Genomic DNA, 57,671 nt, shown 5'->3' on the forward strand with positions numbered 1-57,671 from the left:
GCGCACCGATTTCGCCCGCCGCTTCAGCGCGGACTGCAAGAAGCTCGGCATCAAGATCCACGGCACCTTCATTCTCGGCCTGCCGGGCGAGACGCAGGAAACCATCAAGAAGACGATCGAGTACGCGAAGGAAATCAATCCGCACACGATCCAGGTTTCGCTCGCCGCGCCGTATCCGGGCACGACGCTCTACAAGCAGGCCGTCGAAAACGGCTGGATGGAAGAGAACAAGACCATCAACCTGGTGAGCAAGGAAGGCGTGCAGCTCGCGGCGATCGGCTACGCGCATCTGTCGCGCGACGAGATCTATCACCACCTCGAGCAGTTCTACCGCGAGTTCTACTTCCGCCCGTCGAAGATCTGGGAGATCGTGCGCGAGATGCTGACGAGCTGGGACATGATGAAGCGCCGTCTGCGCGAGGGCGTCGAATTCTTCCGCTTCCTGCGCGCGCACGAGGCCTGATTCGTGAGCACACAGCGGGCGGCGCGGGCGCTCATCTTCACCGCGGACGACTTCGGGCTGCATCCGCGGGTGAACGCGGCGGTCGAGCGCGCGCATCGCGACGGCGTGCTGAACGCCGCGAGCCTGATGGTCGGCGCGCCGGCCGCGCAGGATGCGATCGAGCGCGCGCGGCGGCTGCCGTCGCTCGCAGTCGGCCTGCATCTCGTGCTCGCGGACGGGCCGGCCACGCTGCCCGCGCATGAGATCCCCGCGCTCGTCGGCGCCGACGGGCGCTTCGGCGACGCGATGGCGAAGGACGGCTGCCGCTTCTTCTTCCTGCCGCACGTGCGTGCGCAGCTGCGCCGCGAGATCCGCGCGCAGTTCGACGCGTTCGCGGCGAGCGGCCTGCCGCTCGACCACGTGAACGCGCACAAGCATTTCCATCTGCATCCGACGATCCTGTCGATGATCATCGAGATCGGCCGCGACTACGGGCTGCGCGCGGTCCGGCTGCCGTACGAGGTGACCGCGCCCGCGTGGCTGAAGCCGTGGATCGGGCTCGTGCGCGCGCGGCTCGACCACGCGGGGCTCGCGCACAACGACTACGTGGTCGGCATCGAGCACACGGGCGGGATGGACGAGGCGGTGCTGCTCGACGCGCTCGCGGCGCTGCCGCCGGGCGTCGGCGAGATCTACTGCCATCCGGCCGAGGCGGGCGAGGGCCCGGTCACGCCGACGATGGCCGGCTACCGTCCGGTCGACGAACTGGATGCGCTGCTGTCGCCGCGCGTCGCCGCCGCGCTGAAGGCGTCGGGCGCCGCGACGGGCGGCTTCGCCGCGGTGTTCGGCCAGGCCGCGTCGCCGCGCACCGCGCGCGCGGCGCGTCAACCGGGAGCGCAGCCATCATGAAGTGGATCAAATGGCTCGGCTGGCCGATCGGCATCGGGATCCTGCTCGCGCTGGTGCTGCACGAAGGCGTCGGCGACGTGTCGCGGATGATCGAGCAGGCCGGCTTCGCGCTGCTGTGGCTCGTGCCGTTCCATGCGCTGCCGCTGCTGCTCGACGCGTATGCGTGGCAGCTGCTGCTCGGCAAGCGCAGCTCGCTGCCGTTCCTGTGGTGGGTTGCGACCGTACGTGAAGCCGTGAACCGGCTGCTGCCGGTGGTCGGGATCGGCGGCGAGATCGTCGGCATCCGGCTTGCGCGCTGGCAGGTGCCGGACGCGAGCCGCGTGACCGCGTCGGTGATCGTCGAGGTGCTCGTCACGATCGTCGTGCAGTATGCGTTCGCCGCGCTCGGCCTCGTGCTGCTGCTCGCGACCACCCACAACATGGGCGGCGGCACGATCGGCCTCGCGCTGCTGCTGTCGCTGCCGCTGCCGGTGCTCGGCGTCGTGCTGATGCGGCGCGGCGGGATCTTCCATGCGATCGAGCGTTTCGCGGGCCGCCTGCTCGGCGATTCGCACCGGCTGCTGCAGGGCGTCGACGGCCGGCGGCTCGATACGGACATCGACGCGCTGATGTCGCGCACGGGCCTGCTGTTCAGCGCGTTCTTCTGGCAATTGCTCGGCTACGCGGTGGGCGCGCTCGAGATCTACTGGGCGCTCGCGCTGCTCGGCCATCCGGTGTCGATCGGCGGCGCGCTCGCGATCGAGGCGATGACCCAGGCCGCGCGCCATGCCGCGTTCATGGTGCCGGGCGGCCTCGGCGTGCAGGAAGCGACCGTCGTGCTGCTCGCGCAGATGTTCGGCGTCGACCGCGACACGGCGCTGTCGCTCGCGCTCGTGAAGCGTGCGCGCGAAGTCGTGTTCGGCTGCATCGCGCTCGGCTCGTGGCAGCTCGCCGAGCTGGTCCGCACGCGACGCCGGATCACCGCGCCCGCGTCGCGCGCGCCGCAGCCGGCGAAGGCCGCGCGCGAAACCGAAACGATGCACTGAACGAGACGGGCCGCGCGCCCGTCTCGTCTTTCCGCCTTGTCCCCCGCCTTGCCTCATCTCGCGCTTTCGGCGGCGCGCGGGTATGCTTGCCGCGTGTTTGTCTCGACGCCGTTTCCTCAGATGATTTTCCGTTTCCGGCTGTTTCCCGTCGCGATGCTGGCCGCCGCCGTGGCGCTGAGCGCGTGCGACGACAAGCAAGGCGAGCTCAACGTGCAACGTATCCGCGATTTCTTCAATGCGATCAAGCCGGCGCCGCTGCTGCTGAAGGGGCTGAAGCCGGGCGAGTCGACCGAGGCGGACATCCGCGGCACGATGGGCAAGCCCGAGACCGAGCGCGTGTTCACCGACGGCTCGAAGCGCCTCGAATATCCGCGCGGGCCGATGGGCAACCAGACGTGGTTCGTCGACCTCGACGCGAACGGGCGCTATGCGGGCGCGACGCAGGTGCTCACCGCGGCCAACTTCGCGAAGGTGCAGCCCGGCATGCATGCGGACGAGGTGCGGCGCCTGCTCGGCAAGCCGTGCGACGTCGCGCAGTATCCGCTGAAGCCCGAGACGGTCTGGAGCTGGCGCTGGCTCGAGGACGGCGTCAACCAGGACGCCTTCTTCAACGTGCATTTCGGGCCGGACGGGCTCGTCTACACGACCTCGCGCTCCGACATCCTGACGGGCCACTGATCGCTTCGCTATATCGAAAAAGCGACCGGAAAATTGCAAAAAGTCCGCTTCCCGACCGTTCGCCCGACGGTCAGCAAGCGGTTTTTTTCTTTTCGAAACAGACGTGTAGCGCACAGTTTGCAATGGTGCGGGGAATTGTTGCGATGCAGCAACCATGCGGACCGTGATTTGAGACAAACATTTTCGCTTGCGACTATCCGCGTCAGCCCGGCGTGGGGAGGATTCCGCGCCGGCATCCATTCCAACTCTGGAGACGCGCGTGTTCCTTTACGGCTTTGGTCCTGTCCTGTGGGCGGGCACCGTGCAGACGATCGAGCTGTCGGTGCTGTCGCTTGCCACTGCGGTGGCGCTGGGGCTGATCGGCGCAGTGGCGAAGCTGTCGCATAACCGGTTCCTGCGTTCGATCGCGACCGGCTACACGACGCTGATCCGCTCGGTGCCCGATCTGGTCCTGATGCTGCTGCTGTTCTACAGCATCCAGATCTGGCTGAACCAGTTCACCGACCTCGTCGGCTGGGAGCAGATCGACATCGACCCGTTCGTCGCCGGCGTGCTGACGCTCGGCTTCATCTACGGCGCGTACTTCACCGAGACGTTCCGCGGCGCGTTCCTGTCGGTGCCGCGCGGCCAGCTCGAGGCGGGCGCCGCCTACGGGATGAGCGGGCTGCGGGTGTTCGTGCGGATCATGTTTCCGCAGATGATGCGCTTCGCGCTGCCGGGCATCGGCAACAACTGGCAGGTGCTCGTGAAGGCCACCGCGCTGGTGTCGATCATCGGCCTCGCCGATGTCGTGAAGGCGGCGCAGGACGCGGGCAAGAGCACGTTCAACATGTTCTTCTTCATTCTCGTCGCGGCGCTGATCTATCTCGCGATCACGACCGTTTCCAACCTCGTGCTGATGCAGCTCGAGAAGCGTTATTCCATGGGCGTGCGGCACGCAGAACTATGATCGAGATTCTCCAGGAATTCGGCCAGGCGTTCCTTTACTGGGACGGCCAGCGCCTGTCGGGCCTCGCGGTCACGCTGTGGCTGCTCGTCGCGTCGATTTCGCTCGGCTTCGTGTGCGCGGTGCCGCTCGCGGTCGCACGCGTGTCGAAGAAGAAATGGGTGTCGATGCCGGTGCGCTTCTACACCTACGTGTTCCGCGGCACGCCGCTGTACGTGCAGCTGCTGCTGCTCTACACGGGCATGTACAGCCTCGAATTCGTGCGTTCGCATTCGCTGCTCGACGCGTTTTTCAGGAGCGGCTTCAACTGCGCGATTCTCGCGTTCGCGCTGAACACCTGCGCGTACACGACCGAGATCTTCGCCGGCGCGATCCGTGCGATTCCGCACGGCGAGGTCGAGGCCGCGCGGGCATACGGGATGACGCCGTTCACGATGTACCGCCGCGTGATCCTGCCGTCGGCGCTGCGTCGCGCGCTGCCGCTGTACAGCAACGAGGTGATCCTGATGCTGCACGCGACGACGGTCGCGTTCACCGCGACCGTGCCGGACATCCTGAAGGTCGCGCGCGACGCGAATTCGGCGACGTACATGGCCTTCCAGTCGTTCGGGATCGCCGCGCTGATCTATCTTGCGGTATCGTTCGCACTCGTCGCGGCGTTTCGCCGGGCAGAGCGCCACTGGCTCGCGTACCTCGCGGCCGGCCGTCATTGAATTCACTTCGAGGAGAGCCAGATGGCCGAGATCAATCAAACGAGCCCTGCCTGCAAGCTTGCGGCGCTCGACATTCACAAGCGCTACGGTGACAACGAGGTGCTCAAGGGCGTCTCGCTGAACGCGAAGGCCGGCGACGTCATCAGCATCATCGGCGCGAGCGGCTCGGGCAAGAGCACGTTCCTGCGCTGCATCAATTTTCTCGAGCGGCCGAATGCCGGGCAGATCGTCGTCGACGGCGAGGCCGTGCGCACCAGGACCGACAAGGCCGGCGCGCTCGAGGTGGCCGACCACAAGCAGCTGCAGCGGATCCGCACGAAGCTCGCGATGGTGTTCCAGCATTTCAACTTGTGGGCGCACATGAACGTGCTCGAGAACGTGATGGAGGCGCCGCTTCACGTGCTCGGCATTTCGAAGAAGGAAGCCGAGGATCGCGCGCGCGAATATCTCGAGAAGGTCGGCCTCGCGCCGCGGGTCGAGAAGCAGTATCCGTCGCACCTGTCGGGCGGCCAGCAGCAGCGCGTCGCGATTGCGCGGGCGCTGGCGATGCACCCGGACGTGATGCTGTTCGACGAACCGACTTCCGCGCTCGATCCGGAACTCGTCGGCGAAGTGCTGAAGGTGATGCAGAAGCTGGCCGAGGAAGGGCGCACGATGATCGTCGTCACGCACGAGATGGGTTTCGCGCGCAACGTGTCGAATCATGTGATGTTCCTGCACCAGGGGCGGACCGAGGAGCAGGGCGATCCGGCGGAGGTGCTGGTGCGTCCGCAGAGCGAGCGCCTGAAGCAGTTCCTGTCGGGCAGCCTGAAGTAACGCGACAGGGCAGGCTGCATACGTGGTACCGGTGTCCCGTCCCGCAGGCGCCACCCGCACGACGCAGGTGGTGATCGTCGCATTGCCGCCCGTGTCGATGTCGGGTGTGGGTCCGATCGTCGATGCGTTGAATCTCGCGAACGAGATCGACGGGCGGCTGTTGTATCGGTGGCAGGTGTGTTCGTGGGACGGGCGGCCCGTGCCGCTCGCCGGCGGCGCGCAATGGCATGCCGATGCGGTGTTCAACGATACGATCGCGTGTGACTGGCTGATCGTCGTCAGCGAGCGGTTCCAGCAGTTCGCGGACTACCGGTTGTTTCTTGCGAGCCTTGCGCGGGTGGGGCAGCGCACGCCGCTCGTGACGGGCATTCACCATGGCGTGTGGTGGCTCGCGATGGCGGGGCAGTTGTCCGGCTATCGCGTGAGCGTGAACTGGGAGACGTATCAGCAGTTTGCGGAGCAGTTCGAGCGGTCGATCGTCACGCAGCAGATCTTCGAGATCGATCGGGATCGGGCCACCTGTGCCGGTGGGCAGGCGACGGTCGATTTCATGCTCGCCATGATCGGCCGCGAGCACGGGCCGGAGCTTGCCGAACGGATTGCCGATGCGCTTGGCGCGGGCACGTTGCGCAGTGGCGAGGAGCGGCAGCGGATTCCTTTCGTGACGGCTCCCGGGGAGCGGCATCCTCGGTTGAACGATGCATTGCTGTTGATGGAAGCGAATGTCGAGGATCCGCTGACGACCGATGAAATCGCCGGGTTGGTCGGCGTGTCGCGGCGGCAGCTCGAAAGGCTGTTTCGGCAGTATCTCGGGGCGATGCCCTCCAAGTATTACCTCAATTTGCGGTTGCTGAAGGCGCGCACGCAGTTGCAGCGGACCAGCAAGTCGGTCGTGCAGGTCAGTCTCGCCTGTGGGTTTTCTTCTGCTGCGCACTTTTCTAACGCGTACCGCGAACGGTTTGGCGTGACGCCGCGGGAAGATCGGCGAGCCTGGCTCGAGAAGCAGACTGGCGGCGGCGGTGAGCCCCGCGCCGGGGCGCTTGTCGAGCGCGGGGATAAAGGGTAAGCGGGGCGGTTTGTCGTGAATTGCCCGTAATGCTCTCGGTCTGTTTGCGTCGCCCCTCCCCGGGGCGGGGGTCACTTTTCTTTGTCTTGCCAAAGAAAAGTAACCAAAAGAAAGGCGCCAGAAATGCCCAGGCCTACAGTGCGATCGGCAACCGAGTGGACCGCACAAAAGTGTCCGCGCCACGGCTCACATCAGAGTGGTTCGAGCAATGGTTCTGACTCGTCGCACCTCCCAACAAAGCGGTATACCGCCCGCTAGCTCCGTCCTCGCTGCGCTCGGCTGCAAGGTGTTTCAAGTCGCTAGGAGATGGTGTTTGCGGTGACCTTGCCAGACGCCTGCGACGAATTGCCGACGACGGCGCACATCCGTTCCCCAACGGCTGCGGCAGAGGTTAGCCGGCAAGACTTACGTACGGTGCGACGTATGGCTTGCAATAGAACAGCACGGCGAGCAACGTGACAACGAAAAGCGCTCCTCCCCAGCGACGTCCCGGCCACCGTTCATATGCCACCGCATTCAATATCGCGAACGTGATAGCGGGCCATAACAACATGGCGAACATGCCCCACAGGAACTTCGCATGCGATGTGCAGTGTTCCATGTCGTTGCAGCCTGTCGCATGTGACTTCACCTCGGGCCAATGAATGTGATTGACGGCGTAGATGGTCGCCCATGTGACGAGCAAGCCCCATGCGAACCCCAGTACAGCGAGCGCCATACGTTTCATTTCACTTCCCAGAAAAGGATTTCCTTGGAATCGGCAAGGTCGGAGAACCAGTTGTCGTTCGTCAGTGGATTTAGGAATTGCGACACGCCAATGCGAAAGCGTAAGAAACTCACGACGGACGGCGTAAGCGTGTCCTTGTTCCACAGGTCGATATGACCACCGCTCAGTGCGTCGGCCGAGTCGCCATCCTGACGCCAGTAGCCGAAAAAATAGATGATACCGGTCCGGCCTTTTACCTGCTCTTGCCAATCCGGGCCAGTGATTTTTTCCGGTCTGCCAAGCCCAAGGAACGGGCGAAGCTTTAACCATTCAGCCAGCTCGTACGCGCGCGTCGCTGTTGCTTTGCCGCGAAGTATCAGGCGGCCTAGCGTCTTCTTTCCCGGCATCGGCTTCAACACATTTTGTGAAAACGACTTCATGTCGCTCCCGATGCTGTGAAACGTGACGCTCATGCGAATGGCGCATTGATTCTCATATTCGCCAGTGGGGTCGTCATAGGGGGCATTCTTCGGATACGCATTCCAAAGCTCCTGAAAGGACAGTGCTTGAAGCTGTACAGATTTCGTTGATTTGGGCGTGTCATTCGTGCGGACCTTCGTAGATGGATTAGGCATGACTTGCCCCGTTGTGTTTTTTTGAAATTGCTTCGTCTCCCCAATAGACGGTGTAGTCTCCGGATCCGTCGCCGGTGTGGATGCGCGGTAGCTTGCCGCTTGCATCGAGCGCGCCGGACTGGATGCGGCCGTCGGCCATTTCGATGTAATAGGGGTAGCCCTCTGGACCATGAGCAGTACTGCCACTCGTCTTCGCTTCGACTTGCTCGTCGAATGCACCTTTCTTGATCGACACGATGCGGCCCGTTATCGTTCGGCACGAAACGACCTCCCCGAGACCCTTTAGTCCATCGTCACACCATGCTTCACCGGCATGCAAAGCAATGATGTGCGGCGGAGTCGCGCAGCCGCACAGGACAATATCGCGGTCTAGTGCGATCTCTCCTCGAAACTTGAGTCGATATGGCCCGCCCGCCTTTGCGATGATGCCGGTGCTTTGACATGCAATGCAGAACGCACTACCGCCAATCAAGGCTGCTTGATGCCTGCGGACTAGGAACGGTGGTCCGCTGTATGGGCTAATTGTTCCGCCGCTTGAAAGGCTATCGCCCACAACTGCAATTCTTCTATTCATCGCTTGGCCCTCTCGGAAAGTCACAATCGTAGCCGCACGGCGCAAGGGGGCATCTCGATATTGTTCGAGATACTTGAGATGGCGTGATCCATAGGGCAGCGCCAATTGCCGACCTGTGCCCAGCTGCTCCTTCGCTCGAGGAATGCGTCCCTGTCGGCCGAGCGTAGCGAGGATGGAGCTAGCGGGCGGTATACCGCTCCGTTGGATGTGAGTGGAGTCAGAACCATTGCTCGAACCACTCCGGGTTCCCAACTGGTGCGGACACTTCGGCGAGGGCCACTCTGGCGACCACGGCACCGGGAAGTCTTGCGTTGTCACAGCGCCTTTCTTTTGGTTACTTTTCTTTGGCAAGACAAAGAAAAGTAACCGCCGCCCCGCGCAGGGGCGACGCTAATAGACCGACACGATCACGGGTGCTTCACACTCAACGCAAGTGAACCGCCAAAAAAACCACCCTGACACCAAAACCCGCACCCTCCCGCCCGGAAGGGCAAGATAGCGGCAGAAAAAGGTGCTTCCGATAGAACCCGTCGCAATTCCGCAAGACGCTTGCGCCACCCTTACCTAAACTTGAACCTATCGCTTCAAGCCCTCTTACGAAATCGAAAGGAACCGCCATGACGAACCTGACCGTGACCCGCCAGACATTCGACGAAGTGATGGTGCCGGTATTTTCCCCCGCCCCGTTCGTGCCGGATCGCGCAGAGGGCTCGCGCGTATGGGACACGGCAGGCCGCGAATACGTGGATTTCGCATGCGGCATCGCCGTGACGTCGCTGGGCCACGGCCACCCGGAACTGCTGAAGGTGCTGGACGAGCAAAGCCGCAAGCTCTGGCACATCGGCAACGGCTACACGAACGAGCCGGTGCTGCGCCTCGCGAAACGCCTCGAAGCACTGACCTTCGCCGACCGCGCCTTCTTCGCGAACTCGGGCGCTGAAGCGAACGAAGCCGCCCTGAAGCTCGCCCGCCGCGTCGCCTTCGAACGCCACGGCGCAGACAAATACGAAATCGTATCGTTCGTGCAGTCGTTCCACGGCCGCACGTTCTTCACGGTCAGCGTCGGCGGCCAGCCGAAATACTCGGAAGGCTTCGGCCCGGTGCCCGAAGGCATCAAGCACCTGCCGTTCAACGACATCGAAGCGGCCAAGGCCGCGATCGGCCCGAAAACCTGCGCGGTGATCGTCGAGCCGGTGCAGGGCGAAGGCGGCGTGATCCCCGCCGATCCGGCCTTCCTGAAAGCCCTGCGCGAAGCATGCGACGCCAACAACGCACTGCTGATCTTCGACGAAGTGCAGACGGGCGTCGGCCGCACGGGCCACTTCTACGCATACATGGACACGGGCGTCACGCCGGACATCCTGACCACCGCGAAGGCGCTCGGCAACGGCTTCCCGATCGGCGCGATGCTGACGACCAACGAACTCGCCGCCCACTTCAAGGTCGGCGTGCACGGCACGACCTACGGCGGCAACCCGCTCGCGTCGGCGATCGCCGACAAGGTCGTCGAACTGATCGGCGACCCGGCGCTGCTCGAAGGCGTGCGCGAACGCAGCGTGCGCCTGAAGGGCGCGCTCGAACGCATCAACGCACGCTTCGGCATCTTCAAGGAAGTGCGCGGCAAGGGCCTGCTCGTCGGCGCGGAACTCACCGCCGCCTTCGACGGCCGTGCAAAGGACTTCGTCAACGCCGCCGCCGAGCAGGGCGTGATCATGCTGATCGCGGGCCCGAACGTGCTGCGCTTCGTGCCGTCGCTGGTGATCCCGTTCGACGTGCTCGACGAAGGCCTCGCACGCTTCGAGAAGGCGGTCGAACAGGTGCTCGCCGCACAGGAAGCCACCGCGCGCTGAACGGCGCGTCCATCGCAGACAGGAACGACGATGCTATTTGTTCGCCCCGGCAAACTCACGGATCTCGATGCGCTCGCGCAGATGGCGCGCACGGCGCAGCCGGTCCTGCACTCGCTGCCGCACGATCGCGCGGCACTCGAGGCGCGCGTCGCGCTCTCGGAGGATTCGTTTCGCACGGACGTCGACTTCCCCGGCGAGGAGTTCTATCTCTTCGTGCTGGAAGACAGCACCACCGGCAAGCTGCTCGGCACCGCCAGCATCGTGGCGGCGGCCGGCTACTCCGAACCGTTCTACGCATTTCGCAACGACGCGCTGATCCATGCGTCGCGCGAACTGCACGTGAACCGCAAGATCCACGCGCTGACGATGTCGCACGAGCTCACCGGCAAGAGCCGGCTCGCGGGCTTCTACGTCGATCCGTCGCTGCGCGGCGACGCGGCCGCGCACCTGATCTCGCGTGCGCGGATGATGTACATCGCCGCGAACCGCCGCCGCTTCACGCCCGAGGTATTCACGCTGCTGCTCGGCGTGAGCGACGAGAACGGCGCGTCGCCGTTCTGGGAAGCGGTGGGCCGCAAGTTCTTCGGCCGCGATTTCGCCGACGTCGACATCGCGTCGGGCGGCCGCAGCCGCACCTTCATCGCCGAGGTGATGCCCGCGTATCCGCTGTACGTGCCGCTGCTGCCGGAAGCCGCGCAGCGCGTGCTCGGCGAACCGAACGCCACCACGCTGCTCGCGTACGACATCCACCTCGAGGAAGGCTTCGAGACGGACCGCTTCGTCGACATCTTCGACGCGGGCCCGGTGCTGACCCAGCAGGTCGACCGCACCGCGTGCGTGAAGCACGCGGCCGAGCGCACGGTGCGCGAGGCCGCGCACCAGCAGGGCGACGTCGCCTACCTCGTGTCGAGCGGCAGCGGCGAGTCGTTCCGCTGCGTGCTCGCCGATCTGCCGGGCGATGCGGGGAATGACGCGCCGCTCGCAAGCGACGTGCGCGCGGCGCTGAACGTGAAGGATGGCGATGTCGTGCGCTGCGTGCCGCTGCACCAGCGCGACGACGAAGATTTGAAGGGAGACGCAGCATGATCGTCGTTCGGGTCGTACAAACGGGCGACGTGGACGCGCTCGTGTCGCTCGCCAAGGAAACCGGGCCGGGCCTGACCACGTTCAAGCCCGACCGCGACGCGCTCGCCGCGCGCATCGAACGCACCCGCCGCACGCTCGCGGGCCAGGCCGCGGCAGGCGAAGCCGGCTACTTCTTCGTGATGGAAGATTCGGCGACGGGCGACATCGCGGGGGTGTGCGGGATCGAATCGCAGGTCGGCCTCGAGCAGCCGTTCTACAACTACCGCGTGAGCACGGTCGTGCACGCGAGCCAGGAGCTCGGCGTGTGGACGCGCATGCACGCGCTGAACATCTCGCACGACCTGACCGGCTACGCGGAAGTGTGCTCGCTGTTCCTGAGCCCGCGCTATCGCACGGGCGGCGTCGGCGGCCTGCTGTCGCGCTCGCGCTTCATGTTCATCGCGCAGTTCCGCGAACGCTTCCCGGAACGCATCTGCGCGGAGCTGCGCGGCCACTTCGACGAGGACGGCACGTCGCCGTTCTGGCGCGCGGTCGGTTCGCACTTCTACCAGATCGACTTCAACGCCGCGGACTACCTGAGCTCGCACGGCCGCAAGTCGTTCCTCGCGGAACTGATGCCGCGCTACCCCGTGTACGTCGACCTGCTGCCGCAGGACGCGCAGGACGCGGTCGGCCTCACGCACCGCGACACGCTGCCGGCGCGCAAGATGCTCGAAGCGGAAGGGCTGCGCTACCAGAACCACGTCGACATCTTCGACGCGGGCCCGGTGCTCGAATGCCACGTCAACGACCTGCGCACGGTGCGCGAGAGCGTCGTCGTGCCGGTGTCGATCGGCTCACCCGACGCGCGGGATGACACCCCGAAGTCGCTCGTGTCGAACACGTCGCTCGGCGATTTCCGCGTCGGCGTCGCGCCGGGCGTCGTCGCGAACGGCGAATTCGTGATGTCGGCGGCCGACGCCGCCGCGCTCGACGTGAAGGCCGGCGATCCGGTCCGCGTGCTGCCGCTCAAAGTCAAACAGGGATAAACGAATCATGACGGAACTCTTCATCGACGGCGCCTGGGTTGCAGGCTCGGGCCCCGCCTTCGCGTCGCGCAACCCCGGTACCGACGAAATCGCGTGGCAGGGCGCCAGCGCATCGGCCGCCGACGTCGACCGTGCGGTCACGAGCGCGCGCCGCGCATTCGCCGAGTGGTCGGCGCTCGCTTTCGAAGCGCGCTGCGAGATCGCGAAGCGCTTCGCGGCGCTGCTCAACGAGCGCAAGGAAGCGCTCGCCGCGGCGATCGGCCGCGAGACCGGCAAGCCGCTGTGGGAAGCGCGCACCGAAGTCGCGTCGATGGCCGCCAAGGTCGGCATCTCGATCCAGGCGTACCAGGAACGCACCGGCGAGAAGCGCCAGGACATGGCCGACGGCGTCGCGGTGCTGCGCCATCGCCCGCACGGCGTCGTCGCGGTGTTCGGCCCGTACAACTTCCCGGGCCATCTGCCGAACGGCCATATCGTGCCGGCGCTGATCGCGGGCAACACGGTCGTGTTCAAGCCGTCGGAACTCGCGCCGGGCGTCGCGCGCGCGACCGTCGAGGTGTGGAAGGACGCAGGCCTGCCGGCCGGCGTGCTGAACCTCGTGCAGGGCGAGAAGGACACCGGCATCGCGCTCGCGAACCATCGCCAGATCGACGGCCTGTTCTTCACCGGCAGCTCGGACACGGGCACGCTGCTGCACAAGCAGTTCGGCGGGCGTCCGGAGATCGTGCTCGCGCTCGAGATGGGCGGCAACAACCCGCTCGTGATCGGCGAGGTCGAGGACATCGACGCGGCCGTGCATCACACGATCCAGTCGGCATTCCTGTCGGCCGGCCAGCGCTGCACCTGCGCGCGCCGCATCTTCGTGCCGCAGGGCGCGGCCGGCGACCGCTTCCTCGCGCGCTTCGCCGACGTCACCGCGAAGATCACGGCGGACGTGTTCGACGCCGATCCGCAGCCGTTCATGGGCGCGGTGATCTCGGCGCGCGCGGCCGCGAAGCTCGTCGATGCGCAAGCGCGCCTCGTCGCGCAGGGCGCGAAGCCGATCATCGCGATGGCGCAGCGCGACCCGCGCCTCGGCTTCGTGAACGCGTCGATTCTCGACGTCACGGACGTCGCCGCTCTGCCCGACGAAGAGCATTTCGGCCCGCTCGCGCAGATCATCCGCTACGCGACGTTCGACGAAGCGATCGAGCGCGCGAACGACACTGCATTCGGCCTGTCGGCGGGCCTGCTCGCCGACGACGCGCGCGCGTGGGAGCACTTCCGCCGCACGATTCGCGCGGGGATCGTCAACTGGAACCGGCCGACCAACGGCGCGTCGTCCGCCGCGCCGTTCGGCGGCGCGGGCCGCTCCGGCAACCACCGCCCGAGCGCGTACTACGCGGCCGACTATTGCGCGTTCCCGATGGCATCGGTGGAAAGCGCCCAACTGACCCTGCCCGCGAGCCTGTCGCCGGGCCTGCATTTCTGATCGAGGGAACGACGATGAACGCACAAGAAGCCAATTTCGACGGACTCGTCGGCCCGACCCACAACTACGCCGGGCTGTCGTTCGGCAACGTGGCGTCGCTGAACAACGAGAAATCGGCCGCGAACCCGAAGGCCGCCGCGAAGCAGGGCCTGCGCAAGATGAAGCAGCTGGCCGACCTCGGCTTCGCGCAGGGCGTGCTGCCGCCGCAGGAGCGCCCGTCGCTGCGCCTGCTGCGCGAGCTGGGCTTCTCGGGCAAGGACGCGGACGTGATCGCGAAGGCCGCGAAGCAGGCGCCCGAGCTGCTCGCCGCCGCGAGCTCGGCATCGGCGATGTGGACGGCCAACGCGGCCACCGTCAGCCCGTCGGCCGACACGAGCGACGGCCGCGTGCACTTCACGCCCGCGAACCTGTGCAGCAAGCTGCACCGCGCGATCGAGCACGAGGCGACGCGCCGCACGCTGTCGACGCTGTTCGCCGATCCGAGCCGCTTCGTGGTGCACGAGGCGCTGACCGGCACGCCGGCGCTCGGCGACGAAGGCGCGGCGAACCATACGCGCTTTTGCGCCGAGTACGGCAAGCCGGGCGTCGAGTTCTTCGTGTACGGCCGCTCGGAATACCGCCGCGGGCCGGAGCCGAAGCGCTTCCCGGCGCGCCAGACCTTCGAGGCGAGCCGCGCGGTCGCGCATCGCCACGGGCTGAACGAGGAGGCGACGGTCTACGCGCAGCAGGATCCGGACGTGATCGACGCGGGCGTGTTCCACAACGACGTGATCTCGGTCGGCAACCGCGACACGCTGTTCACGCACGAGCGCGCATTCGTCAACAAGCAGGCGATCTACGACACGCTGACCGCGGCGCTCGACGTGCGCGGCGCGCGCCTGAACGTGATCGAGGTGCCGGACGCGGCGGTGAGCGTCTCCGACGCGGTCACGTCGTATCTGTTCAACAGCCAGCTGCTGTCGCGCGCCGATGGCTCGCAGGTGCTGGTCGTGCCGCAGGAATGCCGCGAGAACGCGAACGTCGCCGCCTACCTCGACAGCCTCGCGGCCGGCAACGGCCCGATCCGCGACGTGCTGGTGTTCGACCTGCGCGAAAGCATGAAGAACGGCGGCGGCCCGGCCTGCCTGCGCCTGCGTGTCGTGCTGAACGACGCGGAGCGCGCGGCCGTCACGTCGAACGTGTGGATCAACGACACGCTGTTCGCATCGCTCGACGCGTGGATCGAGAAGCACTACCGCGACCGCCTCGCGCCGGAAGACCTCGCCGACCCGGTGCTGCTCGACGAGTCGCGCACCGCGCTCGACGAGCTGACGCAGATCCTGCGCGTCGGGTCGCTGTATGACTTCCAGCGCTGAGGCCCGCATGCGCGACGCGGCGTGGCTCGACGACTTCCTCGCGTTCACGCTGGCCGGTGAAGCGCCGGCGGCGCGCGACGGCGTGTGCGCAGGCGGCGCGGTGCGCTGGCAGTGGCAGGGCGAAGGGCTGCTCGTGCTCGAACCGCGCGACGCCGATGCGGCGTCGCGCCGCAGCGTGCTCGTGTCGGCCGGCGTGCACGGCGACGAAACCGCGCCGATCGAGCTGCTGTCGCTGCTGGTGCGCGACGTCGCCGCGGGCACGCTGCCGCTCGCGTGCCGGCTGTTCGTCGTGCTCGGCAACTCGCCGGCGATGCGCGCGGGCGAGCGCTATCTCGACGACGACCTGAACCGGCTGTTCAGCGGCCGTCACGCGCAGGTGCCGGACAGCCGCGAGGCGCCGCGCGCCGCGCAGCTCGAAGCGGCCGCCGCGGCGTTTTTCGCCGATGCGCCGGATGCGCCGGGCGCGCGCTGGCACATCGACATGCATACGGCCATTCGCGCATCGGTGTTCGAGCAGTTCGCGCTGCTGCCGCATACGGGCACGCCGCCGGCGCGCACGATGCTCGAGTGGCTCGGCGATGCGCGCATCGCGGCGGTGCTGCTGCACACCGCGAAGGGCGCCACGTTCTCGCACTTCACGGCCGAACACTGCGGCGCGCTCGCGTGCACGCTGGAGCTCGGCAAGGTGCGGCCGTTCGGCCAGAACGACCTGACGCGCTTCGCGCCCGCGGACCAGGCGGTGCGCCGGCTCGTGTCGGGGGCGCAGCGCGACGCCGATGCGCCGCTGCCGCGCGTGTTCACGGTGATCGACCAGATCACGAAGCAGAGCGACGCGCTGGAGCTGTTCGTCGCGGCCGACGTCGCGAACTTCACGCCGTTCCCGCGCGGCACGGTGCTCGCGCAGGACGGCGCGTACCGCTACACGGTGCGGCACGACGAGGAGCGGATCGTGTTTCCGAACCCGTCGGTGAAGCCCGGCCTGCGCGCCGGCCTGCTCGTCGTCGATACCACGCGCGAGACGCTCGACGCGCTCGTCTGACCCGCCGCCCTCGGGCGCCTTGCGTATTTGCGACATCGTCTTGCAAGTTCGGCATCGCGCCCGTGCGGCGCCGTGCGCGCAGTGCAGCAACCGCCGCGGCGGGCTGCATTGCCGGACGGCGTGCGCGGATTGGTACAATCGCGGCCTTGCGGCTGTTGCGCCGCATCACGGCGGCGCGCCGCGATTGTCCGGCCGTTCCGGCCCTGCAATGATGCAGCGCCCGTTGTTTGAGAACTATCGTTCGTATCGAGGAGATTCCCCTGATGAAGTTGGATTGGCGAAAGATGGCCGCGCACGCGGCGGTGACGGCGGTGGCCGTGGCGGCTGGCAGCGCGTTCGCGGCGGATCTGAAGGAGATCCGTTTCGGCGTCGAGGCATCGTATGCGCCGTTCGAGTACAAGACGCCCGACGGCAAGCTGACCGGCTTCGACATCGACATCGGCAACGCGGTGTGCGCGAAGCTGAAGACGAAGTGCGTGTGGGTGGAGAACGACTTCGACGGCCTGATCCCCGCGCTGCAGGCGCGCAAGTTCGATGCGATCAACTCGGACATGACGATCACCGACCAGCGCAAGCATGCAATCGCGTTCACCGATCCGATCTACACGATCCCGAACCAGCTGATCGCGAAGCAGGGCAGCGGCCTGCTGCCGACCCCGCAATCGCTGAAGGGCAAGCGCGTCGGCGTGCTGCAGGGCACGATCCAGGAAGCGTACGCGAAGAAGAAGTGGGCGCCGGCCGGCGTCGAAGTCGTGCCGTACCAGACGCAGGATCTTGCCTATGCGGACCTGAAGTCGGGCCGTCTCGATGCCGCGTTCCAGGATTCGGAAGCGGGTTCGAAGGGCTTCCTGTCGAAGCCGCAGGGCGCGGGCTTCGCGTTCGCGGGCGGCACGGTGAGCGACGCCGAGATCCTCGGCTCGGGCGTCGGTTTCGGCCTGCGCAAGAACGACGCGGCGCTGAAGACCGCGCTCGATCAGGCGCTCAAGGAACTGAAGGCGGACGGCACGATCGACAACCTCGCGAAGAAGTACTTCAGCGTGCCCGTGACGCTCAAGTAAGCGCGCACGAATCCGTCGCACGAAGCAAACCGGCCGCTGATGCGGCCGGTTTGCGTTTGGGAACGGGATTCGACGGGAAGCGCGCGGGGCCGCTCAGGCCTTGAAGAAGCGCCCCAGCTCCCGCGCCATCTCGTTGAGCACGGCCATCTCCTGCTGCGTGATCTTGCGTGCGGGCTGCGCGCCGGCCCAGTCGCCGTACAGCAGCGCGACCGTCGACCCGCCGACGCGCACCGGCAGCAGCACGAACGCGTGCGCGTCGTCGAACGCGTCGAGATACCACGCGGGCAGGCGTTTCACCATCTTCGGCTCGCGCGCCTGCTCGATGAAGATGCCGACGGAGTTGGTGATCGCGAGGTGGAACACGTCCGGCTCGAAACGCTCGTCGAAGCGCAGCTGGCCGAGCGCCGCGTCGACGTCCGCGCCGAAGCCGAGGCGCGCGGCGAACATGCCGTCGTCGTGTCGCACGAACATCACGGTGCGGGTGAACGCGAGGCCCGCGAGCAGGCTTTCCGACGCGAGCGCGAGCACCGGCGTGAGCACGTGCTCCGACGGCAGCGCACGCAGGTCCGACAGACCGGCTTCGAGGCAGGCCTCGGGCTCGCCCTGCGCGCGCGCGATCGCGTCCGCGTTGGCGCGCAGCTCGACGATCTCGCGCATCACGGTGTCGCTCGCCTCTTCGCGCGCGAGCAGCTCGGCCATCTCGACGAGCGCGTCGGGCTCCGTGTCGAGCGCCGTGCCGTAATGCTGCGCGAGCGACGCGATACGCGCGTCGCGCTGCGGGCTCGCGGGCATCGCCAGCGCGTTCGCGACGTCGGTCGAGCAGCGGCTCACCGCACGCAGCCAGTCGACTTCGCTGGCCGGGCTGTCGTCGTCGGTCGTGTCGCGCGACGCATCGTCGCCGTCGCCCGCGAGGCTGGCGAGCTGGTCGTCGTCGGCCATGCCCGCGCGGATCACGTCGGGCAGCCGCCAGCGGGTCGCGGCCTCGAGGCCGATCTCGTCGAAGCCGACGCCGAGCACGTCGACGCAGGCCGTCGCCTCGTCGCCGTGCAGCTCGGCGGCGCGCCGGCGGATCCGGTCCCATTCGCTGTCGAGATAGCAGACGACCAGCAGCTTGCCGACCTGGCGCATCAGCGTGCAGACGACCGCTTCCTCGCCGGCGCGCAAGTCCGCGTGCTCGGTCAGCTTGCGCGCGACGCAGCCCGACAGCAGCGCGCGGTTCAGCTCGAGCTTCGCGTCGATCCGGCGCGGCGTGCTCTGGTGGAAGTGATCGACGAGCTTCAGGCCGACGACGAGGTGGCCGACCGCGTCCATGCCCAGCACCATCAGCGCGCGGGTGACGGTCGTGATGTTGCCGCCGAACGCCATGTACATCGCGGAGTTGGCGAGCCGCAGCACTTTCTGCGTCAGCGCGAAGTCGGACAGCACGACGCGCACCAGCGCGGTGAAGTCCAGGTCGTCGTTCTTCATCGCGGCCATGGTGGCGCGCAGCGATTCCGACAGCAGCGGGAAGTCGCCCCGTTCGTTCATCCGGGCCCACAGCTTGTCGAGCAGCGCCGTCCGGGGCAGGTGTTCGGTGATTGACATACGGATCTGTTCGGTTCGCGGCGGCGGCGCGTCAGGCCGCCGCGTGCAGGCGGAGCTGCTGCGCCTCGAAGCGCTGCGCCAGTTCCTCGGACGGCAGCGCCTGGCAGACGAGCCAGCCCTGGATATGGTTGCAGCCCATTTCGGTCAGCAGCTCGCGCTGCGCCTCGGTCTCGACGCCCTCGGCGACGAGTTCGAGGTCCAGCGTCTGCGCGAGACCGACCACCGCCGACACGATCGCGCGATCGTTGCGCGAGGTCAGCAGGTTCTCGACGAAGCTGCGATCGATCTTCAGTTTCGCGAGCGGGAAGCGCTGCAGGTAGGCGAGGCTCGAATAGCCGGTGCCGAAATCGTCGATCGCGAAGCGGATGCCGAGATCGGTCAGCTCCTCGAGCAGCGCCTTCGCATGCGCGGGATCGTGCATCAGCAGGCTTTCGGTGATCTCGAGCACGATGCGGCGCGGGTCGATGCCGGTCAGCGTGATCGCATCGCGCACGCTCTGCGTGAAGCGCGGGTCGCGGAACTGCTGCGGCGACACGTTGACCGCGACGTACTGCAGCGCGAGCCCCTGGCGGTCCCACGCGACGAGCTGCATGCACGCGGCCTTCAGCACCCAGTTGCCGAGGTAGTTGATGAGGCCGATCGATTCCGCGAGCGGGATGAAGGTGGCCGGCGGCACGAGCCCGTGCACCGGATGCCGCCAGCGGATCAGCGCCTCGACGCCGACCACCGCGCCCGACTGGCTGCGCGTGATCGGCTGGAAGTGCAGCGAGAATTCGCCATTGCGCACTCCGTCGTACAGGTCGGCTTCGAGCTTCAGGCGCTCGGCGTCGGCCGGATCGTCGATCGGCGTGTGGAACGCGAGCGCATTGCCGCCCGATGCCTTCGCCTGCTCGAGCGCGTGATCCGCGCGGCGCAGCAGCGGGCTGTGGTGCTGCGCGCGATGCGGCGCCGCGCGCTCGTCCGGATACAGCGCGATGCCGATGCTCGCGGACAGGTGCACCGGTTGCCCGTGGTACACGTACGGCTGGCGCACCGCGGCCTGCAGCCGGCGGCCGAGCGCGCCGGCGATGTCGCTCGCGAGCCCGCGGTCGGGCGCGGTGAACACCACCGCGAACTTGTCGCTTGCGACCCGCGCGAGCTGTTCCTGCGGCGCCATCAGCGCCTGCAGCCGCTGCGCGGTCTCGCGCAGCAGCGTGTCGCCCGCGTCGTAGCCGAGCGCGCGGTTGATCCGCTGGTAGTCGTCGAGGTCGAGCAGCACCAGCGCCGCGCAGGTGCCCGTCTCGTCGGCGGTCTGCTGCGCGCGCATCAGCGCCGGCACCAGCGCCGACAGGTTGTCGAGCCCGGTCATCGGGTCGTGGTGCATCTCATAGGTGAGGCGCGCCTCGAGCGCGCGCCACGACGACACGTCGAACGCGGCGATCGCGAAGCCGTCGACGCCGTGGTGGCGGCTCTTCACCGCGCGCACCTCGACGTCGAGCGGGTAGGTCAGCGACTTGACGATGCACATCGTGGCCTTCTCGACCTGGCCGGAGCGCGACGCGCGCGCGAGCAGGTCTTCGAGCGCCGCGGTATCCTGTTCGGCGATCAGGTCGCGCAGCGTCAGCGTGTGCAGATAGTCGCGGTGATAGCCGATGAAGCGCAGGCTTGCATCGGACACGTAGAGAAAGCGCAGCTCGCGATCGACGTGGGCGAGGAAATCCACCGGGCCGACCGTCTGCTCCAGCCAGCTGCGCACGGTGTCGTCGCGACGCGGCGCGCCGGCGCGCGCGGGCATCAGCGCGCCGCCCGACCAGGCGAAGCGGCGCAGCGTATGCAGGGCGCTGCGCCAGGAGCCCTTGCGTGGCGTCTGTTTCCTGTTGGCTTCCATGTTTCTCGCTGACGTGAAGGGCTGGAACCGGTTGTCCGGAAGCAATAACGGCAAACTGCGCGAAATCTTTAATGCGCAGCCAGCATGGGAGCGGTTCCGCGCGACCGGAGTGCCGCCAGTGTTCGGCAGGCGAACGCCGGTGTGACCCGTATCGAGGCTGACTTTATAAGAAATGAGGAAGTTGATGAAGCGAAAACTGATGATGTGCGCCGCCGCGGCGCTGGTGGCAGGCCACGCGCTGACCGCGCAGGCGGAACTGAAGGCCGGCGACGCCGCGCCGGATTTCACGACGCAGGCGTCGCTGGCCGGCAAGACTTACACGTACGCGCTCGCCGACGCGTTGAAGAAGGGGCCGGTCGTGCTGTACTTCTACCCGGCCGCGTTCACGAAGGGCTGCACGATCGAGGCGCACGCGTTCGCGGATGCGGTCGATCACTACAAGACGTACGGCGCGACGGTGATCGGCGTGTCCGCCGACGATATCGGCACGCTGACGAAGTTCTCGGTCAGCGAATGCCGCAGCAAGTTCCCGGTTGCCGCCGACCCCGACGCGAAGATCATCCGCGCATACGATGCGAAGCTGCCCGCGCTCGACCGCGCGAACCGCGTGTCCTATGTGATTTCGCCGGACGGGAAGATCCTGTACGCGTACACGAGCATGTCGCCGGACAAGCACGTCGAGAATACGCTCGGGGCCGTCAAGGCATGGGCGCAGGCGCACCCGAAACCGTGACGTGACCGGTGCGGCCGCCCCGCGGGGCGGCGCGCGGGCGTCAGGCGCGCAGCGCCTGCTCGATCGGCACGCCGCCGCCGACGAAGCCGATGGTCTTGCGCGAGATGCCGAGCTTGATCGCCTCGATCGCGGCCCATGCGACGTCCTGGCGCGACACCGGCGGCGCATGGTCGAGCCGTTCCTCGGTCAGCGCGATCTTGCCGACGCCGGGGCCGTCCGCGAGCGGGCCGGGGCGCAGGATCACGTAGTCGACGCCCGATGCGATCACGTGCTCGTCGCCTTCGAGCTTCATCTGCGAATAGTGGCGCAGCGCGCCGGGGCTGCGTTCCGGCCAGTAGGCCGACAGCGAGCTGATCACGACCAGCTTCTGCACGTTGCAGGCGAGTGCGTAATCGGCCGCGCGGGCAACCGCGTCGCGGTCGACCTGTTCTTCCTCGGCGGCGCCCTCCGATTCAGCCGAACCGGCCGCGTAGATCGCGTGCGTGATGCCCTGGAACGCGTGCGAGAAGTCGCCCTTCAGGTCGGCCTCGATCACCTTCGCGCCCGGCAGCGTGTAGCCGGGCCGGCGCACGAGCGCCGTGAGCTCGAATTCCGGCTGCTTCAGCAGCAGATCCGCGCAGGCCTGGCCGGTGCGGCCGGTTGCGCCAATCAGCAGTACCTTCGTCGTCATGAAACTGCTCCTTGATCGATGCGTCGTCGGTCCAGATGGGGACGGACGACCGATACTCAAGTGTATGTCGAATTGGCGCGGCGGCGGGCGGGTAATTGGGGGCGTACCGGCGAGGGCGTACCGGTGAAGGAAACGCAACGGTACTCACGCGCAATGGGGGAATGGCCCGCCGACCGGCTATCATGTGCGCGACGCATTTTCCGCCGCCGCGTTGCGACGCGCCGGCCAACCGGTTGGAGTACACATGGCATTACCCCTGGATAACGTCAGCATGGCGGTGTTCTGCGATTTCGAGAACGTCGCGCTCGGCGTGCGCGACGCGAAGTACGAGAAGTTCGACATCAAGCCGGTGCTCGAGCGGCTGCTGCTGAAGGGCAGCATCGTCGTCAAGAAGGCCTATTGCGACTGGGATCGCTACAAGGGCTTCAAGGCGTCGATGCACGAGGCGAGCTTCGAGCTGATCGAGATTCCGCACGTGCGCCAGTCGGGCAAGAATTCGGCCGACATCCGGCTCGTGGTCGACGCGCTCGACCTGTGCTACACGAAGTCGCACGTCGACACCTTCGTGATCATCAGCGGCGACTCGGATTTCTCGCCGCTCGTGTCGAAGCTGCGCGAGAACGCGAAGAAGGTGATCGGGGTCGGCGTGAAGAAGTCGACGTCGGACCTGCTGGTCGCGAACTGCGACGAATTCATCTTCTACGACGACCTCGTGCGCGAGCAGCAGCGCACGCTCGCGAAGCGCGAGCAGCAGCAGCGGGCGGCCGGCAACGGCGGCGCCAAGCGGCCGTCCGACGAGCCGTCGCGCAAGCCCGAGCTGGAGGCGCGCAAGGCCGAGGCGATCGCGCTGGCGGTCGAGACCTTCGATGCGCTCGCGTCCGAGCGCGACGACGTCGGCAAGATCTGGGCGTCGGTGCTCAAGAGCGCGATCAAGCGCCGCAAGCCGGATTTCAACGAGTCGTATTACGGCTTCCGCGCGTTCGGCAACCTGCTCGACGAGGCGCAGGCGCGCGGCCTGCTCGAGGTCGGCCGCGACGACAAGTCGGGCGCGTTCGTGTCGCGGGCGCGCCAGGCGGCCGTGGCGGAGCCGGCGCACGTCGACGTGCCGTCGTTGGCCGATGAGTCGCGGGCGGCCGAGCCTGCGCAGGCCGGGCGCGGGCGTCGCCACGGGCGGCACGGCGCGCCGCGCGCGCACGACGCGGCGCCGGCGATGGTCGAGGCGGTGACGGCCACGGCGGTGGAGGCCGACGCGGAAATCGCCGATCACGCCGGGGCGGCAGAGGCGGGCGATGCGAGCGGTGCGCACGAAGTGCACGGTGAGCACGGTGAGCACGACGAGAAGAAGGACGGCCGCAAGCGCGCGCGCAAGACCACGGCAAAGAAAGCCGCGACGAAGAAGGGCGACGCGAAGAAGACTGACGCGAAGGCAGCCGGCGCACGGCACGCCGACGAGCAACACGGCGACGCGAAGCAAGGCGAGCGCAAGCACGGCGAGGGGAAGCATGCGGAGCGGGCCCGCACGGAGACGCCGCAGGTCGAGATGAACTTTGTCGACAGCGCGCATGGCGACGCACCGTCAGCAGGCACGAAGGCGACTGCCGTCGCCGCCGTGGAGCCGCAACCCGAAGCGGCCGCCGACGCCAAGCCGAAGAAGCCGGCCCGCAAGGCCGCGCCCCGTGCGCGACGGCCGCGCAAGACCGCGACGGCGGCGGAATGAACGCCGGATGACGCGTGCCCGATCGGCGCGTCAGCGCGCCGCCGGGCCGGCCGGTGTGCGCTGACGCGTCACGCCTGGCCGTCCAGCACGTACGGCCGCGTCATCACTTCCAGGAAATGGCCGTCCGGGTCGTCGAAATAGAGCCCCCGGCCGCCGTTGTGCCGGTAGATTTCGCCGGCGCGCTGTTTCGACGGATCGGCCCAGTACGTCAGCCCGCGCGCTTGAATGCGCGCAAACACGCGATCGAATGCCGCCTCGTCGATCAGAAACGCATAGTGCTGCGTCGCGATCGCGCCGCTGCGCTCGTAGAAATCGAGCGATACGCCGTTCTCGAGCTGCACGACCAGCATCGGTCCGAACGGGACCGGCGGCGGCAATTCCAGCAGGTCCGTGAGAAACCGGGTGGACGCGAGCTTGTCGCGGCACCAGACGATCGTATGGTTCAGCTGCACGTTCATGTTGGGTCCCCGGAGGAAGGGCGCGGCAGCGCGCATGCACACACGATAGACGATGCCCGCCCGCGTTCAAGGCGGATCGGCGGCGGGAGGGGCGGCCGGCGGGCGCGCTCGCGCGTCCCGCCGGCGATCACGGCCGGGTGCCGTCAACTGCCCGCGACCGTCGCGCCGCCCGACGCGCCACCGCCGCGCCGCTTCTCGACCCACACCCGCAGCCGGTCCATGTACAGGTAGACGACCGGCGTCGTATAGAGCGTCAGCACCTGCGACACGATCAGGCCGCCGGCGATCGCGATGCCGAGCGGCGCGCGCAGCTCGGCGCCGTCGCCGCTGCCGAACGCGAGCGGCAGCGCGCCGAGCAGCGCCGCCATCGTCGTCATCATGATCGGCCGGAAGCGCAGCCGGCACGCCTCGCGGATCGCGTCGAACGACGACATCCCGCCGTTGCGCGTCGCGTCGATCGCGAAGTCGACCATCATGATCGCGTTCTTCTTCACGATGCCGATCAGCAGGATCACGCCGATCAGCGCGATGATGCTGAACTCGGTCTTGAACAGCAGCAGCCCGAGCAGCGCGCCGACGCCGGCCGACGGCAGCGTCGACAGGATCGTGATGGGATGGATGTAGCTCTCGTACAGGATGCCGAGCACGATATAGACGGCCATCAGCGCGGCGAGGATCAGGATCGGCTGGTCGTCGAGCGATTTCTGGAACGCCTGCGCGGTGCCCTGGAAGCTGCCGTGGATGGTCGGCGGCATGCCGATCTCGGCCATCGTCTGGTAGATCGCCTGGGTCGCGGTCGACAGCGACATGCCGGGCGGCAGGTTGAACGAGATCGTCGTCGCGACGAACAGCCCCTGGTGGTTGACCGACAGCGGCGTGGTGCTCGGCCCGAACGACGCGATCGACGACAGCGGCACCATCGTCGACTTCGACGTCGACACCGCCGCGCCCGACGACGCGCTCGACTTGCCGCTCGCCGCGATCGAGTTGAGCGCCTGGTTGCGCGCGGAATCGGACGCGATCGCGGCAGCGCTCTGCACGCCCGTGCCGGCGCTCGACGTGCCGGCCTTCGTCGCGACGTAGGTGCCCGCTGCCGCGTTGGTCGTCTGCGCGCCGCTCGCGCTGCCGCCCGACGTGCTGATCCACACCTGGTTCAGCATTTCCGGGCTCTGCCAGTACTTCGGCGCGACTTCCATCACCACGTGATACTGGTTCAGCGGGTTGTAGATCGTCGAGACCTGGCGCTGGCCGAACGCGTCGTACAGCGTGTTGTCGATCTGCGCGGGCTTGATGCCGAGCCGCGCGGCGGTCGCGCGGTCGATCGTCACCATCGCCTCGAGGCCGCCCTGCTGCTGGTCGGAGTTCACGTCGGTCAGCTCGGGGCGCTTCTGCAGCGCCTCGGTCAGGAGCGGCCCCCACTTGTACAGCTCGGCGCTCGAATCGCCGAGCAGCGTGAACTGGTATTGCGCGCTGCTCTGGCGGCCGCCGACGCGGATGTCCTGCGCCGCCTGCAGGAAGGTGCGCGCGCCCGCGACGTCGGCGAGCCTCGGGCGCAGCTGCTGGATCACCTGGTCGGCCGACAGCCTGCGTTCGGTGCGATCCTTCAGCGTGACGAACATGAAGCCCGAGTTGGTCTGCGTGCCGCCCGTGAAGCCCGCGACGCTCTTCACGTTCGGGTTCGCCTGCACGATGCGCATCATCTCCGAGAACTTCAGCTTCATCGACTGGAACGACGTGCTCTGGTCGGCCTGGATGCCGCCGATCATCAGGCCCGTATCCTGCTGCGGGAAAAAGCCCTTCGGCACGACGACGTACAGGTAGACGTTCAGGCCGACTGTCGCGAACAGGATCAGCAGGATCATCAGCGGATGGCGCAGCGACCACGACAGCGAGCGCTCGTAGCCGTGCTGCATGCGCGCGAAACCGTGCTCGAGCCAGCGCGCGAAGCGGCCCTCGGCGCGCTTGTCGTGCGGCTCGGGCAACAGGCGCGCGCACATCATCGGCGTGACGGTGAGCGACACCGCGAGCGACACCGCGATCGCGAGCGACAGCGTGAGCGCGAATTCGCGGAACAGGCGCCCGACGATGCCGCCCATCAGCAGGATCGGCAGGAACACAGCGACCAGCGAGATGCTCATCGACAGCACCGTGAAGCCGACCTCGCGCGCGCCGTCGAACGCGGCCTGCAGCCGCGGCGTGCCGTTCTCGATGTGGCGCGAGATGTTCTCGAGCACGACGATCGCGTCGTCGACGACGAAACCGGTCGCGACGATCAGCGCCATCAGCGACAGGTTGTCGATCGAGAAGCCGAGCAGGTACATCGCGCCGAACGTGCCGACGATCGAGATCGGCACCGCGACGCTCGGGATCAGCGTCGCGCGCCAGTTGCGCAGGAACAGGAACACGACCATCACGACGAGGCCGACCGCGATCAGCAGCGTGTGCTCGGTGTCGCGCAGCGACGCGCGGATCGTCGTGGAACGGTCGAGCACCGGCGTCACCTCGATGTCGGCGGGCAGCGCGGCGGTGAGCTTCGGCAGCGCGGCGCGCACGCGGTCGATCGTCTCGATGATGTTCGCGCCGGGCGAGCGGTAGAGGATCACCAGCACCGCGCGCTTGCCGTTCGCGAGGCCGAGGTTGCGCAGGTCCTCCACCGAATCGACGACGTCCGACAGGTCGGACAGCCGCACGGCGGCGCCGTTGCGGTACGCGACGACGAGGTCGCGGTATTGCGACGCGTGCGACGCCTGGTCGTTCGTATAGAGCTGGAAGCGCTGCGGGCCGAACTCGATCGCGCCTTTCGGGCTGTTCGCGTTGGCGGACGCGAGCGCGGCGCGCACGTCTTCCAGCCCGATCCCGTAATGGAACAGCGCGTGCGGTTCGAGCTCGACGCGCACCGCGGGGTTCGCGGAGCCGCTCACCGACACCTGGCCGATCCCCTCGACCTGCGACAGCGACTGCTGCAGCACGGTCGACGCGGCGTCGTACAGCTTCGCGGGCGACGAGGTTTCCGACGTCAGCGACACGATCATGATCGGCGAGTCGGCCGGGTTCACCTTGCGGTACGTCGGGTTGCTCTTGAGCGCGGCGGGCAGGTCGGCGCGCGCGGCGTTGATCGCCGCCTGCACGTCGCGCGCGGCGCCGTCGATGTCGCGGTTCAGGCCGAACTGCAGGATGATCCGCGCGTTGCCGACGGTGCTGGTCGACGTCATTTCCGACACGTCGGCGATCGAGCCGAGGTGGCGTTCGAGCGGGCTCGTCACGCTGGTCGCGACCGTCTCCGGGCTCGCGCCGGGCAGCGACGCCTGCACCGAGATCGTCGGGAAATCGACCTGCGGCAGCGGTGACACGGGCAGCTTGATGAACGCGAACAGGCCCGCGAGCGCGACGCCGAGCGCGAGCAGCGTGGTCGCGACGGGGCGGGTGATGAAGGGGCGCGACAGGTTCATCGCTTACGCATCCGTGCGCGTGCCGGCGGCCGGGCCGCGGCGTTCGAACCAGCCGCGCACGCGGCGCGCGAGCGAATCGAAGCCGAGGTAGATCACGGGCGTCGTGAACAGCGTCAGCACCTGCGACACGATCAGGCCGCCGGCGATCGCGATGCCGAGCGGCTGGCGCAGCTCGGAGCCCGCGCCGGCGCCGACGATCAGCGGCACCGCGCCGAGCAGCGCGGCGAGCGTCGTCATCAGGATCGGCCGGAAGCGCAGCAGGCACGCCTGGTAGATCGCCTCGCGCGGCGGCTTGCCTTCCGCGCGTTCGGCCTCGAGCGCGAAGTCGATCATCATGATCGCGTTCTTCTTCACGATGCCGATCAGCAGCACGATGCCGATGATGCCGATGATGTCGAGGTCGTGCCCGGTGATCATCAGCGCGAGCAGCGCGCCGACGCCCGCCGACGGCAGCGTCGACAGGATCGTGATCGGGTGGATGTAGCTCTCGTACAGCACGCCGAGCACGATGTACATCGTGATGACCGCCGCGAGGATCAGGAACAGCTGGTTCGACAGCGACGCCTGGAACGCGAGCGCCGCGCCCTGGAAGCGGGTCTGGAACGACGCGGGCAGGCCGATGTCCTGCTCGGCCGCGGCGATCGCCTTGACCGCCTCGCCGAGCGACGCGCCGGGCGCGAGGTTGAACGAGATCGTCGTCGACGGAAACTGCGACACGTGCGCGACGAGCAGCGGCGACGGCCGCTCGTGGAACGTCGCGATCGACGCGAGCGGCACCTGGCCGCCGCCGGCGGACGGCAGGTAGATGTTGTTCAGCGAGTCGGTGTAGTGCTGCATCTGCGGCTCGGACTCGAGGATCACGCGGTACTGGTTCGACTGCGTGAAGATCGTCGACACGATGCGCTGGCCGTATGCGTCGTACAGCGCGTTGTCGACGGTCGCGGGCGTGATGCCGAAGCGCGCGGCGCTCGCGCGGTCGATCTCGACGTACACCGACTGGCCGCCGTTCTGCAGGTCGGTCGCGACGTCGGCGAGCGACGGCTCCTGCTTCAGGCGCGACACGAGCTTCGGCACCCAGGTCGCGAACTCGTCGTTGTTCGGGCTCGTCAGCATGAACTGGTATTGCGTCGGGCTGACCGTCGAGTCGATCGTCAGGTCCTGCACCGACTGCAGGTAGAGCGAGATGCCGGGCACGTGCGACACGCGCTGCTGCAGGCCGCGGATGATCTCGGCCGCGGTTTCCTTGCGCTGGTCGCGCGCCTTCAGGTTGATCAGCATCCGGCCGCTGTTCAGCGTGATGTTGGTGCCGTCGACGCCGATGAACGACGTCAGGCTCTCGACGTTCGGATCCTTCAGGATCTCGGCGGCGAGCTGCTGCTGGCGCTCGGCCATCGCGCCGTACGAGATCGACTGCGGCGCCTGCGTGATCGCCTGGATCACGCCGGTGTCCTGCGACGGGAAGAAGCCCTTCGGGATCAGCACGTACAGCAGGCCCGTCAGCACGAGCGTCAGCACCGCGACGACGAGCGTCGAGCGCTCGCGGTTCAGCACCCATTCGAGCGCGACCGCGTAGCGCGCGATCACCCGGTCGATCGCCTGGTGCACGCGCGCCTCGAAGCGGTGGCTCTCGGGCGGCGGCGAGTGGCGCAGCAGCTTCGCGCACATCATCGGCACGAGCGTGAGCGACACGATCGCCGAGATCACGATCGTCACCGCGAGCGTGATCGCGAATTCGTGGAACAGCCGCCCGACCACGTCGCCCATGAACAGCAGCGGGATCAGCACCGCGATCAGCGACACCGTCAGCGAGATGATCGTGAAGCCGATCTGCTTCGAGCCCTTCAGCGCGGCCTCGAGCGCCGAGTCGCCTTCCTCGACGTAGCGCGCGATGTTCTCGATCATCACGATCGCGTCGTCGACCACGAAGCCGGTCGCGATCGTCAGTGCCATCAGCGACAGGTTGTTCAGCGAGAAGCCGGACAGGTACATCACCGCGAGCGTGCCGATCAGCGACAGCGGCACGGACAGGCTCGGGATGATCGTCGCGTAGACGTTCGCGAGGAACAGGTACATCACCAGCACGACCAGCGCGACCGCGACGCCGAGCTCGAACTGCACGTCGCGCACGGCCGCGCGGATCATCGTCGTGCGGTCGGTCACGATGCGCACGTCGAGCGCGCCGGGCAGCGATTCCTGCAGCTTCGGCAGCTGCGCCTTGATCGCGTCGACCGTCTGGATCACGTTCGCGCCCGGCTGGCGCTGCACGTTCAGGATGATCGCGGGCTCCGAATCGACCCACGCGCCGAGCTTGGTGTTCTCCGAGCCGGCGACGATCTTTGCGACGTCGGTCAGCATCACCGGCCGGCCGCCCTTGTATGCGACGACGGCGTCCTGGTACTGGTCGGCGCTCGTCAGCTGGTCGTTCGCGTTGATCGTGTACGCGCGCGTCGGGCCGTCGAAGTTGCCCTTCGGCGTGTTGACGTTCAGGTTCGAGATCGTCGTGCGCAGGTCGTCGAGGTTCAGCCCGTACTGTGCGAGCGCGGTCGGGTTCGCCTGGATCCGCACGGCCGGCCGGTTGCCGCCCGACAGGCTGACGAGGCCGACGCCCGCGACCTGCGAGATCTTCATCGCGAGCCGCGTATCGGCGAGATCCTGCACCTGCGTGAGCGGCAGCGTCTTCGACGTGACGGCGAGCGTCAGCACCGGCGCGTCGGCCGGGTTGACCTTCGCGTAGATCGGCGGGGCGGGCAGGTCGGACGGCAGCAGGTTGCCGGCCGCGTTGATCGCGGCCTGCACTTCCTGCTCGGCGATGTCGAGCGGCAGGTCGAGGCTGAACTGCAGCGTGATCACCGACGCGCCGGCCGAGCTCTGCGACGACATCTGGTTCAGCGACGGCATCTGCCCGAACTGCCGCTCGAGCGGCGCGGTGACCGACGACGTCATCACCTCGGGGCTCGCGCCCGGATAGAAGGTCTGGACCTGGATGGTCGGGTAGTCGACCTGCGGCAGCGCCGCGAGCGGCAGGAAGCGCAGCGCGACGAGGCCGGCCAGCAGGATGGCCGCCATCAGCAGCGCGGTGCCGACCGGCCGGAGAATGAAGATGCGGGACGGATTCATCGTGCGGCCTGCGCGTTATTGAGCCTGCGATGCGCCGCCGTGATGCCGGCCGCGGTGCTCGCCCTTCGCGCCGGAGGCTCCCGAGGCGCCGCTCGCGCCGTTCGCGCCCGATGCGCTTTTCGGCTTGTCGGCCGGGATCGTGATCTTCGCGCCTTCGCGCAGGCGGTCCGAACCGTCGGTGACGACCCGCTCGCCCACCGCGAGGCCGTCGGTGATGCTGGTGCGCTCGCCGTCGACCGGGCCGACCTTCACCTTGCGCACCGTCACCGTGCTGTCCGGCTTGACGACGTACACGAACTGGCCGATCGAGCCGGTCAGCACGGCTGCGGTCGGCACGATCGTCGCGTCGCGCACGACGTCGACGAGCAGCCGCGTGTTGACGAACTGATTCGGGAACAGCAGCCCGCCCTGGTTCGCGAAGGTCGCGCGCAGCTTGACCGTGCCGGTGGCCGTGTCGATCTGGTTGTCGAGCGTCTCGAGCGCGCCCGTCTCGAGCGGCACCGTGTTGTTGCGGTTGTACGCGGTGACCGACAGCTTCTTGCCGGCGTTCACCTGCTTGAGGATCTGCGGCAGGTTGTCCTCGGAGGTCGTGAACAGCACGCTGATCGGCTGGATCTGCGTGATCACGACGAGGCCGTTCGTGTCGCCCGGCGTGACGTAGTTGCCGGGGTCGACCTGGCGCAGGCCGACGCGGCCCGACACCGGCGCCGTGATGCGCGCGTACACGAGGTTCAGCTTCGCCGAATCGATCGCGGCCTGGTCGGTCTTCACCGTGCCCTCGTATTGCTTGACAAGCGACGCCTGCGTGTCGACCTGCTGCGACGCGATCGAATCCTGCGCGAGCAGCGTCTGGTAGCGCTTCAGGTCGAGGCGGGCGGTCGCGAGGAGCGCCTGGTCGCGCGCATGCGTGCCTTCGGCGTTCGCGAGCGCGTTCTGGTACGGGCGCGGGTCGATCTGCGCGAGCACGTCGCCTTTGCGGACGAGCTGGCCTTCCTGGAACGCGACCGACTGCAGGTAGCCGGACAGCTGCGTCTTGACGGTCACGTTCGCGAGCGGCGTCACGGTGCCGAGCGCGGACAGCACGACCGGCATTTCGCCGCGCGTCGCGGTCGCCACCTGGACCGGCTGCGGGATGCTCGCCATCGCGGCCGGGCCGCCGCGGCCATGCCGGCCGCCGCCCGCGTCGGCATCCGCGCCGGGCTTGCCGGCGGGCGCGCCGCTCCACGGATGCCACCACAGCAGGCCGCCGGCCACGGCGAGCGCAAGCGCGCCGAGCATCAGCGTGCGGCGCGGGCGGCGTGCGGCGGGGGAGGCGGGCACAGGTTCGTGTGCGGGGGGCGTGGGCTTTTGTTGGTTGTCCATCGGTTCGGTCTGGAAGACGGCGCGGCGTGCCGCGAAGTAGGCGGCGAAGCGGGCTGCGCGTGGGCATGCGGCGTCAGGCGGGCCGGCCCGGCCGCGGCCTGCGCGGGAAAAGAGCTGTGCGCACCGCGAGGGCGGCGCGACGATGGGCATGATGCTACGTGCCGTCCCCGTTACAGTCCAGCGGTCTATCTTTCAACGGGTTACGGTCGTTACAGAACGCGCCGGACCGCGCGCGGGTGCACGCGGGTGCAATTACGCGCGGCTGCGCCGGGCCGGTGCGCCGCCGATCTCGCGCGTGATCTTCGCGATGCATTCGTGCAGCGCGGGCACCGCGTGCTCCGCGAGCCATTCGGGTGGGCACTGATGCGCCGCGCCGCCGCAATTCACCGAATAGCATTGCCCGGACGGCCCGACGAAACCCGCGGCGACCGCGTTCAGGCCCTCGCGCCATTCGCCGATCGCGATCGTGTGGCCGTCGCGCGCCGCTTCGTCGAGCGCCGGGTTGAGCCGCGCGAACACATGCGGCCAGTCGTCGCCGGCGGCGGCCCGCAATGCGTCGATCAGCGCGCGGCGTTCGTCGGTGTCGAGGGCGGCGAGATACGCGCGGCCGACCGCGGTGCGCGCGATGTCCATCCGCGAGCCGATCTCGAGCCGCGTGACGAGCACCGCCGAGCGTGGCCGGATCACGTCGATCGCGACCATGTCGAGGCGGTCGCGCACCGCGAGGTGCACGGACAGCGACGTGCGTTCGGCCAGCTCGATCATGAACGGCCGCGAACGCGCGCGGATGTCGAAATTGCGCAGGAAGCCATGGCTCAGCTCGAGCACCGACGCGGTCAGCACGAAGCGCTCGCTGTCCGGCAACTGGAACAGGAAGCCGGCGCTGACGAGCGTCGCGGTGATGCGCGACACGGTCGGCTTCGGAATACCGGTCAGTTCGGTCAGCTCGCGGTTGCTGACCGGCGCGTCGGCGGCGGCGATGCGCCGCAGCACGGCCAGGCCGCGCGCAAGCGCGGTAATCTCGTCGGGGGACGAATCGCGTTCGCGGGGAGCAGGCGGGTTCACGGGTGTCGACACGGGGCGTTCTCTCTATTTCCGAAACTTGATTTCAATTTTGTTTGATTTGTAGGATGATTGTCAAAGAATGCATGTTATCCGGATGAACCGTTCATCGTATGGGATTTTACGGGTTCACCCTTGGTTTATTAGGAAAACGCTGAAGCTTGCAACACTGTAAACCGTATCGGCAGCTGCAAATACCGCTTGACTTGTCGGTCGGAAACGGAAAGAATGTCTCACGTTTTCGAAACATCGTTTCGGAGTTTAACCGGCAACGTTGTTTCGCGCAGTCTCTCAGGTTCTAGCACGGCCCTCGGAATGGCTAGAACTTTTTTAGCGCCACGGTCTCCGTGGCGCTTTTTTTTGTCCGTTCGCCGCGCAGCGCCATCTGCGCGCCCGGCCCGCATTATCCCCCCGTCCCCGAATCGTCCCGCGCGAATGCGCGCTGCCGGCGCGCGCGCAAAAAAAACGCGATGCCGCAGGGGCATCGCGCGAAAGACGGCGTAGAGCCGACGAATGAAACGTGATGAAGAAGCGGGGGCTGCGCCGGGCGTCAGGCCTTCGCGAGCTTGATGCTCGTCGGCTCGGCCGTCAGGTAGCCGACGCTCGCGCCGAAGCGGTCCTTGTAGTTCGCGCGCACGAGCGGGTCGAGCGTCGGCTTGACCTTGTCGTGCAGCGGCGACTCCCAGTCGCCCGCGTGCTGGAAGTTGCTCATGATGTACGTCCAGCCGTTGATCTCGTCGACCGCGTGCAGGCCCGTCGATTCGGCGCCGGCCGGGCAGGACAGCACGCGCGCGAGCGCCTTCGTGTCGACGTTGTACGCCCACAGGAAGTTGGTCACGTGCATGCCCGAGTCCTCGCCGATGAACAGCGTGCGCAGCTTTTCCGAGAACTTCAGGTTGTCGGGGTTCGCGATCTTGTCCGGGTTCGCGAGGTTGCCGAGCGCGTCCGCGGCGGCGAGATCCTCGCCGACCAGCGCGGCCGGCGCGGCCATGTCGACCGGCACCCACTCGCTGTCGATCGCGGCGCCCGTCGTGTCGCGCTGGCCGCCCTTCAGGTTCAGCGCGTAGACGGCGCCCGCGGCGATCTTCTTGTCGACCGCGACGTCGCGCGACGCCGCGTTGCCCTTGACCATCGACGTCTCGATCCGCGACATCGCCGTGTAGACGATCTTGTCCTTCGCGTTCACCGTCGTGCCTTCGAGCTTCGTGAAGCCCATGCTGCCGCCGAGCAGCGCCGCGTAGCGGTGCGTCTCGAGGAACGCGGCGGCTTTTTCCATGCCGGGCTTCACGCGGATCCAGTTGAACTTGCCGCCGAAGTGGACCTTGGTGAAGCTCGCGTCGGCCGGATCGGTCGTCGCGACGTCCATGATGTCCGATGCCTTCAGCGTGTTCGCGAGCGCCTCGATCTCGGCGCTCGTCGCGTGGCCGATCCTGATCCACGTGAGCGTCGCGGCGCCCGCGCCGGCCGACGACGTCTGCGTCCACTTCGCGACGTACAGCGTGCCGGCCGACAGGTCGGCCGCCTTGTCGGCGACGAACATGAACAGGCCGCCGTTGGTCGCGTCGTCGCCCATCATCACGGTGCGCTGGTCGGGCAGCACCTGGATCAGCTCGTGCGAGATGCGGCCGAGGCAGTAGTGCTTCTTCACCGTGCCGGTGCCGTCCGGGTTCACGGTGATTTCGGGCAGGTGGCCGTAGTGGTACGGGTTCGCCTTCGTCTCGTCGCCGAAGGTGTTCTTGCTGAATGCCTTGAACTGCGCGTCGGTCGCGGCCTTCGTCGCGTCCGGTTCGTATTCCTCGCTCGACAGGTGCGTGCCCCACGGCGACAGGCTCGCGCCGCAGGTGATCCACAGGCCGTGCGCCTTCGACGTGTCGACGTTGTGGTACTTGACGAGCTTCAGCGCGCCGGTGGCCGGATCCTGGTCGAGCGTGAGCACCGCGATCGGCGACGGCAGCTGGCCGTACTGCGACACGCTCGCCTGGTCGCGCGTCGTGTATTCGAACTGCACGACCGCGAACACCGTGTTGCCCTTCACGCCGGCCACGCTGGCGTTCTTCAGCGTCAGCAGCGAGCTGCCGTCCGGGCAGTCCGAATAGAACTGGCGCTCCTTGCCCGCGACCGAGCGGTCGATGATCGGCTGGTTGTTGATGTCGTAGTAGCCGCCCGCGAGGATCGTGCCGCCCTTGCCGTCCGGCACCAGGTCGCCCGTCACGAAGAACGGCTTGTACGCGAGCGTGTAGTTGGTCGACGTGCCGTCGGCGAAGGATACCGACAGCGTCGAGCCGACCGTCGTCGTGGCCATGGCCGCCGCGTTGGCGAGCGTGGGCGCCGCCATCGGCGAGAACGTCGCCGCGGCGAACGCGGCGGCGGCCGGCGTCGACGCGGGATTGTCGTCGCCGCCGCAGCCCGTCAGCATGGCGGGCAGCGCGAGCCCGGAGAGCGGCAGCATGGGTGCGCCGGCGAGGATCTTCAGGGCGTGACGACGGGAAGCATTGGGCAACGCGGGCATGTGGTGTCCAGTTTCGGTTGTTGGAAGAATGTCGCCTTCACGTTGCTTGCGATCGCAAGCCGTACGAAGGCGAATTGAAAACTGGACAGCAGTTTAGGGACGCTCGATGAAAGTTTTTTGAATTGAAGTTGTAGGGGTGTCGAGCGCCTGCTCGAATTTCAATCGCGCTCGGGCGTTGCCGAGATGCGATGGATCGACAGGTCGGCGCCGTCGAATTCCGCCTCGCGGTCGAGGCGCAGGCCGACCGTCGCCTTCAGCGCGCCGTACACGAGCGTGCCGCCGGCCAGCGCGATCGCGATGCCGCCGAGCGTGCCGACGAGCTGCGACATGAACGACACGCCGCCGAGGCCGCCGAGCGCGGGCAGCCCGAACACACCGGCCGCGATGCCGCCGAGCGCGCCGCACATCCCGTGCAGCGGCCACACGCCGAGCACGTCGTCGATGCGCCACTTGTTCTGTACGCGGGTGAACATCGCGACGAACAGCGCGCCGGCCGCCGCGCCGGTCGCGAGCGCGCCGATCGGGTGCATCACGTCGGAGCCCGCGCACACCGCGACGAGCCCCGCGAGCGGGCCGTTGTACGTGAAGCCCGGGTCGTTGCGGCCCGCGAACCACGCGGCGAGCGTGCCGCCGACCATCGCCATCAGCGAGTTCAGCGCGACGAGGCCGCTCACCTTGTCGAGCGTCTGCGCGCTCATCACGTTGAAGCCGAACCAGCCGACCGCGAGCACCCACGCACCGAGCGCGAGGAACGGGATGTTCGACGGCGGGTGCGCGGCGATCCGGCCGTCGTTGCCGTAGCGGCCGTGGCGCGCGCCGAGCAGCAGCACCGCGGGCAGCGCGATCCAGCCGCCGAACGCGTGTACGACGACCGAGCCCGCGAAATCGTGGAATGGCGCGCCGAACGCGTGCGCGAGCCAGGCCTGCACGCCGTAGCGCTCGTTCCACGCGATCCCTTCGAAGAACGGGTAGAGGAAGCCGACGATGATCAGCGTCGCGACGAGCTGCGGATTGAACTTCGCGCGCTCGGCGATGCCGCCGGAGATGATCGCCGGAATCGCCGCGGCGAACGTCAGCAGGAAGAAGAAGCGCACCAGCGCATAGCCGTTGTGCTGCGACAGCGTGCCGATGTCGTCGAAGAACTCGACGCCGTACGCGATCGTGTAGCCGATGAAGAAGTACGCGATCGTCGACACCGAGAAATCAACCAGGATCTTCACGAGCGCATTGACCTGGTTCTTCCGGCGCACCGTGCCCAGCTCGAGAAATGCGAAGCCCGCGTGCATCGCGAGCACCATGACGGCGCCGATCAACAGGAACAGCGTATCGACGCCGGATTTCAGACCATCCATTCCAAGGCTTCCTTGCGCAAAAAACGGGCAAGGAACGCAAAAATCGAGCCAAGCTGGTGAATGCCTGCGTGGAATTGGTGCGGCGCGCCGCGCGGCGCGGCATGCCGACGGTGCGCGGGTGCACCGTGGCGTCACGGCGGCGACCGGGAGAGGGTACGGGCCGCACGCACATGGTGCGGCGTGGGTCGGGCTGGTGCGCGCGAGATGCCGGATGGTGCGGCGTGCGCACCTCGGTGGCGCGTCAGGCGTGCGTAAACAACGCGCGTGGGCGGCGCAGCCGCAGCGCGCACACCGCCCAGTAAGCGGCGACCGACGCCAGCCCGAGCGCGGCGAACGCGATCGCCGCGCATCCCGCCGGCGACGCGTTGTCGCCATCGCTGATCAGGATGCCGCGCACGACGATCAGCGCGGCCGTCCAGAAGCCGAGGATCGCCTGCGACATCAGGCGGGCGGATTCGATGCGGCGCTGGCGGCCGATATCGGCCGGATGGCGCGTGTGCGGCGCGCGCAGGCACAGGAACAGGCTGACGGCCAGCAGGGCCGCCAGGGCGATGAGCCAGTTGATGAGGAAATTCATGGACGTCGGGATGCGGGCGAGGCGGGTTGAAGCTGCATCACTGTAGAGGGATCGCGCGCGCGATTGAATCAGACGAGTCCGAAATTGAAAGCTATCTTTAACCTGCGGTTGGCGAACGCGGCGGGCATCGGCGGTATCATCGTCGTCGGTTCAACTAGGAAGGCCGTGCGACGCGCGGCCAGGACATGCTGATGAAGATGAAGACATGGCGATTGGGAGGCGGGCCCGCGCTGGCGGCCGCCGCCGCGTGCGCGGCGCTGCTGCTCGCGGGATGCGACAAGCAGGACGCGCCGCCCCCGCAATCCGACACCGCCGCGAGCGCGGCCGCCGACGTCGCGAAGCACGCGACGCAGGCGATCGACCAGATGGCCAGCACGGTCAACCAGCAGCTCGGGGTCGCGAAGGCGGGCATCGCGTCCGCGGCGTCGGCCGTGCCGCCGCTCTCCGCGAGCGGCCTCGCGTCCGCCGCGCAGGCGCAGTTCGATGCGGCAGCGTCCGCGGTCGTCGCCCACGCCGCGTCCGAGGCTGGCGCACGGATCGCCGAGGCGGGCCGCAAGCTCCAGCAATGGAGCCAGCAGGGCGCATCCGCGGCTACGCCGGCAAGCGGCCATTGATTGATCGGCCACTTGCGCGATCCGTTAAATGTACTTATCATGGTTACATATGTTGCCGGCCGCAGTCGGGGCCGGCGACGCCGAGTGAGTCAGGAATGAATACCAGCAGCCGCTTCGCGTTTGCCGTGCACGTGCTTGCCTTGTTGTCGATGCAGGAAGGCGAGCCGCTGTCGTCCGACATGATCGCCGGCAGCGTGAACACGAACCCGGCGCTGATCCGCCGGCTGCTGTCGATGCTGGCGGCCGCCGGGCTGACGACGTCGCAGCTCGGCGCCGGCGGCGGCGCGCTGCTGGCGCGCGAGCCGGGCGGCATCACGCTGCTCGACGTCTACCGGGCAGTCGACGACGCGCAGCTGTTCGCGCTGCACCGCGAGGCGCCGAATCCCGCGTGTCTCGTCGGGCGGCACATCCAGGGTGCGCTGACCGACTACATCGGCGATGCGCAGCGCGCGATGGAAGCGTCGCTGGCGACCCGCACGCTGGCCGACGTGACGGCCGACGTGCTGAATTCCGAGCAGCTTCGGCTGCATTCGGCCGGCGCGGGCTGACGGGCGGGCAGCAGGGCAGTGAGCCGGGCGGCGCGACAGCGGCGGCCGGCGCAACGGGGTCGATCAATGGATCGTCCCATTTTTTTCGCACTTATATGTAATTGGAAAAGTTACATATTTTTTGGAGAATCGACATGACGCAACGTACCTTGAACATCGCACTCTTCGGCGCCACCGGCACGATCGGCTCGCGCATCGCCGCCGAGGCCGCGCGACGCGGCCACCGCGTGACGGCGCTGTCGCGCACGCCGGGCGCGAGCGCCAACGGCATCACCGCGAAGGCCGCCGACCTGCTCGATCCGGCCAGCATCGCGGCCGCGCTGCCGGGCCACGACGTCGTCGCGAGCGCGTACGGCCCGAAGCAGGACGATACGGCGAAGGTGGTCGCGGCCGCGCGCGCGCTCGTCGACGGCGTGCGCCAGGCGGGCCTGAAGCGGCTCGTCGTGGTGGGCGGCGCGGGTTCGCTCGAAGTCGCGCCGGGCAAGCAGCTCGTCGACGTCGACGGCTTTCCGGACGCGTACAAGCCGGTCGCGCTCGCGCATCGCGATGCGCTCGCGTTCCTGCGCACCGTCAACGATCTCGACTGGACGTTCTTCGCGCCGGCCGCGCTGATCGCGCCGGGCGAGCGCACGGGCGTGTTCCGCACCGGCGTCGGGGCGCTGATCGTCGATGCGAACGGCGACAGCAAGATCTCGACGGAAGACTACGCGGTGGCGTTCGTCGATGCGCTCGAGCAGGGCAGCTTCGTGCGCGAGATCGCGACCGTCGCGTACTGAGCCGCACGGCAGGCCGCATGACGCGGCTGCCGGCCCGTTTCGGCGGGGCCGCCGCCGCTTGCGGCTACACTAGGCGATCCGTGTTACCCCAGACAGGATCGCAATTTGCTTTCGTTCTCCTTGCAATTTCTGGGCTGGGCCTTGATGGCCTGCTGTCTTGTGTTGCTGTTCCGCCGCGTCGCGACGGGCCGGCCGCTCCGGCCCCGTATCTCGTCCGGCATGGTCGTATTCGGCGTTGCGCTTGCGTGCGCACAGCCGGCATCGGCTGCGGCCGTGCCCGGACTCGCCGCTTTCCAGACGCTGATGACCCCGGCGGTGGCCGATGCGCCCGCGTCGGCGGCGTCGGGCGCGGCTGCGTCGGGCGCCGCGGCGGCATCGGCGCCGTCGCCGGCGAGCGCCGCCGAGATCGCGCAGTCGTTCAATGCGGTGATCCGCATGCTCGACAACGACCGGCAGCGCAGCGCGCTCGTGTCGCAGCTCAAGGCGCTGCGCGACGTCGCGCAGACCGCGCAGGCAGCGTCCGGCGCATCGGCCGCGTCGGCCGCGAACGCGGGCCTGTGGGGCGCGATCGCGTCCGGCATGGCGTCCGTCGAATCGAGCATGAAGCAGGGCGACTCGCCCGTGCGCTACTGGGCGGGCCGTTTCAACGCGGCCGGCAACGAGCTGTACACGATCATGAGCGGGCACGGGCCCGACTCGTTCGGCCGCGTGCTGCTCGACTTCGCGCTGCTGCTCGTCGGCTGGGGCGCGTGCGCGGTCGTGCTGATCGCGATCCAGCAGCGGCTTGCCGCGCGCCTCGGCGTGGCGATGAGGCTCAATCCGAACCCGAGCGCGCACGAGATGTTGATGTTCGCGCTGCGCCGCGTCGGCCCGTGGATCATCGCGTTCGTGCTCGTGCTGACGATCGCGCGCAACCTGCCGGAATCGCTCGGCCGCACCGTCGCGCTGGTGATCGCGTACGCGATCGTCGCCGGTTCGGTGTTCGCGGCGCTGTGCCTGATCATGTTCGCGCTTTTCAGCGCCGGCCACCGCCGCGCGGCGGGGCGCGTGCTGATCGAGCGCTCGTGGCGCCTGCTGCGCGTGATCGGCGCGTTCGGCGCGCTCGGCGATGCGCTGCTCAACTACGATGTCGGGCACCTGCTCGGCACCAATCTCGCGGGCCTGATCGCGACGGTCGCGAACATGGCGGCGGCCACGTTGTGCGCGTATTTCGCGCTCGCCTACCGGCGCCCGGTCGCGCACCTGATCCGCAACCGCAGCTACGCGCAGCGCACGGGCCATCGCGCGACCACGGAGATGGCCGAATTCGCCGCGTGGCTGTGGCCGGTGCCGGTGCTGCTGCTCGCGTTCGCCGCGGTGTTCGGCACGCTCGCGGGCAGCCGCACGTCGTCGAACCTGCTGCAGACGTCGATCGTCACCGCGCTGCTGCTGGTGCTCGCGTTCTTCCTGTCGGCGGTCGTGCTGCGCATCACGCGGCCGAACCCGGCGCACCGCCGCGTGCGGCGCAACCAGTCCGCGTACGTCGCGCGCCTCGTGCGCTTCGCCGGTTCGCTCGCGACGCTGTTCGTCTGGCTCGGCTACATCGAGCTGACGTCGCGGCTGTGGGGCATCTCGATCGCGCGCATCGTCGAGCACAGCGTGGCCGCGCGCGGCATCGCGCAGGCGATGTCCGCGATCGTCGTCACGTGGTTCGTGTCGTGGCTCGTGTGGATCATCGTCGACACCGCGATTCTCGAGGCGCTCAACTCGGCCGCCGCGCGGCGCGGCCGCAATCCGAGCGTGCGCGCGCGCACGATGCTGCCGCTCGTGCGCAACGTGGTGTTCGTGTCGATCATCACGATCGCCGCGATCGTCACCGCGGCGAACCTCGGCATCAACGTCACGCCGCTGCTCGCCGGCGCCGGCGTGATCGGCCTCGCGGTCGGCTTCGGCGCGCAGTCGCTCGTGTCCGACCTGATCACGGGGCTGTTCATCATCGTCGAGGACACGATCTCGGTCGGCGACTGGATCGACGTCGACGGCGGCCACGCGGGCACCGTCGAGCACCTGTCGATCCGCACCGTGCGGCTGCGCGACGGGCAGGGCGCGCTGCACGCGATCCCGTTCTCGCAGATCAAGATCGTCAAGAACCTGTCGCGCGACTTCGGCTGCGCGGTGTTCGAGGTGCGTGCGCCGCTGTCCGCCGACGTCGACGCGATCACGCGCCTGATTCACGACGCGGGGTCGGACCTGTGGAGCGACTTCACGGTGCGGCGCCAGATGCTCGGCGGCGTCGAGGTGTGGGGGCTCGACCGGTTCGAGCCGAACTGGCTGATCGTCAAGGGGCAGATCCGCACGCAGCCGCTGCAGCAGGCGACGGTGATGCGCGCGTTCAATGCGCGCGTGAAGGCAAGGATGGAAGCGGCGGGCATCGAGATTCCGGTGCCGCAGATGCAGGTGGTGTCGCCGCCCAGGCACGGCGCCGCGCAAGGGCCGGTGACCGCGGCCGGCGAGGTCGGGGCGGCCAACGAGGCGACGGTGGCGCCGGTCGCGCCGGCGGACGGGGCGCATGCGGCGCCGGCCTCGACCTCGGTCTCGGCCTCGGCCGTGCGTGACGGCGGCGCAACCTGAGCCGGCGCCGGCGGCCTGACGCGCATGTCGGTATTTATACCGGTCGACGCGGACAAGCAGTTTTCATATTGTTCCCCGGGATGCTATGTGCATAGAATAAATTTCTATCGACAAAGGGCCGGGGAAATGGATGCCATCGATCGCAAGCTGCTGGAGCTGTTGCAAGCGGATGCCACGCTGCCGATTGCGGAGCTCGCGCAACGCGTGAACCTGTCGCAGACGCCGTGCTGGAAGCGCGTGCAGCGGCTCAAGGAGACGGGCGCGATTCGCGCGCAGGTCGCGCTGTGCGATCCGCGCAAGCTGGGCGTCGGCACGACGGTGTTCGTCGCCGTGCGCACCAACCAGCACACCGAGGAGTGGGCGCTGCGCTTCACGGAGGCCGTGCGCGACATGCCCGAAGTCGTCGAGGTCTACCGGATGAGCGGCGAGACCGATTACCTGCTGCGCGTCGTGGTCGCGGGCATCGACGACTACGATCGCGTCTACAAGCAGCTGATCCGCGCGGTGCCGCTGTTCGACGTCAGCTCGTCGTTCGCGATGGAGCAGATCAAGTATTCGACCGCGCTGCCCGTGCGCGACGTCGCCGAGCCGGCGTAAGCGCCGGTTCGACGCGCGCCGCCGTCGCGGTCAGCGGCCGCGCGCGAGTGCGCGGGCGCGTTCGTCGGCAAGCGCGTCGCGGCGCACGAAGTCGGCGACGAATGCGCTGGCCGGCGCGTGGTGCAGCGCGTACGGCGTATCCCATTGCGCGAGCCGCCCGTGCTGCATCACGCCGATGCGGTCGGCGATCGCGAACGCTTCCGCCTGGTTGTGCGTGACGAGGATCGCCGTGTGGCCGGTGCGCTTCAGGATGTCGCGCAGCTCGAACGCGAGCCGCTCGCGCGTATCGACGTCGAGGTTCGAGAACGGCTCGTCGAGCAGCAGCAGTTCCGGCGACGGCGCGAGCGCGCGGGCGAGCGCGACGCGCTGCTGCTGGCCGCCGGACAGCTCGTGCGGATACGCGCCGGCGGCGTCCGCCAGGCCGACCAGCGCGAGCATCTCGGCGACGCGCGCGCGCCGTTCGGCCGCCGGCCGCCGCCGCAGGCCGAATGCGACGTTGTCTGCGGCGCTCAGGTGCGGGAACAGCGCGTAATCCTGGAACATCATGCCGATGCGCCGCCGCTCGGGCGGCACGTCGACCGACGGCGACGCGACGCTCGCGCCGTCCAGCACGATGCGGCCCGCGCGCACCGGCTCGAAGCCGGCGATCGCGCGCAGCACGGTCGTCTTGCCGCAGCCGGACGCGCCGAGCAGGCAGCCGATGTCGCCGCGGGGCAGCGCGAGGCTGAGCCCGTCGACCACCGTGCGGCGGCCCTGCGGCGTGTCGTAGGCGAGGGTGAGGGCGTCGAGTTCGAGCAGGTTCACGGTGTCAGGTTCCGATCTTGTGGCGGGTGCGGGCGAGCAGGATCACGGGCACGAGCCCGGCGAGTACGATCGCGAGCGCGGCGACCGCGCCTTCCTCGTAGGTGCCGCGCGCGGCCTCCGCGTACAGCCAGGTCGCGAGCGTGTCGAAGTTCAGCGGGCGCAGCAGCAGCGTCGCCGGCAATTCCTTCATCGCGTCGACGAACACCAGCAGCGCGCTCGTCGTCAGCGCGGGGCGCAGCAGCGGCAGGTGCACGCGCCGCAGCGTGCCGCCGGCGGTTTCGCCGAGCGAGCGGGCCGCCTGCTCGAGCGACGGCGGGATGCGCGCGAGGCCGGCCTCGATGCTGCCGGCCGAGATCGCGAGGAAGCGCACCGTGTACGCAACCACGAGCGCGGCCGCGGAGCCCATCAGGATGAGCCCGTCACGGCCGAGCGCCGCGCCGATCACGCGATCGGCGGCCGCGAGCGGGATCAGCAGGCCGATCGCGAGCACGGTGCCCGGCACCGCGTAGCCGAGGCTTGCGATCCGTGCGCAAACGCGCGCCGGGCCCGCGCCGGCGCTGTCGCGCTGCGCGCGCGCGGCCCAGGCGATGACCAGCCCGCATGCGAGCGTCGCCGCGGTGGCGGCGCCCGCGACCGTCAGCGTGTTGACGAGCCCCGTCAGCAACTGCGCGGACACGCCGCCGACGAGATGCAGCCGCTTGCCGGTTTCGACCGCGAGATACGCGGCCGGCGCGCCGAAGCCGAGCAGCACCGGCAGCCAGCCGAGCGCCGCAGCGCTCCACGCGGCCGGCCCGCGCAGCCGGCGCGGCGCGATCGGGCGCATGCGCCGGCCGTGCGCATAGCGCTGGCGGCGGCGCCCGTAGCGCTCGAGCACGATCATGCCGACGACGATCGCGAGCATCGCCAGCGCGATCTGCGCGGCGCCGGCGAGGTCGGAACGGGTGATCCAGGTGGTGTAGACGGATACGGTCAGCGTCTGCACGCCGAGAAATTCCGATGCGCCGATGTCGTTCAGCGTCTCGAGCAGCGCGAGGCTGACGCCGACCGCGATCGCCGGCCGCGCGAGCGGCACGACGACCCGCCAGAACGTTGCGATGCGCCCCGCGCCGAGCGTGCGCGCGGCTTCGAGCAGGCTCGCGGACTGCGTGACGAACATCGCGCGGGTGCTCAGGTAAACATACGGGTACAGCACGAAGCCGAGCACGAAGATCGCGCCCGGCAGCGAGCGCAGGTCGGGCAGGCGGAACTGCCGCGGGCTGTCGAAGCCGAGCAGCCAGCGGATCGCGCCCTGCACGGGGCCGATCGGATGCAGCAGGTCGAGATACGCGAACGCGACGATGTAGGTCGGCACCGCGAGCGGCAGCAGCAGCGCCCAGGTCAGCGCGCGGCGGCCCGGGAAGTCGTACGCGGTGACGAGCCACGCGCTGCCGGTGCCGACGATCGTGACGATCGCGCCGACGCCTGCGAGCAGCAGCAGCGTGTTCGCGAGCGCCTGCGGCAGCACGAATTCGGCGAGATGCCGCCAGTGCGCGAGGTCGGCACCGAAGGCAGCGCCGACGAGCACGGCAAGCGGCGCCGCGACCACCGCGGCGATCGCGAGCGCCGCGGCGAGCCACACGCCGCCCTTCAGGCGCGGCGCCCGCCGCGGGCGGCGGGCGGGCGCGAACGATGCATCAGTTGTCAAAGCCGACCTTGTCGACGAGCTGGCTCGCCTGCTTGCGGTATTTCGCGATCTCCACGAGCGGCAGCGGGTCGACCTTCAGCGGGCCGAAGCTCGCGACGACCGGGTCCAGCTTCACGTTCGCGCGCACCGGATACTCGTAGTTCGCCTGCGCGTACAGCGTCTGCGCGTCCGGCGACACGAGGTATTCGAGCAGCTTGACCGCGTTGGCCTTGTGCGGCGCGTGCTTCGCGACCGCCGCGCCGCTGATGTTCACGTGCGTGCCGCCGCTTTTCGCGTTCGCGAAGGTCGGCCGCACGACCTTGATCGCGTCGCCCCACTTGCGCGCGTCGGTGCCCGGTTCCGCGTTCTTCATGTGGCCGACGTAGTACGCGTTCGCGAGCCCGACGTCGCAGATCCCGCCGAGAATGTCGCGCGCGACGTCGCGGTCGCCGCCCGTCGCCTTGCGCGCGAGGTTCGCCTTCACGCCGCGCAGCCATTTCTCGGTCGCGGCTTCGCCGTCGTGCGCGATCATCGACGCGACCAGCGCGGTGTTGTACGGATGCTGGCCGGAGCGGATGCACACCTTGCCCTTCCACTTCGGATCGGCGAGGTCTTCGTAGCGGAACGCGTCGACCTTCAGGTCTTTCTCGACGTACAGCACGCGGTCGCGCAGCGACAGCGCGTACCAGTCGCCCTGCGCGCCGCGCAGGTTGGCGGGAATCGCGTCGTCGAGCGCCTTCGAGCGGACCGGCTGGGTGACGCCGCCGTCGACCAGGTCGAGCAGGTTGCCGATGTCGACCGTCATCAGCACGTCGGCCGGCGACTGGCCGCCTTCCGCCTTCACGCGCTCGAGCAGGCCGTCCTTCACGAACACGGTGTTGACCTTGATGCCGTTCTGCTTCGTGAACGCGTCGATCAGCGGCTGGATCAGCTTCGGCTCGCGGGTGGTGTACAGGCTGACTTCCTCGGCCGCGTGGGCGAGCGGCGCGAAGGCGGCCGCGGCGACGGCGAGGGCGCCGACGAGCGGCAGCAGGCGGGTGCGCGGATGCGACATGGGAGCTCCGGTGAGGCAGGTGGACGAAGAAGGTGTGCCGGGCCGCGCCTGCCGCTCGAATGACCCGGAACTTTACAGAATGAAAGACTCCGGATTCTAGATCGGAATGGGAATTATTATCAAATGAAAGTTTGCGTCAGGCCCGGGAAAGGCCGCGCGGCGGGGGCGGGGAAATGTGGCGGGGCGCGGCGGCAACCTGCGCGCAAGCGCGTAGAATGCCCGCTTCGATGAATTTGACGGAGCGGGCCCGAGCATGAACGATCAGCGCAAGAAGAATCCTGTACGCAACGTGAGCATCCTGATCGTCGTGGCCGTCGCGCTCGTGATCGGCACGATCCTCTACAACGCGGTCTCGCAGAAGCGCGCGTACGACGAGGCGCATCCGGCGGTGGCTTCGAGCGCGTCGGCGGCGCACTGACGGGGCGCAGCGGCGGGCGAGCTGCCCGTCGCACGGCCGGGAAAGGGATCGGGAACCGGCAGGAAGGGCGAGGCCGGCAAACACGCGGGCGCCGGAGCCGGCGCGCCGCGTGCATGCGTCAACGTGACGCAGGCGCGAATTTCGGGCGGATCCGGAGGAAGAACACCGCCGCGAGCAGCACCATCCAGGCGGCGCCGACGTACAGCGCGATGCGGGTGTCCTCGAACCAGCCGAGCATCGCGATCACGAAGCCCATGAACGCGATCGTCAGCGCCGGCGCGACCGGCCACAGCGGCACCCTGAACTTCAGCGCGGCGACTTCCGCGGCCGACAGGCGGCGCCGCATCGCGACCTGCGACAGCAGGATCATCAGCCACACCCACACCGTCGCGAACGTCGCGATCGCCGCGACCATCAGGAACACGTCCTTCGGCATCAGGTAGTTGAGCAGCACGCCGAACAGCAGCGCGCCGGCCATCACGAGCACGGTGACCCACGGCACCCCGTGCCGCGACGTCGCGGTCAGCACGCGCGGCGCCTGGCCCTGCTGCGCCATCCCGAACATCATGCGGCCCGCGCCGAAGATGTCGCTGTTGATCGCCGAGATCGCCGCGCTGATCACGACGACGTTCAGGATCGTCGCGGCCGATTTCACGCCGAGCGCCGAGAAGATCTGCACGAACGGGCTGCCGTTGCTGCCCACGCCCGTCCACGGGCTGATCGACATCAGCACGACCATCGTCAGCACGTAGAACAGCAGGATGCGCGCCGGCACCGCGTTGATCGCGCGCGGGATCACGCGCTCCGGGTCCTTCGCCTCGCCGGCGCTCATCCCGATCACCTCGATGCCGCCATACGCGAAGATCACGACCGACAGCGACGCGACCAGCCCGCCGATGCCGTTCGGCAGGAAGCCGCCGTGGTTCCACAGGTTCGCGAACGACGGCGCATCGGCCGCGTGGCCGAGATGCATGCCGGTCAGCAGCAGCGCGACGCCGCCGCCGATCATCGCGACGATCGCGCCGACCTTGATGATCGACAGCCAGAACTCGAGCTCGCCGAACACCTTCACGTGGCACAGGTTGAGCCCGCAGATGATCGTCACGACCGCGAGCACCCAGATCCACTGCGGCACGCCCGGAAACCAGAAGCCCATGTAGATGCCGAACGCGGTGATGTCCGCGATCGCGACGATCACCATCTCGAGCGTGTAGGTCCAGCCGGTGACGAAGCCTGCGAACGGGCCGAGGTTCTCGGTCGCGTAATGGCCGAACGAGCCGGCGACCGGCTCGCGCACGGCCATTTCTCCGAGCGCGCGCATCACCATGTAGACGGCCGCGCCGCCGAGGATGTACGCCAGGATCACCGCCGGGCCCGCGAGCTGGATCGCGGACGCCGAGCCGTAGAACAGGCCGGTGCCGATCGCCGAGCCCAGCGCGAGAAAGCGGATGTGCCGCGCGCTCAGGTGGCGCTGCAAGTTCTTCATCGAGTCTCCGAGATGTTTTGTGCGACGTACCGGGCGAGTGGGGCGGCCCGGTACGGCAAGTTGTATATACAACTTAAATGTGAACGAATGATAACAAGCCGGGCCCGGTGGCTGGAATCGGGTATTCCCTGACTGGCGCGCCGGACGGAATGGCGCGAGGCGTGCGCGCGGGTCGCGCGAGGCGGGCAGGTCATGCGTGGGGCTTCGATTGATCCGGGGACGCCGCGGGCCGGCCCGCGGCGGGAAACGTCAGGCGGGCAGGCGAATGACGCTGGCATCCTTGCGGATCAGCAGCGACGACGCGAGCATCTGCTTGCACTGGTGCGCGAGCACCTTCAGGTCGTGCGTGAGTTCGGCGCCGACCGCGTCGGAGCGTTCGGCGGCGACGACCATCGCGTCGAGGTCGCGCGTGATCTGCTTGCTCGCTTCGAGCTGGTGCGCGGGCGGCGGCTCGCCGGCTTCGGCCCGCTCGAGGTTCTCGAGCACGGCGGCGAGACCGCGCTGCAGCGCGCCGCCGTGGACGGCCGCGGCCTCGGTGGGGCCGCCGTCGGGCGCGCACGCGTTGCGGATCAGCGGCGCGGCTGCCGTGATCTGCGCGCCGAGCACGTGGGTCTGCACGAGCAGGTCGTTCAGCTCGGGCACGAAGCGCTGGTGCGCCTTCGGCTCGATCATCATCCGCTGGAACGCCTGGCCGAGGTTCGCGAACGCGATGTGCACGTTCTTGCGCGCGAGACGGTACTGGTAATCGTCGTCGAGGCTGCCGGACGGCGCCTCGACCGCCGCGGCGATCACCGGCACGACGGCCGCGCCGTCGGCTTCCGGCACGACCGGCGCGCGCGTGCCGCGCCCGGCGCGCCACGCGGCCTGGAAGTACTTGCGGGTGGCCGTCAGCATGTCGGCGACCTGCTTGCCCATCAGCCGGTATTCCCAGTACGGGAACAGCCGGCTCGCGGCGATCGCGATCATGCAGCCGACCACGGTGTCGATCGCGCGCTCGCCGATGATCGCCATGTTGCCGGGCGCGAGCAGGTGGAACATCAGCAGCACGTACGCGGACGTGAACACGACGCTCGCCGCGTAGTTGAACAGCAGCAGGCTGTAGCTCATCACCATCGAGCCGAACATGATCGCGATCAGCAGGTGCGTATCCTTGACCGTGTAGATCAGCGCGACGCTCGCCGCGCAGCCGATCAGCGTGCCGACGATACGCGCCGCGTTGCGCTGCTTGGTCAGCGAATAGCCGGGCTTCAGGATGATGATGGTGGTCATCACGATCCAGTACGCGTTGGTGAGCGGCAGCAGCCGCCCGACCCAGAAGCCGACCGCGACCGCGATCGTCACGCGCAGCGCATGGCGGAAGCTCGGCGAGCGCATGTTCAGGTTCGAGAAGACCAGCATCGGCGACACGCTGCGGCGCTGCAGGAAGCGCGTGAGCGCCTTGTCGATCTTCAGTTCGGTCTGCTGCGGATCGGCGCTGCCCGACAGGTTGCGGCGCATCCGCTCGATGAGGCGCGTCGCGCTCCAGATGCGCCGGAACGTCGAGAGCACGGCCGCATACGCTTCCGCGTTGGTGGCCGGGAAGTTCTTCTTGCGCATCAGCTCGATCTCGTACTCGATCGCGCGCAGCTCGGCCTTCACGCTGATGCGCGAATGCGGCGTGCGGTTCTCGAGCACCGCGAGGCCGATCTCCTCGAGATCGGCGGCGGCCTTGCGGATCAGGTCGCGGTAGAAGATGATCAGGTCCGACCCGCCGAACGTGTTGCGCACGAGCGGGTAGTCGGTGTGCGCGCCGACGAACAGCTCGTGCAGGTCGACGCTGTTGATGAACAGGTTGTACATCGCCACGCGGCCCGGATCGAGCTTGCCGCGCCGCAGCTTCGGCAGGTTGCGCAGCACGATGTCGCGCGCGGTTTCCTGCGTCTCGACCGCGGTGATCTGTTTGGCGACCAGGTTGCGGTAGCACTCGTCGAGATCGGCGTCGAGGTCGTAGAACGCCGCGCGCGCGAGCAGGTAGTCGGCGCACGCGAACAGGCTCTCGGCGAGCGCCTGCTGCTCGATCCGGCGCGCCTGCCACTGCGACACGACGGTGGCCCAGTACGTGTACCAGAGGCCGCCCGCGAGAATCCAGCCCGCGTTCACGAACGCCTGCAGCGGCGTGAGCTTTTCCTCGAGCGTCATCACCATCATGAACAGCGTCGCGAAGCTGATCTGCGGCCAGCGGTTGCCGTAGACGACGATCAGCGACAGCACGAACGTGAGCGGCACGATCGTCAGCCACAGCGCGAAGATGTTCGGCGTCGCGAGCCCGGTGGCGAGCGCGGCGAGAAAGCCGATCACGCTGCACGCGAGCATTTCGTTGTGCTTGTACTTGAGCGGGCCCGGCATGTCGACCACGCACGCGCCGAGCGCGCCCGTCGCGATCGTGAAGCCGAGCTCGCGGTTGTTGAACACGATCAGGCACAGCACGGCCGGCAGCGACACGCCGACCGCGATCCGCAGGCCGCCGAAAAAATACTGGCTGTAAAGAAACTTTCTGATTTCGACGGAATAGCGCATCGATAAGCGGTATGGCTGACGGCGACGCCAGGGGGGGCGTCCGGACTGGCGACGAGTCTATCGTATTTCGCGCTGCTCAAGACCCTGGCCGTTCGACGGATGCCCGCGGCGGCGGCCCTTTGCTATGCTTGGTGCTTTCGATCGCCCGGCCCGTCCGGCGCGACGCTCCGACGCCTGCTTCATGCTCCATCTCTTCTATTCGAACCGCCACGAAACACTCGCCGACGCGCTGCTCGACGATCTCGCCGCATTCCCGGCCCGCAACGGGCCGTGGGCGCAGCAGCAGATCATCGTGCCGAGCGCGGCGCTGCGCCGCCGGCTCGAGCTCGACATCGCCGAGCGCCACGGCGTGTGCGCGAACGTCGAGTTCACCTATCTCGCGCAGTGGCTGTGGGCGCAGATCGGCCGCGTGCTGACGGTGCCGGCGCGTTCGCCGTTCGCGCCCGACCGCCTCGTCTGGCGCTGCTACCGGCTGCTCGCCGAAGCGGCGGGCGACGCGCCGTGGCGCGCGTCGCCGCGGCTCGCCGCGTATCTCGCCGCGTCCGACGATGCGATGCGCTACGAGCTCGCGCACCGGATCGCGACGGTCCTCGATCATTACCTGACCTATCGCCCGGAGTGGCTCGCCGCATGGCAGGCCGGCGAATCGGTGCTCGCGGGCGACGGCGCGCCGCGCGCGGCCGACGACGCCGCGCGCGACGACGAGCGCTGGCAGGCGGCGCTGTGGCGCGCGCTGCTCGCGGAGCTGAGCGACAGCGGCACGCCGCCCGCGCACCGCTTCCTCGGCGAGGCGCGCCATCTCGACCTCGACACCGTCGCGCGCGCGGACTGGCCGGAGTCGGTCAGCGTGTTCGCGCTGCCGACCATGCCGCCGCTGCACGTCGCGCTGCTGCGCGAGCTGTCGCGCTGGATCGACGTGCGCATCTACGCGCTCAACCCGTGCCGCGAATTCTGGTTCGACATCGTCACCGCCGCGCGCGCCGAGGCGCTCGACGCGGCGGGGCAGCGCGACTATCAGGAAGTCGGGCACCCGCTGCTCGCCGAATGGGGCCGCCAGACGCAGGCGCAACTGCACATGCTGCACGAGCTGACCGAAAGCGCGGCGTCGAGCGACGCGACGCGCTATGCGGAGAATCCCGCGCCCACCTGGCTCGCGCGCATCCAGAACGCGATCCTCGACCTGCAGCCCGAAGCGGCGCTCGGCGAGCCGCCGGCGGAACACGGCATCGAGGTGCATGTCTGCCACAGTCTCGCGCGCCAGCTCGAGGTGCTGCACGACCGCCTGCTCGCGTGGTTCGACGCCGACGCGAGCCTGCGGCCGTCCGACGTGCTCGTCGCGGTGGCCGACCTCGCCGCGGCGGGGCCGCTGATCGACGCGGTGTTCGGCACGGCCGGCACCGGCAGCGCGCGCATTCCTTACCGGGTCTCCGGCCTGCCGCCGTCGCAGGCGAATCCGGTCGCGCGCGTGCTGCTCGACTGGCTCGCGCTGCCCGAACGGCAGGTTGGCGCGCCCGAGCTGATCGAGTGGCTGCGCGTCGACGCGGTGGCCGCGCGCTACGGCATCGACGCGGCCGCGCTCGAGACGGTGCAGACCTGGCTCGCGGCCGCCGGCGCGCGGCGCGGGCTCGCGCCGCAGCCGAGCGACGACGCGCGGGTGCCGTCGCCGCGCCACACGTTCTCGGATGCGCTGGCCCGCCTGTTTCTCGGCTATGCGATGCCGGACGGCGCCGCGCCGGTCGGCGCGTGGCTGCCGGTCGAGGCGGCCACGGGCAGCGAAGCCGAACTGCTCGGCCGGCTCGCGCGCTTCACCGACGATCTCGACGGCTTTGCGCGGCGGGTGTCGGAACCGCACACGCCGCGCGCGTGGAGCGAGCTGTTCGCCGATACGCTCGCACGCTTTTTCGATTCCGGCGCCGCGTATGCGGACGCGCTGTCGGGCGTGCGCGACGCGCTCGACGCGATGCTGGCCGCGATGACGGAGGGCGCGCCCGAGCAGGTGCTGCCGGCTGCCGTCGTGCGCGCGGGGCTGACCGCCGCGCTCGACGATCCGGCCCGCGGCGGCGTGCCGTGGGGCGGCGTGACGTTCTCGTCGCTTACGAGCCTGCGCGGGCTGCCGTACCGGGTCGTGTGCCTGCTCGGCATGGACGACGGCGTGCTGCCGAGCCTCGCGCGCGCGGACGAATTCGACCTGATGGCGGTGCTGCCGAAACTCGGCGACCGGCAGCGGCGCGACGACGAGCGCAACCTGTTCCTCGACCTCGTGCTCGCCGCGCGCGACCGGCTGATGATCGCGTATACGGGGCGCAGCATCCGCGACAACGCGCCGCTGCCGCCCGCCGCGCTCGTCGACGAATTGCTCGACCATCTCGCGCTGGTTGCCGCCGGCCCTGACGCCGCGCCGGATGCGGTCGACGCCGCGCGCCGCGGGTTCATCGTCGAGCATCCGCTGCAGCCGTTCGCGGCCGCGTATTTCCAGCCGGCGGGGCCGCTCTTTTCGTACGACGCGGAACGGGCGTCGCTCGCGACGCTGCTGAGCGCCGATGCGTCCCGCGACGGCGCGCGCGGCGCGGCGTTCTTCGCGCAGCCGTTGCCGGCCGAGCCCGTCGAGCCCGTCGCGTTCACCGACTTCGAGCGGTTCTGGCGCCACCCGGCGCGCGCGCTGCTGCGCGAGCGCCTCGGCATCGTGCTGGCGGACGCGCAGGCCGAGCTGCTCGACACCGAGCCGTTCGCGCTCGACTTCGCGGGCAGCGACGCGCTGGCCGGGCGCGTGCTGCCGCTGCTGATCGAATCGGGCGATGCGCGCGTGCAGGATCACGCGCTGCGCATCGCGGACGCGAGCCCGGAACTGCCGGGCGGCGCGACCGGCGCCGTGTGGCGCGACCAGGCGCTCGGTTCGCTGGCGCAACTGGCCGCGAACGTGCGGGGCGCGCTTGCCGACGGCGCCGAGCGCCGGCCGTTTTCGATCGAGGTCGCGCCGGCGTGGCCCGCAGCGGAGCACGCGTGGTTCGGGCCTGACGACGCCGCGCTGTCGCGCGACGCGGTGGCCGAGCCGCTCGTGCTGCACGGCACGCTGAACCGGCTGACGGGCGCGGGGCAGGTGATCTATCGCTATGCGCGGCCGAGCGCGCGCGATTACCTGTCCGCGTGGCTCGCGCATCTCGCCTACTGCGCGGCGGTGCCGGACGGGCCGCGCCGCACGCTGTGGTTCGGCAGCGGCGGCGCGTTCGAGCTGACGCCGGTCGCGGCGCCGCTCGCGCGTCTTGCGCCGCTCGCCGCGCTGTTCCGCGCGGGCCGGCGCATGCCGCTGCGTTTCTTCCCGCGCAGCGCGTGGGCGTGGGTGAACGAAAGCGAGGCGAAGGCGGCGAGCGTGTGGATCAACGACCGGGTCGTGAGCGAAGCCGACGACCCCGCGCTCGCGATTGCGTGGCGCGGCGCGAACCCGTCGCTGGACGAGCCGTTCGGCGCGCTCGCGCGGCTCGTGTTCGAGCCGCTCGTCGAACATCTGAAGGAGCTCGCATGAGCGGCGCATCGCATCCGCAGGCGTCGCTCGAGCTCGACGTGTTCGCGTGCCCGCTCGACGGCGTCAACCAGATCGAGGCGTCGGCGGGCACCGGCAAGACCTGGAACATCTGCGCGCTTTACGTGCGGCTGCTGCTCGAAAAGGATCTCGGCGCGGACCAGATTCTCGTCGTGACCTTCACGAAGGCCGCGACCGCGGAACTGCACGAACGCATCCGCGGCCGGCTCGCGCAGCTCGCCCATGCGCTCGACACCGGCGACGACGGCGGCGATCCGTTCATCACGCGCCTCGTCGACACGACGCTCGGCGACGGCGGCGTGCTCGATCCGCAGACGGCCGCGAAGCGGATCCGGCGCGCGCTGCGCGCGTTCGACCAGGCGGCGATCCACACGATCCACGCGTTCTGCCAGCGCGCGCTGCAGGAGGCGCCGTTCGCCGCCGCGATGCCGTTCGCGTTCGAGATGCAGGCCGACGACGCGGCATTGCGCTTCGAACTGGCCGCGGATTTCTGGCGCACCCGCGTCGAGCCGACCGCGGCGCGTTGGCCGGGCTTCGCCGCGTGGCTCGTCGAATCGGGTGCGGGCCCGGCCGCGCTCGACGCACAGCTCGCGCGCCGGCTGAAGAAGCCGCTCGCCGCGTTGCGCTGGGATGGCGTGGACGAGCCCGACGAAGCGGTGGAGGCGGCCGCGGCCGAATGCTTCGCGGAGGCGGCGCGGATCTGGGCGGCCGAGCGCGACGCGATCGACGCGTTGCTGCGCGCCGCGCAGCCGGCGCTCAACCAGCGCTCGCACAAACCGGAGGCGATCGCCGATGCGCTCGACGCGTGGGCCGCGCATTTCGCGCATGCCGACGCGACGGCCGGGTTGCCCAAGGCCGCGCTGCGGCTCACGCGCGCGGCGCTCGTCAAGGCGACCAAGAAGGGCGGCGCGACGCCGGACCATCCGTTCTTCGACGTCGCGGATGCGCTCGACGCCGCGGTGGCCGCCGCCGAGGCTGCGCAGCGCGCGCGCTGGCTCGCGCTCGTCGCCGTGTGGCTCGACGAAGCGCCGCGCGCGCTGGCCGAGCGCAAGCGCACGCGGCGCGTCGTGTCGTTCGACGATCTGCTCGCGAACCTGTACGACGCGCTGCACACGCATCCATGGCTCGCGCAGACGCTGCGCGCACGCTATCCGGCCGCGCTGATCGACGAATTCCAGGATACCGACCCGCTGCAGTTCGCGATCTTCGACCGGATCTTCGCGCCGGGCGGGCCGCTGTTCCTCGTCGGCGATCCGAAGCAGGCGATCTACAGCTTCCGCGCGGCGGATCTGCATACGTACCTGGCGGCGCGCGCGCGGGCGAGCGCGTGCTACACGCTCGCGGTCAACCAGCGCTCGACGCCGGCGGTGGTCGATGCGTGCAACCGCTTCTTCATGTCGAACCCGCGCGCGTTCGTGCTCGACGGCCTCGACTACTACCCGGTGCGGGCCGGCACCCGCACGCGCGCGCCGCTCGCCGACGAGACGGATACCGGCCCGGCGGGCGACTTCCGGATCTGGACGCTGCCGGGCGGCGATGACGTGTGGCTCAAGCGCGATGCGCAGGCGCACGCCGCGCAGGCCTGCGCGGCGGAGATCGCGCGGCTGATGCAGGGCGCGCGCGACGGTCGCGTGCGGCTCGGCGACACGCCGCTGTCGCCGGGCGACATCGCGGTGCTCGTGCAGACGCACAAGCAGGGCAGCCTCGTGAAGCGCGTGCTGGCGACCTGGGGCATCGGCAGCGTCGAGCTCGCGCAGGCGTCGGTGTTCTCGACCGGCGATGCCGAGCAGCTCGAACGCGTGCTGGCGGCGATCGACGCACCGGGCGACCTGCGGCGCCTGCGCGCGGCGCTCGCGTCGGACTGGTTCGGTCTCGACGCCGGCGCGCTGTGGCGCATGGAGCAGGGCGACGGCGACGCGCGCGGCGCGGCGGTGCAGGACGCCGACGGCGCCGACGCGATGAGCTGGGTCGAGCGCTTCTCGCGCTATCGCCTGCTATGGCGCGAACGCGGCTTCGCGGTGATGTGGCGCACGTTCACGCGCGAGCTGCGGATCGCCGAGCGGCTGATGGCGGGCGCCGACGGCGAGCGCCGCGTGACGGACGTGAACCATCTCGCCGAGCTCACGCAGGCGCGCGCGTCCGCGCAGCCGGGCATCGCGCCCACGCTGCGCTGGCTCGCCGCGCAGCGGCTCGACGGCGGCGGCGAGGAGGCGCAGCTGCGCCTCGAATCCGATCGCAACCTCGTGCAGATCGTGACCGTGCACAAATCGAAGGGCCTCGAATACGCGATCGTGTTCTGCCCGTTCCTGAACGACGGCGCGCTGCGCGAGCCGTTCGCATCCGCGCTGCCCGACGCGCGCGAGTATCACGACGAGGCGGGCGACGCGGTGCTGCACTACGGCTGCGACGACGAGGCCGCCGAGCATGCGGCGCGGCAGGCGCTGCGCGAGCAGGCGGCGGAGCGCGCGCGGCTCGTCTACGTGGCGCTGACGCGCGCGGTCTATCGCTGCTACGTCGTCGCGGGGCCGTACCTGTCGTCGCGCTCGACGCGCGAATCGCGGCGCAGCGTGCTGAACTGGCTCGTGGCCGGCGGCGGCCAGTCGTTCGACGCGTGGCTCGACGAGCCGCCCGACGAGGCCGCGCTCGACCACGCATGGCGCGCGCTCGCGGGCGGCCCGGTGAGCGTCGCGCCGTTGCCGGCGCCCGCGCGCCGCGAGCGGCTGGCCACCGGGCACGACGCATCGCAGGCGCTGGCGGCGCGCCATGCGTCGCGCCTGCTGCGGGACGCGTGGCGGATCGCGAGCTTCAGTTCGCTGACCGCATCGGCGGCGCGCGAGGAGGCGGGCGTCGCGGCCGTGCCGGACGACGAGCTGCGGCCCGACCATGACGCGCTGGCCGAACTCGCGCCGGACGGCGACCAGGACGACACGCCGCCGGCGCTCGCGCCGCCCGACGACGACATCCTCGTGTTTCCGCGCGGCGCGGCGGCCGGCGAATGCCTGCACCGCCTGTTCGAACTGAGCGATTTCACCGACCCGGCGTCGTGGCACGGGGCCGCGCTCGGCGCGCTGCACGACCGGCCGGTCGAGGCGGAGCCCGAGCTGGGCCAGCGGCTTCCGGCGATGATGGCCCGGCTCGTCGACGACGTCGTGC

The 57,671-nt window shown here is 68.8% G+C and carries 44 protein-coding genes and 1 pseudogene (2 of these 45 cut by a window edge); 26 read left to right on the plus strand and 19 right to left on the minus strand.

Annotated elements, in window-relative coordinates; genetic code table 11:
- The 9 genes and pseudogenes from hpnJ to HWY45_RS37345 form a co-directional block, all read left to right on the plus strand.
- Positions 1-463, plus strand: the end of a protein-coding gene (hpnJ, locus tag HWY45_RS25225) for a hopanoid biosynthesis associated radical SAM protein HpnJ (protein WP_311732934.1). It extends 980 nt beyond the left edge of the window; 463 of the gene's 1,443 nt are visible here — the last part of the coding sequence; the start codon falls outside the window, past its left edge; its stop codon occupies positions 461-463.
- 3 nt (positions 464-466) lie between these two features.
- Entirely contained in the window at positions 467-1,351 is an 885-nt protein-coding gene (gene hpnK, locus HWY45_RS25230) for a hopanoid biosynthesis-associated protein HpnK (protein WP_059882820.1), read from the plus strand.
- Positions 1,345-2,376, plus strand: coding sequence for an HpnL family protein (locus HWY45_RS25235; RefSeq protein ID WP_059802978.1), 1,032 nt, complete (start codon positions 1,345-1,347; stop codon positions 2,374-2,376). The genes hpnK and HWY45_RS25235 overlap by 7 nt, the downstream gene beginning before the upstream one ends.
- A 120-nt stretch (positions 2,377-2,496) precedes the next feature.
- Entirely contained in the window at positions 2,497-3,054 is a 558-nt protein-coding gene (locus HWY45_RS25240; protein ID WP_059564783.1) for a hypothetical protein, read from the plus strand.
- 259 nt (positions 3,055-3,313) lie between these two features.
- A complete protein-coding gene (locus HWY45_RS25245; protein ID WP_059802878.1) occupies positions 3,314-4,003 on the plus strand; it encodes an ABC transporter permease in 690 nt (229 codons plus the stop codon).
- The gene (locus HWY45_RS25250; protein WP_059564785.1) at positions 4,000-4,713 is read left to right on the plus strand and encodes an ABC transporter permease; all 714 of its coding nucleotides are present in this window, start codon (positions 4,000-4,002) and stop codon (positions 4,711-4,713) included. The genes HWY45_RS25245 and HWY45_RS25250 overlap by 4 nt, the downstream gene beginning before the upstream one ends.
- A gap of 21 nt (positions 4,714-4,734) precedes the next feature.
- Positions 4,735-5,529, plus strand: a complete 795-nt coding sequence (locus HWY45_RS25255; protein ID WP_059564786.1) for an ABC transporter ATP-binding protein — start codon at positions 4,735-4,737, stop codon at positions 5,527-5,529.
- 22 nt (positions 5,530-5,551) lie between these two features.
- Complete coding sequence (locus tag HWY45_RS25260; protein ID WP_059564787.1) at positions 5,552-6,595, plus strand: GlxA family transcriptional regulator; 1,044 nt, start codon at positions 5,552-5,554, stop codon at positions 6,593-6,595.
- 29 nt (positions 6,596-6,624) lie between these two features.
- A pseudogene (locus HWY45_RS37345) lies at positions 6,625-6,714 on the plus strand (ion transporter); the annotation flags it as partial.
- Positions 6,715-6,986: 272 nt separating this feature from the next.
- On the opposite strand, the gene HWY45_RS25265 reads toward HWY45_RS37345, so the two are convergent.
- From HWY45_RS25265 to HWY45_RS25275, 3 genes are read right to left on the minus strand one after another with little or no spacing between them, the layout of a single operon-like run.
- Positions 6,987-7,322 (minus strand): hypothetical protein, encoded by a 336-nt coding sequence (locus HWY45_RS25265; RefSeq protein ID WP_059882818.1) that lies wholly within the window; start codon positions 7,320-7,322, stop codon positions 6,987-6,989.
- On the minus strand, positions 7,319-7,936 hold the full coding sequence (locus HWY45_RS25270; RefSeq protein WP_059882816.1) for a type VI secretion system amidase effector protein Tae4: 618 nt from the start codon (positions 7,934-7,936) through the stop codon (positions 7,319-7,321). The genes HWY45_RS25265 and HWY45_RS25270 overlap by 4 nt, the downstream gene beginning before the upstream one ends.
- Positions 7,929-8,510, minus strand: a complete 582-nt coding sequence (locus HWY45_RS25275; RefSeq protein ID WP_081069800.1) for a PAAR domain-containing protein — start codon at positions 8,508-8,510, stop codon at positions 7,929-7,931. The genes HWY45_RS25270 and HWY45_RS25275 overlap by 8 nt, the downstream gene beginning before the upstream one ends.
- Before the next feature lie 617 nt (positions 8,511-9,127).
- Between HWY45_RS25275 and HWY45_RS25280 the strand changes: the two genes are divergently transcribed.
- The 7 genes from HWY45_RS25280 to HWY45_RS25310 all read left to right on the plus strand — a co-directional run bounded on the left by HWY45_RS25280 (position 9,128) and on the right by HWY45_RS25310 (position 17,397).
- Positions 9,128-10,360, plus strand: coding sequence for an aspartate aminotransferase family protein (locus HWY45_RS25280; RefSeq protein ID WP_059564788.1), 1,233 nt, complete (start codon positions 9,128-9,130; stop codon positions 10,358-10,360).
- Between the two features lie 30 nt (positions 10,361-10,390).
- Positions 10,391-11,446, plus strand: a complete 1,056-nt coding sequence (gene aruF / locus HWY45_RS25285) for an arginine/ornithine succinyltransferase subunit alpha (protein ID WP_059564789.1) — start codon at positions 10,391-10,393, stop codon at positions 11,444-11,446.
- Positions 11,443-12,474, plus strand: a complete 1,032-nt coding sequence (astA, locus tag HWY45_RS25290) for an arginine N-succinyltransferase (protein ID WP_059882814.1) — start codon at positions 11,443-11,445, stop codon at positions 12,472-12,474. Before aruF ends, astA begins: the two co-directional genes overlap by 4 nt.
- A gap of 7 nt (positions 12,475-12,481) precedes the next feature.
- Entirely contained in the window at positions 12,482-13,945 is a 1,464-nt protein-coding gene (astD, locus tag HWY45_RS25295) for a succinylglutamate-semialdehyde dehydrogenase (RefSeq protein WP_059882812.1), read from the plus strand.
- A gap of 14 nt (positions 13,946-13,959) precedes the next feature.
- Positions 13,960-15,300 (plus strand): N-succinylarginine dihydrolase, encoded by a 1,341-nt coding sequence (gene astB / locus HWY45_RS25300; protein ID WP_059564792.1) that lies wholly within the window; start codon positions 13,960-13,962, stop codon positions 15,298-15,300.
- A gap of 7 nt (positions 15,301-15,307) precedes the next feature.
- Positions 15,308-16,339 (plus strand): succinylglutamate desuccinylase, encoded by a 1,032-nt coding sequence (gene astE / locus HWY45_RS25305; protein WP_175038300.1) that lies wholly within the window; start codon positions 15,308-15,310, stop codon positions 16,337-16,339.
- Positions 16,340-16,602: 263 nt separating this feature from the next.
- Positions 16,603-17,397 carry an ABC transporter substrate-binding protein gene (locus HWY45_RS25310; protein WP_059564794.1) on the plus strand — a complete coding sequence of 265 codons (795 nt, stop codon included), beginning with the start codon at positions 16,603-16,605 and terminating at the stop codon, positions 17,395-17,397.
- Positions 17,398-17,490: 93 nt separating this feature from the next.
- Here the strand turns inward: HWY45_RS25310 and HWY45_RS25315 are convergent, their stop codons facing one another.
- On the minus strand, positions 17,491-18,981 hold the full coding sequence (locus HWY45_RS25315) for an HDOD domain-containing protein (RefSeq protein ID WP_059882808.1): 1,491 nt from the start codon (positions 18,979-18,981) through the stop codon (positions 17,491-17,493).
- A 31-nt stretch (positions 18,982-19,012) separates the two neighbouring features.
- Positions 19,013-20,755 carry a cyclic di-GMP phosphodiesterase CdpA gene (cdpA, locus tag HWY45_RS25320; RefSeq protein WP_196481463.1) on the minus strand — a complete coding sequence of 581 codons (1,743 nt, stop codon included), beginning with the start codon at positions 20,753-20,755 and terminating at the stop codon, positions 19,013-19,015.
- A gap of 277 nt (positions 20,756-21,032) precedes the next feature.
- Between cdpA and HWY45_RS25325 the strand changes: the two genes are divergently transcribed.
- Positions 21,033-21,581 carry a peroxiredoxin gene (locus tag HWY45_RS25325; protein WP_059564797.1) on the plus strand — a complete coding sequence of 183 codons (549 nt, stop codon included), beginning with the start codon at positions 21,033-21,035 and terminating at the stop codon, positions 21,579-21,581.
- Positions 21,582-21,621: 40 nt separating this feature from the next.
- Here HWY45_RS25325 and HWY45_RS25330 read toward each other — a convergent pair whose 3' ends face one another.
- Entirely contained in the window at positions 21,622-22,251 is a 630-nt protein-coding gene (locus HWY45_RS25330; RefSeq protein WP_059564798.1) for an SDR family oxidoreductase, read from the minus strand.
- 244 nt (positions 22,252-22,495) lie between these two features.
- Here HWY45_RS25330 and HWY45_RS25335 point away from each other — a divergent pair, with 244 nt between their 5' ends.
- Positions 22,496-23,968 (plus strand): NYN domain-containing protein, encoded by a 1,473-nt coding sequence (locus HWY45_RS25335; protein ID WP_059882805.1) that lies wholly within the window; start codon positions 22,496-22,498, stop codon positions 23,966-23,968.
- A gap of 68 nt (positions 23,969-24,036) precedes the next feature.
- On the opposite strand, the gene HWY45_RS25340 is transcribed toward HWY45_RS25335, so the two are convergent.
- The 8 genes from HWY45_RS25340 to HWY45_RS25375 form a co-directional block, all read right to left on the minus strand.
- The gene (locus tag HWY45_RS25340) at positions 24,037-24,426 is read right to left on the minus strand and encodes a VOC family protein (protein ID WP_059882803.1); all 390 of its coding nucleotides are present in this window, start codon (positions 24,424-24,426) and stop codon (positions 24,037-24,039) included.
- Positions 24,427-24,569: 143 nt separating this feature from the next.
- On the minus strand, positions 24,570-27,875 hold the full coding sequence (locus HWY45_RS25345; protein ID WP_059882801.1) for an efflux RND transporter permease subunit: 3,306 nt from the start codon (positions 27,873-27,875) through the stop codon (positions 24,570-24,572).
- Between the two features lie 3 nt (positions 27,876-27,878).
- On the minus strand, positions 27,879-30,992 hold the full coding sequence (locus HWY45_RS25350; protein ID WP_059802852.1) for an MdtB/MuxB family multidrug efflux RND transporter permease subunit: 3,114 nt from the start codon (positions 30,990-30,992) through the stop codon (positions 27,879-27,881).
- A 15-nt stretch (positions 30,993-31,007) separates the two neighbouring features.
- Positions 31,008-32,354: an MdtA/MuxA family multidrug efflux RND transporter periplasmic adaptor subunit gene (locus HWY45_RS25355; RefSeq protein ID WP_059882799.1), complete on the minus strand. Its 1,347-nt coding sequence runs from the start codon at positions 32,352-32,354 to the stop codon at positions 31,008-31,010.
- Between the two features lie 252 nt (positions 32,355-32,606).
- Positions 32,607-33,431, minus strand: coding sequence for an IclR family transcriptional regulator (locus tag HWY45_RS25360; RefSeq protein ID WP_059802849.1), 825 nt, complete (start codon positions 33,429-33,431; stop codon positions 32,607-32,609).
- Positions 33,432-33,966: 535 nt separating this feature from the next.
- Positions 33,967-35,925, minus strand: coding sequence for a PhoX family protein (locus tag HWY45_RS25365; protein WP_059564805.1), 1,959 nt, complete (start codon positions 35,923-35,925; stop codon positions 33,967-33,969).
- A gap of 158 nt (positions 35,926-36,083) precedes the next feature.
- Positions 36,084-37,277, minus strand: coding sequence for an ammonium transporter (locus HWY45_RS25370; protein WP_059802845.1), 1,194 nt, complete (start codon positions 37,275-37,277; stop codon positions 36,084-36,086).
- 241 nt (positions 37,278-37,518) lie between these two features.
- Complete coding sequence (locus tag HWY45_RS25375) at positions 37,519-37,854, minus strand: hypothetical protein (RefSeq protein ID WP_059882797.1); 336 nt, start codon at positions 37,852-37,854, stop codon at positions 37,519-37,521.
- A 191-nt stretch (positions 37,855-38,045) separates the two neighbouring features.
- Here HWY45_RS25375 and HWY45_RS25380 point away from each other — a divergent pair, with 191 nt between their 5' ends.
- The 5 genes from HWY45_RS25380 to HWY45_RS25400 all read left to right on the plus strand — a co-directional run bounded on the left by HWY45_RS25380 (position 38,046) and on the right by HWY45_RS25400 (position 42,999).
- Positions 38,046-38,468 carry a BCAL1086 family glycoprotein gene (locus HWY45_RS25380; protein ID WP_059882888.1) on the plus strand — a complete coding sequence of 141 codons (423 nt, stop codon included), beginning with the start codon at positions 38,046-38,048 and terminating at the stop codon, positions 38,466-38,468.
- Positions 38,469-38,563: 95 nt separating this feature from the next.
- Complete coding sequence (locus HWY45_RS25385; protein ID WP_059882794.1) at positions 38,564-39,016, plus strand: Rrf2 family transcriptional regulator; 453 nt, start codon at positions 38,564-38,566, stop codon at positions 39,014-39,016.
- Positions 39,017-39,150: 134 nt separating this feature from the next.
- On the plus strand, positions 39,151-39,792 hold the full coding sequence (locus tag HWY45_RS25390; protein ID WP_059802843.1) for an NAD(P)-dependent oxidoreductase: 642 nt from the start codon (positions 39,151-39,153) through the stop codon (positions 39,790-39,792).
- 219 nt (positions 39,793-40,011) lie between these two features.
- Positions 40,012-42,402 (plus strand): mechanosensitive ion channel family protein, encoded by a 2,391-nt coding sequence (locus HWY45_RS25395; RefSeq protein ID WP_230946825.1) that lies wholly within the window; start codon positions 40,012-40,014, stop codon positions 42,400-42,402.
- Positions 42,403-42,528: 126 nt separating this feature from the next.
- Positions 42,529-42,999: an Lrp/AsnC family transcriptional regulator gene (locus tag HWY45_RS25400; RefSeq protein ID WP_059564811.1), complete on the plus strand. Its 471-nt coding sequence runs from the start codon at positions 42,529-42,531 to the stop codon at positions 42,997-42,999.
- Between the two features lie 30 nt (positions 43,000-43,029).
- On the opposite strand, the gene HWY45_RS25405 is transcribed toward HWY45_RS25400, so the two are convergent.
- The 3 genes from HWY45_RS25405 to HWY45_RS25415 are packed head-to-tail and all read right to left on the minus strand — an operon-like array spanning position 43,030 to position 46,520.
- Positions 43,030-43,803, minus strand: coding sequence for an ABC transporter ATP-binding protein (locus tag HWY45_RS25405; protein ID WP_059564812.1), 774 nt, complete (start codon positions 43,801-43,803; stop codon positions 43,030-43,032).
- A gap of 4 nt (positions 43,804-43,807) precedes the next feature.
- A complete protein-coding gene (locus tag HWY45_RS25410) occupies positions 43,808-45,487 on the minus strand; it encodes an ABC transporter permease (protein ID WP_059882791.1) in 1,680 nt (559 codons plus the stop codon).
- Positions 45,477-46,520: a Fe(3+) ABC transporter substrate-binding protein gene (locus tag HWY45_RS25415; protein ID WP_059564814.1), complete on the minus strand. Its 1,044-nt coding sequence runs from the start codon at positions 46,518-46,520 to the stop codon at positions 45,477-45,479. The genes HWY45_RS25410 and HWY45_RS25415 overlap by 11 nt, the downstream gene beginning before the upstream one ends.
- A 253-nt stretch (positions 46,521-46,773) precedes the next feature.
- Here HWY45_RS25415 and HWY45_RS25420 point away from each other — a divergent pair, with 253 nt between their 5' ends.
- A complete protein-coding gene (locus tag HWY45_RS25420; protein ID WP_017332866.1) occupies positions 46,774-46,938 on the plus strand; it encodes a hypothetical protein in 165 nt (54 codons plus the stop codon).
- Between the two features lie 118 nt (positions 46,939-47,056).
- Here HWY45_RS25420 and HWY45_RS25425 read toward each other — a convergent pair whose 3' ends face one another.
- Complete coding sequence (locus HWY45_RS25425; protein WP_059564815.1) at positions 47,057-48,424, minus strand: amino acid permease; 1,368 nt, start codon at positions 48,422-48,424, stop codon at positions 47,057-47,059.
- Positions 48,425-48,673: 249 nt separating this feature from the next.
- Positions 48,674-50,980, minus strand: a complete 2,307-nt coding sequence (locus HWY45_RS25430; protein ID WP_059882788.1) for an FUSC family protein — start codon at positions 50,978-50,980, stop codon at positions 48,674-48,676.
- A 181-nt stretch (positions 50,981-51,161) separates the two neighbouring features.
- Between HWY45_RS25430 and recC the strand changes: the two genes are divergently transcribed.
- The gene (gene recC, locus HWY45_RS25435) at positions 51,162-54,500 is read left to right on the plus strand and encodes an exodeoxyribonuclease V subunit gamma (protein WP_059802976.1); all 3,339 of its coding nucleotides are present in this window, start codon (positions 51,162-51,164) and stop codon (positions 54,498-54,500) included.
- Positions 54,497-57,671, plus strand: partial view of an exodeoxyribonuclease V subunit beta gene (recB, locus tag HWY45_RS25440; protein WP_059882786.1) — the 5' portion only. 536 nt of this gene lie beyond the right edge of the window; the window shows 3,175 of its 3,711 coding nt (coding positions 1-3,175); it begins with the start codon at positions 54,497-54,499; the stop codon falls past the right edge of the window. Before recC ends, recB begins: the two co-directional genes overlap by 4 nt.

The organism is Burkholderia stagnalis (assembly GCF_902830275.1).
Classification (GTDB): Bacteria; Pseudomonadota; Gammaproteobacteria; order Burkholderiales; family Burkholderiaceae; genus Burkholderia; species Burkholderia stagnalis.

Excerpts from the sequence above, each read along its gene's own strand:
- recC (WP_059802976.1), top strand. The coding sequence starts at position 51,162 with ATGCTCCATCTCTTCTATTCGAACCGCCACGAAACACTCGCCGACGCG.
- HWY45_RS25350 (WP_059802852.1), bottom strand. The coding sequence starts at position 30,992 with ATGAATCCGTCCCGCATCTTCATTCTCCGGCCGGTCGGCACCGCGCTG.
- HWY45_RS25315 (WP_059882808.1), bottom strand. The coding sequence starts at position 18,981 with ATGTCAATCACCGAACACCTGCCCCGGACGGCGCTGCTCGACAAGCTG.
- astE (WP_175038300.1), top strand. The coding sequence starts at position 15,308 with ATGCGCGACGCGGCGTGGCTCGACGACTTCCTCGCGTTCACGCTGGCC.
- HWY45_RS25380 (WP_059882888.1), top strand. The coding sequence starts at position 38,046 with ATGAAGATGAAGACATGGCGATTGGGAGGCGGGCCCGCGCTGGCGGCC.
- HWY45_RS25345 (WP_059882801.1), bottom strand. The coding sequence starts at position 27,875 with ATGAACCTGTCGCGCCCCTTCATCACCCGCCCCGTCGCGACCACGCTG.
- HWY45_RS25420 (WP_017332866.1), top strand. The coding sequence starts at position 46,774 with ATGAACGATCAGCGCAAGAAGAATCCTGTACGCAACGTGAGCATCCTG.
- HWY45_RS25275 (WP_081069800.1), bottom strand. The coding sequence starts at position 8,510 with ATGAATAGAAGAATTGCAGTTGTGGGCGATAGCCTTTCAAGCGGCGGA.
- HWY45_RS25330 (WP_059564798.1), bottom strand. The coding sequence starts at position 22,251 with ATGACGACGAAGGTACTGCTGATTGGCGCAACCGGCCGCACCGGCCAG.
- HWY45_RS25400 (WP_059564811.1), top strand. The coding sequence starts at position 42,529 with ATGGATGCCATCGATCGCAAGCTGCTGGAGCTGTTGCAAGCGGATGCC.
- HWY45_RS25395 (WP_230946825.1), top strand. The coding sequence starts at position 40,012 with ATGGTCGTATTCGGCGTTGCGCTTGCGTGCGCACAGCCGGCATCGGCT.
- HWY45_RS25430 (WP_059882788.1), bottom strand. The coding sequence starts at position 50,980 with ATGCGCTATTCCGTCGAAATCAGAAAGTTTCTTTACAGCCAGTATTTT.
- HWY45_RS25335 (WP_059882805.1), top strand. The coding sequence starts at position 22,496 with ATGGCATTACCCCTGGATAACGTCAGCATGGCGGTGTTCTGCGATTTC.
- HWY45_RS25250 (WP_059564785.1), top strand. The coding sequence starts at position 4,000 with ATGATCGAGATTCTCCAGGAATTCGGCCAGGCGTTCCTTTACTGGGAC.
- HWY45_RS25310 (WP_059564794.1), top strand. The coding sequence starts at position 16,603 with ATGAAGTTGGATTGGCGAAAGATGGCCGCGCACGCGGCGGTGACGGCG.
- HWY45_RS25390 (WP_059802843.1), top strand. The coding sequence starts at position 39,151 with ATGACGCAACGTACCTTGAACATCGCACTCTTCGGCGCCACCGGCACG.
- aruF (WP_059564789.1), top strand. The coding sequence starts at position 10,391 with ATGCTATTTGTTCGCCCCGGCAAACTCACGGATCTCGATGCGCTCGCG.
- HWY45_RS25325 (WP_059564797.1), top strand. The coding sequence starts at position 21,033 with ATGAAGCGAAAACTGATGATGTGCGCCGCCGCGGCGCTGGTGGCAGGC.
- HWY45_RS25425 (WP_059564815.1), bottom strand. The coding sequence starts at position 48,424 with ATGAAGAACTTGCAGCGCCACCTGAGCGCGCGGCACATCCGCTTTCTC.
- HWY45_RS25270 (WP_059882816.1), bottom strand. The coding sequence starts at position 7,936 with ATGCCTAATCCATCTACGAAGGTCCGCACGAATGACACGCCCAAATCA.
- astB (WP_059564792.1), top strand. The coding sequence starts at position 13,960 with ATGAACGCACAAGAAGCCAATTTCGACGGACTCGTCGGCCCGACCCAC.
- HWY45_RS25240 (WP_059564783.1), top strand. The coding sequence starts at position 2,497 with ATGATTTTCCGTTTCCGGCTGTTTCCCGTCGCGATGCTGGCCGCCGCC.
- HWY45_RS25255 (WP_059564786.1), top strand. The coding sequence starts at position 4,735 with ATGGCCGAGATCAATCAAACGAGCCCTGCCTGCAAGCTTGCGGCGCTC.
- HWY45_RS25280 (WP_059564788.1), top strand. The coding sequence starts at position 9,128 with ATGACGAACCTGACCGTGACCCGCCAGACATTCGACGAAGTGATGGTG.
- HWY45_RS25415 (WP_059564814.1), bottom strand. The coding sequence starts at position 46,520 with ATGTCGCATCCGCGCACCCGCCTGCTGCCGCTCGTCGGCGCCCTCGCC.
- HWY45_RS25355 (WP_059882799.1), bottom strand. The coding sequence starts at position 32,354 with ATGGACAACCAACAAAAGCCCACGCCCCCCGCACACGAACCTGTGCCC.
- cdpA (WP_196481463.1), bottom strand. The coding sequence starts at position 20,755 with ATGCCCGCGCGCGCCGGCGCGCCGCGTCGCGACGACACCGTGCGCAGC.
- astD (WP_059882812.1), top strand. The coding sequence starts at position 12,482 with ATGACGGAACTCTTCATCGACGGCGCCTGGGTTGCAGGCTCGGGCCCC.
- astA (WP_059882814.1), top strand. The coding sequence starts at position 11,443 with ATGATCGTCGTTCGGGTCGTACAAACGGGCGACGTGGACGCGCTCGTG.
- HWY45_RS25340 (WP_059882803.1), bottom strand. The coding sequence starts at position 24,426 with ATGAACGTGCAGCTGAACCATACGATCGTCTGGTGCCGCGACAAGCTC.
- HWY45_RS25265 (WP_059882818.1), bottom strand. The coding sequence starts at position 7,322 with ATGAAACGTATGGCGCTCGCTGTACTGGGGTTCGCATGGGGCTTGCTC.
- HWY45_RS25385 (WP_059882794.1), top strand. The coding sequence starts at position 38,564 with ATGAATACCAGCAGCCGCTTCGCGTTTGCCGTGCACGTGCTTGCCTTG.
- HWY45_RS25370 (WP_059802845.1), bottom strand. The coding sequence starts at position 37,277 with ATGGATGGTCTGAAATCCGGCGTCGATACGCTGTTCCTGTTGATCGGC.
- HWY45_RS25375 (WP_059882797.1), bottom strand. The coding sequence starts at position 37,854 with ATGAATTTCCTCATCAACTGGCTCATCGCCCTGGCGGCCCTGCTGGCC.
- HWY45_RS25365 (WP_059564805.1), bottom strand. The coding sequence starts at position 35,925 with ATGCCCGCGTTGCCCAATGCTTCCCGTCGTCACGCCCTGAAGATCCTC.